The 41,549-nt window shown below is 57.3% G+C and carries 37 protein-coding genes and 4 pseudogenes (1 of these 41 only partly in view); 22 read left to right on the top strand and 19 right to left on the bottom strand.

Annotated elements, in window-relative coordinates; all coding sequences use genetic code 11:
* Positions 1-174: 174 nt before the first annotated feature.
* The 3 genes from DW082_RS05570 to DW082_RS05560 all read left to right on the top strand — a co-directional run bounded on the left by DW082_RS05570 (position 175) and on the right by DW082_RS05560 (position 2,489).
* The gene (locus DW082_RS05570; protein WP_055202241.1) at positions 175-1,143 is read left to right on the top strand and encodes an ROK family protein; all 969 of its coding nucleotides are present in this window, start codon (positions 175-177) and stop codon (positions 1,141-1,143) included.
* A 175-nt stretch (positions 1,144-1,318) separates the two neighbouring features.
* Positions 1,319-1,513 (top strand): hypothetical protein, encoded by a 195-nt coding sequence (locus tag DW082_RS05565; RefSeq protein WP_101571471.1) that lies wholly within the window; start codon positions 1,319-1,321, stop codon positions 1,511-1,513.
* Between the two features lie 232 nt (positions 1,514-1,745).
* On the top strand, positions 1,746-2,489 hold the full coding sequence (locus DW082_RS05560; protein WP_118457760.1) for a nitroreductase family protein: 744 nt from the start codon (positions 1,746-1,748) through the stop codon (positions 2,487-2,489).
* Between the two features lie 84 nt (positions 2,490-2,573).
* Here DW082_RS05560 and DW082_RS05555 read toward each other — a convergent pair whose 3' ends face one another.
* Genes DW082_RS05555 through DW082_RS05545 form a run of 3 tightly spaced genes read right to left on the bottom strand, consistent with a single transcriptional unit; the run spans position 2,574 to position 5,648 of the window.
* Positions 2,574-3,323: a bifunctional 2-polyprenyl-6-hydroxyphenol methylase/3-demethylubiquinol 3-O-methyltransferase UbiG gene (locus DW082_RS05555; RefSeq protein ID WP_118457748.1), complete on the bottom strand. Its 750-nt coding sequence runs from the start codon at positions 3,321-3,323 to the stop codon at positions 2,574-2,576.
* Between the two features lie 6 nt (positions 3,324-3,329).
* Positions 3,330-4,025 (bottom strand): HesA/MoeB/ThiF family protein, encoded by a 696-nt coding sequence (locus tag DW082_RS05550; protein ID WP_055202235.1) that lies wholly within the window; start codon positions 4,023-4,025, stop codon positions 3,330-3,332.
* Between the two features lie 6 nt (positions 4,026-4,031).
* Positions 4,032-5,648, bottom strand: a complete 1,617-nt coding sequence (locus DW082_RS05545) for an AMP-binding protein (RefSeq protein WP_118457759.1) — start codon at positions 5,646-5,648, stop codon at positions 4,032-4,034.
* A gap of 112 nt (positions 5,649-5,760) precedes the next feature.
* Here DW082_RS05545 and queG point away from each other — a divergent pair, with 112 nt between their 5' ends.
* The 9 genes and pseudogenes from queG to DW082_RS05510 all read left to right on the top strand — a co-directional run bounded on the left by queG (position 5,761) and on the right by DW082_RS05510 (position 12,671).
* On the top strand, positions 5,761-6,660 hold the full coding sequence (gene queG / locus DW082_RS05540) for a tRNA epoxyqueuosine(34) reductase QueG (protein WP_118457746.1): 900 nt from the start codon (positions 5,761-5,763) through the stop codon (positions 6,658-6,660).
* Between the two features lie 218 nt (positions 6,661-6,878).
* A pseudogene (locus tag DW082_RS05535) lies at positions 6,879-7,582 on the top strand (MotA/TolQ/ExbB proton channel family protein).
* A gap of 36 nt (positions 7,583-7,618) precedes the next feature.
* Positions 7,619-8,010, top strand: a pseudogene (locus DW082_RS05530) (ExbD/TolR family protein).
* 3 nt (positions 8,011-8,013) lie between these two features.
* The gene (locus DW082_RS14485; RefSeq protein ID WP_182424101.1) at positions 8,014-8,157 is read left to right on the top strand and encodes a hypothetical protein; all 144 of its coding nucleotides are present in this window, start codon (positions 8,014-8,016) and stop codon (positions 8,155-8,157) included.
* Positions 8,157-8,840 (top strand): TonB family protein, encoded by a 684-nt coding sequence (locus tag DW082_RS05525; RefSeq protein ID WP_118457745.1) that lies wholly within the window; start codon positions 8,157-8,159, stop codon positions 8,838-8,840. Before DW082_RS14485 ends, DW082_RS05525 begins: the two co-directional genes overlap by 1 nt.
* Positions 8,841-8,879: 39 nt before the next feature.
* Complete coding sequence (locus DW082_RS14995) at positions 8,880-9,005, top strand: hypothetical protein (RefSeq protein ID WP_259335528.1); 126 nt, start codon at positions 8,880-8,882, stop codon at positions 9,003-9,005.
* A complete protein-coding gene (locus DW082_RS05520; RefSeq protein WP_118457743.1) occupies positions 9,002-9,250 on the top strand; it encodes a DUF1573 domain-containing protein in 249 nt (82 codons plus the stop codon). The genes DW082_RS14995 and DW082_RS05520 overlap by 4 nt, the downstream gene beginning before the upstream one ends.
* A 117-nt stretch (positions 9,251-9,367) precedes the next feature.
* Positions 9,368-10,651, top strand: coding sequence for an amidohydrolase (locus DW082_RS05515; RefSeq protein WP_118457757.1), 1,284 nt, complete (start codon positions 9,368-9,370; stop codon positions 10,649-10,651).
* Between the two features lie 55 nt (positions 10,652-10,706).
* Complete coding sequence (locus tag DW082_RS05510; RefSeq protein WP_118457741.1) at positions 10,707-12,671, top strand: hypothetical protein; 1,965 nt, start codon at positions 10,707-10,709, stop codon at positions 12,669-12,671.
* Positions 12,672-12,756: 85 nt separating this feature from the next.
* Here the strand turns inward: DW082_RS05510 and DW082_RS05505 are convergent, their stop codons facing one another.
* The 6 genes from DW082_RS05505 to DW082_RS14980 form a co-directional block, all read right to left on the bottom strand.
* Entirely contained in the window at positions 12,757-13,557 is an 801-nt protein-coding gene (locus DW082_RS05505; protein WP_118457739.1) for a TIGR02757 family protein, read from the bottom strand.
* Entirely contained in the window at positions 13,557-14,210 is a 654-nt protein-coding gene (locus tag DW082_RS05500; RefSeq protein ID WP_055202215.1) for an ABC transporter ATP-binding protein, read from the bottom strand. Before DW082_RS05500 ends, DW082_RS05505 begins: the two co-directional genes overlap by 1 nt.
* On the bottom strand, positions 14,207-15,055 hold the full coding sequence (gene folP, locus DW082_RS05495) for a dihydropteroate synthase (RefSeq protein WP_118457737.1): 849 nt from the start codon (positions 15,053-15,055) through the stop codon (positions 14,207-14,209). Before folP ends, DW082_RS05500 begins: the two co-directional genes overlap by 4 nt.
* Positions 15,052-16,035, bottom strand: coding sequence for a dephospho-CoA kinase (coaE, locus tag DW082_RS14990; protein WP_259335527.1), 984 nt, complete (start codon positions 16,033-16,035; stop codon positions 15,052-15,054). The genes folP and coaE overlap by 4 nt, the downstream gene beginning before the upstream one ends.
* A gap of 160 nt (positions 16,036-16,195) precedes the next feature.
* Positions 16,196-16,528: an OmpH family outer membrane protein gene (locus tag DW082_RS14985; RefSeq protein WP_259335531.1), complete on the bottom strand. Its 333-nt coding sequence runs from the start codon at positions 16,526-16,528 to the stop codon at positions 16,196-16,198.
* A gap of 29 nt (positions 16,529-16,557) precedes the next feature.
* On the bottom strand, positions 16,558-16,836 hold the full coding sequence (locus DW082_RS14980; protein WP_259335526.1) for an OmpH family outer membrane protein: 279 nt from the start codon (positions 16,834-16,836) through the stop codon (positions 16,558-16,560).
* A 172-nt stretch (positions 16,837-17,008) separates the two neighbouring features.
* Here DW082_RS14980 and ruvA point away from each other — a divergent pair, with 172 nt between their 5' ends.
* From ruvA to DW082_RS05445, 8 genes are all read left to right on the top strand, one after another.
* Positions 17,009-17,596: a Holliday junction branch migration protein RuvA gene (gene ruvA / locus DW082_RS05475; protein WP_055202207.1), complete on the top strand. Its 588-nt coding sequence runs from the start codon at positions 17,009-17,011 to the stop codon at positions 17,594-17,596.
* A gap of 225 nt (positions 17,597-17,821) precedes the next feature.
* Positions 17,822-20,050 carry an inorganic phosphate transporter gene (locus DW082_RS05470; protein WP_118457733.1) on the top strand — a complete coding sequence of 743 codons (2,229 nt, stop codon included), beginning with the start codon at positions 17,822-17,824 and terminating at the stop codon, positions 20,048-20,050.
* A gap of 152 nt (positions 20,051-20,202) precedes the next feature.
* Positions 20,203-20,724 (top strand): FKBP-type peptidyl-prolyl cis-trans isomerase, encoded by a 522-nt coding sequence (locus DW082_RS05465; protein ID WP_118457731.1) that lies wholly within the window; start codon positions 20,203-20,205, stop codon positions 20,722-20,724.
* The gene (locus DW082_RS14480; protein WP_182424100.1) at positions 20,721-20,921 is read left to right on the top strand and encodes a hypothetical protein; all 201 of its coding nucleotides are present in this window, start codon (positions 20,721-20,723) and stop codon (positions 20,919-20,921) included. The genes DW082_RS05465 and DW082_RS14480 overlap by 4 nt, the downstream gene beginning before the upstream one ends.
* Entirely contained in the window at positions 20,906-22,108 is a 1,203-nt protein-coding gene (locus tag DW082_RS05460) for a DUF6359 domain-containing protein (RefSeq protein WP_182424099.1), read from the top strand. Before DW082_RS14480 ends, DW082_RS05460 begins: the two co-directional genes overlap by 16 nt.
* A gap of 62 nt (positions 22,109-22,170) precedes the next feature.
* On the top strand, positions 22,171-22,890 hold the full coding sequence (locus tag DW082_RS05455; RefSeq protein ID WP_118457727.1) for a tRNA1(Val) (adenine(37)-N6)-methyltransferase: 720 nt from the start codon (positions 22,171-22,173) through the stop codon (positions 22,888-22,890).
* A gap of 72 nt (positions 22,891-22,962) precedes the next feature.
* A complete protein-coding gene (locus DW082_RS05450; RefSeq protein WP_101571449.1) occupies positions 22,963-23,985 on the top strand; it encodes a DUF4831 family protein in 1,023 nt (340 codons plus the stop codon).
* Between the two features lie 9 nt (positions 23,986-23,994).
* Positions 23,995-24,672, top strand: coding sequence for a DNA alkylation repair protein (locus tag DW082_RS05445; RefSeq protein ID WP_118457725.1), 678 nt, complete (start codon positions 23,995-23,997; stop codon positions 24,670-24,672).
* Position 24,673: 1 nt separating this feature from the next.
* Here the strand turns inward: DW082_RS05445 and DW082_RS05440 are convergent, their stop codons facing one another.
* The 10 genes and pseudogenes from DW082_RS05440 to DW082_RS05395 form a co-directional block, all read right to left on the bottom strand.
* The gene (locus DW082_RS05440) at positions 24,674-25,330 is read right to left on the bottom strand and encodes an outer membrane lipoprotein carrier protein LolA (RefSeq protein ID WP_118457723.1); all 657 of its coding nucleotides are present in this window, start codon (positions 25,328-25,330) and stop codon (positions 24,674-24,676) included.
* Positions 25,331-25,415: 85 nt separating this feature from the next.
* Positions 25,416-27,235 (bottom strand): annotated as a pseudogene (locus DW082_RS05435) (DNA translocase FtsK); the annotation flags it as partial.
* Positions 27,236-27,435: 200 nt separating this feature from the next.
* Complete coding sequence (locus DW082_RS05430; protein ID WP_118457722.1) at positions 27,436-28,230, bottom strand: DNA translocase FtsK 4TM domain-containing protein; 795 nt, start codon at positions 28,228-28,230, stop codon at positions 27,436-27,438.
* A gap of 54 nt (positions 28,231-28,284) precedes the next feature.
* On the bottom strand, positions 28,285-29,070 hold the full coding sequence (murI, locus tag DW082_RS05425; protein ID WP_055202188.1) for a glutamate racemase: 786 nt from the start codon (positions 29,068-29,070) through the stop codon (positions 28,285-28,287).
* On the bottom strand, positions 29,063-32,767 hold the full coding sequence (gene purL / locus DW082_RS05420) for a phosphoribosylformylglycinamidine synthase (protein ID WP_118457720.1): 3,705 nt from the start codon (positions 32,765-32,767) through the stop codon (positions 29,063-29,065). Before purL ends, murI begins: the two co-directional genes overlap by 8 nt.
* 52 nt (positions 32,768-32,819) lie before the next feature.
* Positions 32,820-33,545: a DUF3298 and DUF4163 domain-containing protein gene (locus tag DW082_RS05415; protein ID WP_101571439.1), complete on the bottom strand. Its 726-nt coding sequence runs from the start codon at positions 33,543-33,545 to the stop codon at positions 32,820-32,822.
* A gap of 5 nt (positions 33,546-33,550) precedes the next feature.
* Positions 33,551-34,075, bottom strand: coding sequence for a shikimate kinase (locus DW082_RS05410; protein ID WP_055202182.1), 525 nt, complete (start codon positions 34,073-34,075; stop codon positions 33,551-33,553).
* 19 nt (positions 34,076-34,094) lie between these two features.
* Positions 34,095-36,899 carry a DNA gyrase/topoisomerase IV subunit A gene (locus tag DW082_RS05405; protein WP_118457718.1) on the bottom strand — a complete coding sequence of 935 codons (2,805 nt, stop codon included), beginning with the start codon at positions 36,897-36,899 and terminating at the stop codon, positions 34,095-34,097.
* A 43-nt stretch (positions 36,900-36,942) separates the two neighbouring features.
* Positions 36,943-38,795 (bottom strand): annotated as a pseudogene (locus tag DW082_RS05400) (DNA topoisomerase IV subunit B).
* A 37-nt stretch (positions 38,796-38,832) separates the two neighbouring features.
* Positions 38,833-39,561: a 1-acyl-sn-glycerol-3-phosphate acyltransferase gene (locus DW082_RS05395; RefSeq protein ID WP_101571643.1), complete on the bottom strand. Its 729-nt coding sequence runs from the start codon at positions 39,559-39,561 to the stop codon at positions 38,833-38,835.
* Between the two features lie 273 nt (positions 39,562-39,834).
* Between DW082_RS05395 and DW082_RS05390 the strand changes: the two genes are divergently transcribed.
* On the top strand, positions 39,835-40,824 hold the full coding sequence (locus tag DW082_RS05390) for a polyprenyl synthetase family protein (RefSeq protein WP_055202178.1): 990 nt from the start codon (positions 39,835-39,837) through the stop codon (positions 40,822-40,824).
* 126 nt (positions 40,825-40,950) lie between these two features.
* Positions 40,951-41,549 carry the 5' portion of a 16S rRNA (guanine(527)-N(7))-methyltransferase RsmG gene (rsmG, locus tag DW082_RS05385; RefSeq protein ID WP_118457717.1) on the top strand. 25 nt of this gene lie beyond the right edge of the window, so 599 of the gene's 624 nt are visible here — the first part of the coding sequence; its start codon is at positions 40,951-40,953; its stop codon lies off the right edge, out of view.

Below are 41,549 nucleotides of genomic sequence, written 5' to 3'. Positions count from 1 at the left end.
TAGCGATTTGGAAAGGTATAGAAGAATTTGGCTTAACTCTCCTCAATACCAAACACTTACTTTATTTATCCAAATTTTGCCGTTTTTTTGCGAGTTCTTTGTATATTTGAAAGACATTTTACGTGATTCGCAACCATTTGAAATAATTAAATAATTTAAAACCTGATTTAACAGATGAAAAAAGTAGCAGTTGGCGTGGATATCGGAGGTACCAATTCCGCCTATGGTTTAGTCGACGAGCAGGGGAATATTTTGAGCGAGGGCGTATTTCCGACCCGCAATTTCCCGGATTCGGATCTTTATATCGAAGAGTTGTATATCGGAATCCAGAATCTGCTGAAGACGGCCGGAGAAGAGTACGAACTGATCGGAGTGGGTATCGGCGCGCCCAACGGCAACTTTTATAAAGGAACGATCGAATTCGCGCCCAACTTACCGTGGAAGGGCACGGTGAATTTGGTCGAAAAAATGAAGCGTTTCTTCCCGACGCTGCCGGTGATCGTTACCAACGACGCCAATGCGGCGGCCGTCGGCGAAATGGTATACGGCGGCGCGCGCGGCATGAAGGACTTTTTGGTCGTGACGCTCGGCACGGGACTCGGCAGCGGGTTCGTAGCCAACGGCCAGTTGATTTACGGGCACGACGGTTTCGCCGGCGAGCTCGGGCACGTGACGGTCAGCCATACGGGGCGCGTCTGCGGATGCGGTCGCAAGGGATGTCTCGAAACTTATGTTTCGGCGACCGGGATCAAACGAACGATTTTCAAGCTGATGGCCGACAGCATCGAGGACAGCGAATTCCGGCATGTGACGTTTACCGACCTGACTGCCGAAATGATTACCAAAGCGGCGCTCAACGGCGACCCGTTGGCAATCGAAGCGTACGAATACACCGGCATGTTGCTCGGACGCGCGCTGGCTGATGCGGTGAGCATCACCAGTCCCGAGGCGATCTTCCTGTTCGGCGGATTGGCCAAGGCCGGCAAGTATATTTTCGAGCCGACGAAGAAATACATGGAGATGAACATGATGCCGATTTTCCGCAACAAGGTGAAATTGTTGCCGTCCGGTATCGACGGGAAAAACGCCGCCGTTCTCGGGGCGTCGGCTCTCGCATGGCAGCATGTGCAAAACAAGGGATAAATATTCCCATACTGTTATGTGTGCAAACTAGAGTGAGCCTGACAGATACGACTGTCCGGTAAGAGGCCGGGCCTTTCCGGAAATTGGTTTTTGAAAGCCCTCCCCATTCGGGGAGCGGCTTTTTTTACGATTCTACCGAGATTTCTGTTAGTTAAAATACTTTCGCCATAAAAAAATGCCGATCTACCTTTTGTTCGGAATCGCTGTCCTGGAATCTCGGGAATTGCAGAAGCCCAAAGTCCGAACGGTCGAAAAGCAGGAGTTTGCCCACCTGAACTCGCTAACGCTGGAAATCGAGCGGATCGATCTCGCGGCCGAAATCGTAGGGGCGGATCGGATCGCGGATTCTTTTTCGGGCTGTGGCGTTTGAAGGACGCGTATTTGCTCCCCGGTTTGAAATGTTCGGATTTCGATATGCGATCTCTATCGATTGAGGAGTCTATGAACGCGCGGATGCGGGACGGGAAATAGAGAATTTTCGCGCTTCGGCGATCTTCGTTTCCCGAAAATAACGTATCTTGCGAAGGTCATGTAGGCTGGAATCGGTATCCTGTTTGCTGGGTAACGATCCGGAACGCAAGAAAAATCAAATTTCGAAAGATATGAAAAGTGTTAAGGAAAGTCTGCTGGAGCGCCGGTCGATCCGGCGTTACGAACGCCAGCCGATCGAACCGGAAAAGCTGGATTTTATTTATGAAGCGATCCGCAACGCGCCGACCAGTTACAACGGTCAGCAGTTTTCGGTAATCGCCGTTACCGACCAGGCCCTGAAAGAGCAATTGTACGAGATTACCGGACAGAAACAGATCAAGACGTCGGCCGTTTTCATGGTCTTCTGCATGGATTTTCATAAACTGCGGCTCGCGGCCAAACAGAAGGGCGTCGATACGCCGGCGTTCGACGCTACGATCGACGGTTATACGGTCGGCGTGATCGACGCTTCGCTGGCGATGATGAGCGCCGTGACGGCCGCCGAATCGCTCGGACTGGGCTGCTGCTGCGTCGGGTATATCCGCACGGCCGATCCCGAAAAGGTTTCGCAGATGCTGGCGTTGCCGCGGGGCGTTTCGATCGTCTGCGGACTCGCCGTCGGCTATCCGCGCGAGAAGCCCGATCTGAAACCGAAGCTGCCGCTGCCGCTGGTCGTTCACGAGAACCGGTATTGCGCCGATGACCGGATGCTGCCGCTGCTCGATCGTTATGACAAGGAGGTCGCCGAATTCAACTGTTGCCGTGCGGGCGACCGTACCGACAACGACTGGGCCTGCCACATCGCCGATTATCACCGCCATTCGATGGAACATTCGATCCGGGAATACCTTGAGCGGCAAATCGGTCTGAAGTAAGTCCGTGCCGTCGAAGCGTACATAAACCGAACCGGGATACTCCGAAAGGAGTGTCCCGGTTTTACTTTTACCAAGCCGCCCGGTTCAGACCGTCTTTTCGAACAGAATATGAATCCATATCGGCCTGTTGCGGCCGTACAGTTTGTACTGAATCTGGTTCAATGCGCGTGCGACGAAACAGAGCGCCCATTGTATTCGGTCGATCTTCGGTCGGACGAGTTTTTCGCCGCAGCGGATGCATCCTTCCTCCTGTTCGTAGCTGCCGTAGGGATATCCGCACAGGCGGTAGATCGCCACCGACAGCGGGTTGGTGACGGCCTGTCCGCGTCCTGTGAGCCGGATCTCGCGGGGCGTCATGCCGGGGAACAGGGCGGTCAGCCGCTGCCGGTCGAAACGGTTCAGGTGGCCGGTCGTCGGATTGACCGCGCCGCACCGTAGGCAATGGGTGCGGTTGGCGCGCAGATCCTGCCGGTAGGGAACGCCGATTACCGCGTAGCGCGATGCGACGCGGACGATCTCGTTGCAGGCCTGCTGCAATTTCTCGGGCGGGACGTGTTCCAGCACTTCGGTGCAGAAAACGGTATCGAACGCATTGTCCGCGAAACGGAGTCCGGTAACGTCGCCCTGTACGGCCGTGATGCCGGGCGCGTCGATTTCGGGTTTCGTAAGGTCGAGCGCTACCACTTCCGGGTACAGGGCGGTGAGTTTCCGCGATAGGTAACAGTCCCGCGCGCCGATCTCGAGCACCCGTTTCCCTTTCGGGGTCAGCGACATCAGGTCAGCGATGCGGAGTTGTTCGCGGACCGTGCCGCGTTGCCTGGCTATATCGAACATAGAGCGTCAGATTTCGAATGTGAAGATGCGCATCGTGCGTCCGTCGATCGTCAGCAGCCGTCCGGCCAGTCCGTCGCCGATACCCGCGAGCAGCTTGATCGTTTCGAGCGCTTGCAGCGAGCCGATGACTCCGACGATCGGCGAAAGTACTCCGACGATCGGCTGTTGTACCGGCTGTTCCGGATAAAGAGAACGGTACGATCCGGCTCCCGCCGTGTTGAAGACCGAAACCTGTCCGCCGATCTGCTCGGCAGTACCGTATACCATCGGTATCCGCCGGGCCGAACAGAAATCGTCGATCGCATAACGGGTGGCGTAGTTGTCGGTGCAGTCCACGACGACGTCGCAATCCGACAGGATTTCGTCCGCATTGCCGCCGTCGAGCCGGTCGGTGCGGATTTCGATCCGGCAGGCCGGATTCAGCCGCGACAGCCGTGCCGCGGCGACTTCCGCTTTCGGGGCGTCCAGGTCGGCGGTCGTGTAGAGAATCTGGCGTTGCAGGTTGCTCAGCGATACGGTGTCGTTTTCGACGATCCGCAGGCGGCCGACTCCCGCCGCCGCCAGGTAGTTCAGCGTCGCCGAGCCGAGTCCTCCGGCTCCGACCACCGTTACGCGACTTTCCGAGAGCCGTTGCTGCCCGGTTGCCGAAAACCCTTCGACCAGCAGGTTGCGTTGATAGCGTTCCGTTTCTCGTTCGGTCATGCAGGTTTATTTTTGTTTTTTGTTATAGAGGAACCGTTTGATCTTGTGGGTCGGCGTTTTTTCGAATTCGTCTTTCTGTTCGATGACGGTCGATATTTTCGAGAAGCGGTTTACTTTCGAGTTGACGTAAGTGAGTAGCTCGTGCTTGATGTTTTCCATCCGGATGCCCAGTTCTTCCTTCATCGTCTTGTATTTGCGTTCGAGTTCTTCGCGGTTGAAGTAGACGATCGCCACCAGCTTGCCCATGTTGTCCTCCCTGACCAGCGAGTCGTTGACGAGCGCGTGACTGTTGAGGACGTTTTCGATCTCTTCGGGATAGATGTTTTCGCCGCTCGGGCCGAGAATCATGTTCGACAGCCGTCCCTTGATGTAGAGGTATCCGTCCTGATCGAATAGGCCGAGGTCTTTCGTGCGGAACCAGCCGTCCGAGGTGAACGAGTCGGCGGTCGCTTCGGGGTCTTTGTAGTAGCCGATCATCACGTTCGGCCCTTTGACGACGATTTCGCCTTCGCCCGACTGCGGATTCACGTTGTCCAGCCGCGCCTGGACGCCTTCGAGCATCGGACCGGTCGACTGGTGGCGTACCATCGACGGGTTGACGCCGGCCAGTACCGGAGCCGTTTCGGTCAGCCCGTAGCCGATCGCGTACGGAAATTTCCCTTCGAACAGGAAGCGCTCGACGGTTCCGTCGAGTTTTGCCCCGCCGATCCCGAAAAAGCGGATGCGGCCGCCGAATAGTTTCATCAGTTTTTTGCCCGCTATGCGGTGCAGCCATTTGCGGCCCCACTCTTTCCGATACAGCCACCGCATCAGGCGGTTGGCCGACAGTTGGCGCAGGATTTTGTTTTTGTATATTTTCTCGATAATCAGCGGTACGCTCAGCATGATAGTCGGCCGTACCTCTTTGAGGATCGGCAGCAGTACGGCGGCGGTGGGCGCTTTGTCGAGATAGATCACCGAGGCTCCCCACATGAACGGCAGCAACATGCCCAGCGAGCATTCGTAAGTGTGCGACAGCGGCAGGATCGACAGGAAGGCGTCGTTTTGGTAAACCGGTTGCAGGATGCTGACCATCGCCAGTTCGCTGCAAAGGTTTTTGTGCGACAGCATGACCCCTTTGGGCCGGGAAGTCGTTCCGGAGGTATAGATGATGGCGGCGAGGTCTTCCTCTTTCGGATCCCTGATCGTTCCGCGCGGAGCGTCCGAATGGGAGGATATGACCCCGAGGTTCATCGAGCGGATTACGACCTGTAGCTGTGCGATAACTTCCTTGGATACTTTCGTATAGAGTTTGTCGGAAGCGACCAAGGCTTTCGCCTCGGAGTGCAGGATGATGCGGTCGATCTCCGCTCCGGAAAAGTCCGGCAAGATCGGGACGATGACCATGCCCGAAATCGCGGCGGCGAAATAAGCCGCTCCCCAGTTGGGCATGTTGTTGCTCAGCAGGGCGATCTTGTCCCCGTGGCTGAGACCGGATGCGACGAACGTTTCGATCAGGGAGTCTACCCGGTCTGCAAAATCGCGGTACGTGAGCGCCTCCCCGCCGTACATCGAAAAACACTTATTGGAACTGTAAGCGTGGATGCTGTGCTGATATAATTCCAGAAGCGTGTTGAACATAATTGATACGTTTGTTAAAAGCGATAAACACTCCCTAATGTAAAATGCAAATGTAAAGATTTTTGTTTTATAAATCGTACTTTTGCGCAAATAACCCGAACCGTAAACGGCAAAAATGACAAACTCCGAAAAAATCCGCAGGAAGGCTTTGTCGCTCGGATTCGATCTGTGCGGGATTGCCTGCTGCCGTTCGCTGGAGCGGCAGTACGATCGGTTTAAGAATTGGCTCGCCGACGGATGCGACGGCGGCTTGGAGTATTTGCGCCGGAATACCGGCAAACGTTTCGATCCGGGGGCGCTCTGCGAAGGCGCCCGTTCGGTGATCGTTTGCGGGGTCGGCTACCACCGCCCGCCGTCGGCGCACGAAGTGGCTTCCCGCATCGCTTCTTATGCGCATTCGAGAGATTACCATCTGACGATCCGCGAACGGTTGAACGAATTGTCGGCCTACCTGCGGGAACTCGTGCCCGGGGCGTCCGGACGGGTTTTTACCGATACCGCTCCGCTGGCCGAAAAGTCGTGGGCGGTCGAGGCCGGCCTGGGCTGGATCGGACGCAATTCGTTGCTGGCGAATCCCCGGCTCGGCTCGTTCCTGTTGCTGGGCGAGGTGGTTACGACGGCCGAATTGGAGCCGGACGCGCCGTTCGTGCGCGACGGCTGCGGAACCTGCCGCGCCTGCGTGGACGCCTGTCCGGTCGCGGCGATCCGTCCCGACCGGACGATCGACGCGGGGCGCTGCATTTCCCGCCGGACGATCGAAACCGGCGACGGGGACGAAGGCGATCTGCACGGCTGGCTGTTCGGGTGCGACGTATGCCAAAGGGCCTGTCCTTACAACCGCAAAGCCCCGGTCTCCGTACACGACTCTTTCGCACCGCTTGCAGAACTGGAACGGTTGGACGTCAACGACTGGTTGGGATTGGACGAGGCCGGTTTCCGGCGGATTTTCGGCGAAACACCGCTTGCCCGGTGCGGTTTGCGCCGCCTACAAGAGCGGATACGCAGGCTGAAGTGAAGCCGGACGGATGCCGAGACGTGCGATTTTTCGCGTGCTTCGGAACAAATCCGGCTTGCCCCTGAGGTTAACGTTTTGCCTGATAACCGATTGTATCCGGGGTGAAAAAAAACGAAAACTCGGGGCCGGCGAATGTTTGTAGGATTCATAATAAAACGTATTTTTGTGAATTGAAAACGGAAGCGTATTTTCAAAATTTAAAATAACAATTTGTAGATATGATGATCTTGTTGCAAGCAACTGAACCGGTGGCTGCCGCCACGGCCGCTGCCGCTGCGGCGACCGAGCAGGCTGCCCAGACGATGAGTTTCGGAGAGCTTTTCCTGGCCGGCGGTTTCCTGATGTGGCCTTTGTTGATTTTAGGGGGCGTGGCCGTGTTTATTTTCTTCGAACGGTTCTGGGCGATCCGCAAGGCTTCCGCCGTGGACGTGAATTTCATGAACCGGATCCGCGAGCAGATTTTCGACGGGAAAATCTCCGCGGCGATCCAACTTTGCCGTTCCACCAACACTCCGATCGCCCGGATGGTCGAAAAGGGGATCGAGCGGATCGGCCGTCCGCTGAGCGACGTGAACAGTTCGATCGAGAACGTAGGCAACTTGGAAGTGTCGAAGCTCGAAAACGGTCTGCCGATTCTGGCGACGATCGCCGGCGCGCGCCGATGATCGGGTTTCTCGGTACGGTGGTCGGCATGGTGCAGGCTTTTATGAACATGTCGCAGGCGGGAGGAACGGTCGATATGACGGTGTTGGCCAGCGGTATGTACGTGGCGATGGTGACGACGGTCGGCGGTCTGACGGTCGGCGTGCCGGCCTATTTCGGGTATAACTACCTGGTAGCCCGTATCGAGAAGCTGGTATTCCAGATGGAGGCCAACTCGATTGCGTTCATGGATATCCTGAACCAGCCGATCGAACAGTAAGACAACACTTGTTACAAGAATTAAAATCGCACGATTATGGCCATTAAAAGAGGATCGAAGGTAGAGGTAGGGTTCAGCGCTTCGTCGATGACGGACCTGATCTTCCTGCTGCTGCTTTTCATGATGCTCTCGACCACGCTGATCAATCCGAACGCCGTGAAGCTGACGTTGCCGAAAAGTTCCAATCAGTTGAAGGAGAAACCGTATACGACGGTTTCGATCAACTCCGATCTGGCTATTTCATCGAGACGACGCCCGTTTCCTTCGATCGGCTCGAAGAGACGCTGGTCGCGAAACTGACTGGAACGGAAGATCCTACCGTGTCGCTGCACTGCGACAAAAGCGTTCCGATCGAAGAGGTGGTGAAAGTGATGAACATCGCCATGAAGAATAAGTTCAAACTGATTTTGGCAACGAGACCGGAATAACCGATGATTGACTTTCAGCCGGAAGACCGTACGCAGCAGCGCCTCGTAGGCGGAATAGCGACGCTGATTTACGCAGTGTCGGTGTTGCTGTTGTTGTTGCTGTTGAAATTTCAACTGCTTCCGCCTCCCGACAACGGCGAGGGCTGATGATTAATTTCGGGAATGTCGAGGAGGCTGCTCCGGGAGCCGACCTCGCTATGAACGACCAGGCTGCCGAGGCTCCGCAGCAACCGCAGCAACAGGCTCCGCCGCAGCAGGCTGCCGAGGACGAGCAGTTGACGCAGGACTTCGAGGAGACCGACGTCGTGGTTAAAGAGAAGAAGAAAGACGAGAAAAAAACGCCGAAGAAAGAGGATAAGAAAGTCGAAGCCAAACCCAAGCCCGAACAGAAGCCGGTGGAGAAGCCGCGCGAGGTGAACCGTAAAGCGCTGTTTCCGGGCCGCACCGAGGGCAGCAAAGCCACGAGCGAAGGAACCGGAACCGGGGCCGGCAATCAGGGGAATCTGGCCGGAACGCCGGAGGGAAGCCACGAAGGAACCGGAACGGGCACCGGCGGCAATTCGGCGAGCCTGTCCGGGCGATCGCTGGTCGGAATGCTTCCGAAACCCGATTACAGCGCTAAAGACCAGGGACGCGTCGTGATCGAAATCATGGTGGATCAGCAGGGGAAAGTCACTGCGGCGACCTATCGTTCGAAAGGTTCCACGACGCAGAACAGTTCGCTGGTCAATTCCGCGCTGCAGGCGGCCCGCCGCGCGCAGTTCAACGTGGACGAGAACGCTCCGGTTTCGCAGTCGGGAACCATTACCTACAATTTCCGGATGCAGTGACGTCGTTCTCCGCAGAACGGAGTATAGCCGTAACAGCGTATGAGGTATCTGTTGATTTTGATATGTGTCGTTTTCGGAGGCGGGGAGCTTTGCGCCCAGCCTGCCGTCGCCTTCGAGACCAAAACGTACGATCTGGGCGAGGTCGGTGAAAAGGGCGGAGCGTGAGCCGGGATTTCCGTTTCGAAAATACCGGGGACGCTCCGCTGGTGATTATAAAAGCCGAAACGGCCTGCAATTGCACGAAAGTCCGCTTTTCGCGGAAACCGGTGGCTCCGGGACGGAAAGGTACGGTGACGGTGGTTTACGATCCCGCCAAGCAAGACGGCTCTTTTCTGAAAGCCGTCAAAATCCTGACGAACACGCCCGAAAAGCAGTATATCGTTACGATCCGCGGAAACGTCGTTCCGTAGGAGGAAATTACCGGATATTTGATTATTTTTGTTTTGGCCCGCCCTTTGACGGACGGGTAGGTTATTTAGTGTCGGACGATTGTGGAACTATTGATAAAAAATTGCCTGGTGCTTCCGATGACGGAACAGCCCGGCAGACCGAAATATTACCGGGGCGCGGTTGCCGTCAGCGGCGACCGGATCGCGTTGGTGAGCGACTCCCCGCAGCGGATCGAACGTTACGAGCGGGAGCGAGGAGAAGGATTGCAGGTGGCGGACGGCGCCGGACGGCTCGTGATGCCGGGTCTGATTAACCTGCACAACCACGTGTCGATGACCCTGATGCGCGGCTATGCCGACGACCTGCCGCTGATGCCGTGGCTGACCGAAAAGATCTGGCCGTTCGAGGCGAAACTGGACGGCGACGATATTTACAGCGGGGCCGAGCTGGGAATCGCCGAAATGCTGCTCGGCGGTACGACCGCTTTCGTCGATATGTACTGGTATGCCGACCGGGTCGCCGAGGCGGCGATCCGCAGCGGAATCCGGGCGGTCGTCAGTCCGGCTTTCGTCGGGACGGCGTTCGACGGTTACGTCGAACGGACGCAGCGGATGATTGAACGGTATAACGGCGCCGCCGGCGATCGCATCCGGGTTTGGGTCGCTCCGCATGCCCCGTACACCTGTACGCCCGAACAAATCCGCGAATCGCTGAAACTGTGCGAACGCAACGGGGTAGGCGTCAATATCCATGTCGCCGAGACTTTGTCGGAAGTGGAAACGATTCGCGAACGATACGGTAAAACGCCGGTGGAGCATCTACGCGATCTCGGTGTTTTCGATTACCGCGCGTTGGCGGTGCATTGCGTCCACCTGACCGAAACGGATATGGAGATCTTGTCCCGGCAGGGCGTTTCCGTCGTGTATAATCCGCAGAGCAACATGAAGCTCGCGAGCGGGATCGCTCCGGTCGCCCGGTTGCTCGAACGGGGCGCCAACGTCGGCATCGGCACCGATGGGCCGAGTTCGAACAACGACCTGGATATGTGGGACGAGATGCGTACGGGGTCGTTTTTGCAGAAAGTAGCTACCGGAGATCCGTGCGTATTGCCGGCGTACGAAGTGTTGCGGATGGCGACGACGCGGGCGGCCGATGCGATCGGCATGAAGGGCGAGATCGGCGTGTTAGCCGAAGGGGCCCGCGCCGACCTGATCGTGCTGAACCTCGATAAACCGCACCTGACTCCGTGTCACGACCTGGTCGCGAACCTGGTTTACTGCGCGAAGCCGTCCGACGTGGAGACGGTGATGGTCGACGGACGCATCGTGGTGCGGCAGGGTGCACTGGCGAACGGAGATTTCGGAGCGATCCGCCGTGAGGTCGAACGCCGCCTGGGCGTTTTGCAACGGCGCGGGGAGTAGACCGGCGGATTGCGGCCGGTTTGTGTCGGAACCTAACCAAAACTTAAATAAAAAGATGAAGTTACTACGTTTTGCATGCCTGTTTTTAGGCGCGGTTGCCGTTTTTGACGGCGCTTCGGGCGCGGTCGTTCGGCAGGATAATTCGCAGGTGCCGGGCATCCATGCGATTGGAAACGGCGGTCTGTGCGTCTATGGACAGGGCGCCGATATCCTGCAACTGTTCGGTCCGCCTTACTCTTCTCCCGGATTTTTCACGATGAATCTGCAGGGAGATTACCGGGTCGATCTGCAACGCGAGCCTCGGACGGCCGTTTGGCACAGCCTGATTACCGACGGTGGGGCGGAAGTAGCCCGTCAGACCGATTTCGTAACCGTCGGCAGCGATGGTTTCGTCCGCCGTATTCATGCGCAGCGTCCGTTCAGTTACCGGATCACCGTCAGGATGGAAGATCGGTATGCTCCGTATGAGGAGCTGATAACGGTCAGGGAGGATATGTCGGCCGCGGAATTAAAGAATGCGAACCGGCGTTACCGGATCGGCATCGCTCCCGGCGTTCCTTTTTACAGCAGTTATAAAGCCCCTTCGGGTTATCTGTACGAGGTGTTTACGACCGGTTCGGCGACGCTCGTCCCGGGAGCGGGCGGCGATAAAAGTTGGGTGCTGAACGTGACTCCGGGCGACGGAGCCTTGTACGTAGTTGCCGGACCGAACGAACGCCGGCTTGCCGAAAACAGCGCGGCGATCGCTTCCGCATCGCCCGAATCGTTGCAGAAGGCGAGTGCGAAAAGCTGGAAGAAATATGCGGCGAAGCAGCACCGGTTCAAAGCGTCGAACCTGCCGGACGACCGCCGCGACGAATTTTTCCGGGCCGTGGACGACATCGGCGTGCTGATCAAGAGCCAGCAAGGACGCGAAGGCGGCGTACTGGCCGGGATCGTTTACCACATGGGCTACGTGCGCGATCAGTACGGGGTTTCGCGGGCGCTGTTGGCGCTGGGACACGGCGAAGAGGCCCGCGGCATTTTGGAGTTCTACCATAACATATGGAAGGCTTACGGATATATCCAGAATGCGCAGGCGATCGGTTATCCCGGAATTTTCCACCGTCACGAAAACGACGAGACCGAGATTACCGGTTATCTGGTCGTGCAGGCGTTCGATTATTTCCGGAAAACGAACGATGCGGCGTTCCTCGAACGAATTCTTCCGATGCTTGAGTGGGCGACCCAGGCGCAGCAACGCAACCTGATCGACGGTATGCTGCCGTTCAACGGCGACGAGACTTACATTGCCGGCGGCGTCGTGCCGCGCAAGGTGATGTACCACGGTTCGGCCGAGGCGACGCTGCTGTTTATCGAAGGGAGTTCGCGGTTGCTGGATTTCGTCCGTACGCGGTCGCTGTGGAACGAAGACCGGATCGCCGCGCTCGAACGCGACGTACGGCAATGCAGCGATCGTTACCGCGATAATTTTTACCGGGACGGCAAGCTGTTCATCAACAATCCGCAGCGCGAGGCGAAGGTCAGCTATCCGGCTACGCGTCCCGGCGTTTGCCTGCACCCCGATCATTTCGATTACTTTACCGAGACCTACCATTTCAAAGGGTGTCTTTATTTCTGCGAGGATTGTATGCGCAAAGACAACAGCCGGGTCGAACTGCCGCCTGTAGAGCGTTTCAGTATTCCGTCCGCCTACCTTTTCCCGATCTACATCAATGCGCAGCTCCTTTCCGATTCCGAGAAACGGGCTTTGCTTGACGAGGTGGTCGCGCTTTACCGGAAGACCGGGAAAATCTCGTCGCAGGACCGGATACTGGGCTACGATTTCGGCATGTTCCTATATGCGCTGGCCGACTGCGGGGATCCGCTCGCCGCAGAGGTTTACGACCGGATGATGGCCCTGCGCGACGATTCGGGCGCATGGGTCGAATATTATGTCGATGGACAGCCGAGCGGCTGTCGGTGCCGGCCGTGGGAGAGCGGCATCAATATCGAGGCGGCGATCAAATACGCCCGGTAGATGCCTCGGCATGTCCGGATCGAACGAAGGCTTCTTCGTAAGGAGAAGCCTTTGTTATTTTGCGAACCCGGGGCTCATCGGGGAATCAGCGGATTTTTGCGCCGGTCGGCGGCAGCTCGTCCGACGACCGGTTCACTCCGACTCCGAACAGGGCGAAATCGTACCGGACGGGGTCGTCCGGATCGAGCCGCCGCAGCGAGCCGGTGATCTCTTCGACCGCTTTCCAGTCGTTTTGCCGTCGGGTGAGTAGGCCCAGCGCACGGCCGGTATTGCCGGTGTGGACGTCGAGCGGCAAGTAGAGCGCCGAGGGCGGGATCGTCCGCCACAGTCCGAAATCAACGCCGCGACTGTCGCTGCGCACCATCCATTTGAGAAACATGTTCAACCGTTTGCAGGCCGCGCCCTTGTCGATGCTGGAGAGGTGCTTTTCGCAGCGCGTCGGATGATCGCTTTCCCAGAACGTCGTGCGGAACCGCGACAGTACCGTGCGCAGATCGCCCGTGGCGGCGTATGTCTGTTCGAAATAGCCGCCGAGACTTCCGTAGCGGCTGCATAGTCGGCGCAGGGCGCGAATAAAGGCGATGCAGTCCGCTCCGTTGAACGTGCGGTGAACGAAGTTCAGCAGCGCGTTCAGTTCCTGTTCCGACGCATGGACGGTGAAATCGTACGGAGCGTCGTCCATCAGGCGCATCAGCCGGCCGGCATTGCGAACGATCGATTTGCGGTTGCCCCATGCGATCGTGGCGGCCAGAAAACCGCTGATCTCGATGTCCTCCCTGCGTTCGAAGCGGTGAGGAACGGAGATCGGGTCGTCCGCAATGAAGTCGGGCGCGTTGTAGCGGTCGTGCAGGCCGTCGAGCAGCTCTTTGAGTTCGTCGTGTTCCATCAGGGGCGAATCAGTCCGTCGATCATCTGGATTTTGCGGTCGGACATTTCGGCCAATTGTTCGTCGTGCGTCACGATGACGACCGTTTGCCCGAACGTATCGCGCAGCGTGAAGAACAGTTTGTGGATCTCTTCCTTATTTTTGGTGTCGAGGTTGCCGGACGGCTCGTCGGCCAGCAGTACGGCGGGCGAGTTGATCAGTGCGCGAGCGATGGCTACGCGTTGCTGTTCGCCCCCTGACAGTTCGGCGGGTTTATGGGTCAGACGGTGTTCCATGGCCAGCATCCCGAGCAGTTCGGCGGCCCGTTTTTCGACTTCGTGCCGTTCGCGTCCGGCGATGTAGCCCGGAATGCACACGTTCTCGAACGCGGAAAACTCGGGCAGCAGGTGGTGGAATTGGAATACGAAGCCGATCTTCGTGTTGCGGAATTTCGAGATGTTCTTGTCCGACAGCGTATGCACGGCCACGCCGTCGATCTCGATCTCGCCGGAAGTGGGCCGGCTCAGCGTGCCGAGGATTTGCAGCAGCGTCGTTTTGCCGGCGCCGCTCGGCCCGACGATCGAAACGACTTCCCCTTTGTCGATCGACAGGTCGATTCCTTTGAGTACTTCGAGCGCACCGAAACTTTTGTGTATATCTTTGGTTTTTATCATGGTTTTGCGGTATTTGCAGCGGTAAAACGGTTCCACAGCGCGATGACTTGCGCGGCTTCGCGAACGTCGTGCACCCGCAGGATCGAGGCTCCCTGGCGCAGGCATTCCCAGTGCAGCGCGGAGGTGCCGGTCAGCGCGTCGTCCGGCGTCGTGTCGAGCGTCCGGTAGATCATCGATTTGCGCGAGATGCCGGCTAAAAACGGAAGCCCCGTGTCGCGGAATGTTTCGCCCATCCGGCCGAGCAGCATGAAATTCTGATCGACGGTTTTTGAAAAACCGAATCCCGGATCGAGCACGATCTGTTCGACTCCGGCGCTGCGCAGCGTTTCGGTTTTTGCTGCGAAGTAACCGCGTATTTCGCCGATCAGATCGTCGTAGTGCGTCCGGCTCTGCATGTTCTGCGGCGTGCCGCGCATGTGCATGGCAATGAACGGCACCCGGTAACGGGCGGCTACGCCGGCGATTTCCGGTTCGGCTTCCGCGCCCGTGATGTCGTTGACGATACACGGGCCGAAGTTTTCGAGCGTTTTTTCCATTACGCCGGCCCGGAAAGTGTCGATCGACACGGCGGTGTCGGGAAATTTTTTGCGGATGATCTCCAACGCCGAGGCGAGTCTGCGGAACTCCTCCCGAGGGGAGACGTCGTCCGCTCCCGGACGCGACGAATACCCGCCGACGTCCAGAATGGCGGCGCCTTCCGATACGGCCTGCCGCACCCGGCGTTCGATCGCATCCGCTTCCTGAGTCCGGCTGCCGCTGAAAAACGAATCCGGCGTCACGTTGACGATCGCCATGACGACGGGTTTTTGAAGACTGATTTCGATTTTTCCTACGGTCAGTTTCATAATTGGCCGAATAATTCGTGCAATTTCAGTACCTGGGGGATGACCAGCGTGCGGTCGTCCGAAACGATTACGTGGTCGGCCCGCGCGATGCGTTCTTCCTCGCTGAGCTGGGCCGCGATCCGCGCCCGCACGGACGCTTCGTCCGTTCCGTCGCGCCGGCAGGTACGCCGGATACGCAGCGCTTCCGGCGCAGCCACTTCGACCGTGGCGTCCATTAGCCGGTCGGCGCCGCTTTCGAACAGCACGGCGGCTTCCTGGATGACGTAATGACCCGTTTGCCGTCCGGCCCATCGCATGAAATCGACCGCGACGGCCGGATGGACGATCCGGTTCAGCCGCTCCCGCAGGAGGCAGTTGCCGAAAATTTGCGCGGCGACCGCCCGCCTGTCCAGGACTCCGTCCCGGTAAGCGGCGCTGCCGAGCAATTCCCGGATTTTTCCGATGACGGCCGGGTCGGTGTTCATCAGCCGCCTGGCTTCGGTGTCCGAGTCGTACACCGGAACCCCCAGCAACGAAAAGAGGCGGCAAACCGTGCTTTTTCCGCTTCCGATCCCTCCGGTTATACCGACCTTAATCATCGCTTCGTTTTGGAAATTCGATTTCGACCGGAGCGGCCACCGATTTGATTTCAAGTCGGTGATCTGGGACGAAATGGTGTTTTGCAACCAGAACGGCGAGATATCGTACAGGCCCGAGGCCGTCGTCGACGGCGTTACCGCGATGTTGTCCGACGAGATGAACACTCCGTTTTTACGCGGAGCGATCTTGTGCAGCAAGATCTGGTATCCTGATCCTTCCACCTGACACCGCACCGAATAATAGACGCTGTCGATGCGGACGGGGATGTTGATATCGGCCGTATAGGAGTGACTGAGCTTGGTCACGTACCACAAGATCAGCGATAATCCCAGCAGCATGAAGAATACCGGGTTGCTGAGCCTGCGTGCGGTGACTTTCAGGTATAAGGTGAATTTATGCATTTCCCACGTTCGGTTTCTTTGCAAAATAAAGGAAAATTCGGGGAATAAAAAAATATCCGTCCGTCCTTGTCCGAAAACCGAAAGAGAAGCGAGATTAGGGTATAGGAAAACAAAAAGGCTTCGCATCGCGAAGCCTTTTTTACCGCCCGGACGGAACGGATTATTTGTCGAGCGACAGTTTTTCGCTGTTTTTGTTGGTTTTGCCTTCCGCGGCGTATTTTTTGTTCAATCCTTCCAGAACGATTTGCGTGATGTCCAGCGACGGGTCGGCGTTCATGACCGGGCCGCCCGAAGTCGTGCTGAGAATGATTTTGAAACGGTAGTCGCTGTTGAATTCCTTCAGGTATTCGGTGATGTTGTAGTGGATTTTGTTCAGCATGACCTGTTCCTGTTCGGCCAATTCGTTCATCACTTTGTCGCGGTGCTGAACGAACGACTGCTGTTTTTTCTCCAGATTTTCCTGCATGGTCATCGCTTCCGAACGGGTGACCAGCCCTTTGTCGATCTTGTTCTGGTAATCTTTCAGGTCGGATTCGAGCTGCGCCCTTTCGAGGTGAGTTCCGCATCCGCTTTTTTGGCTTTGGCTTCGTATTCGGCGCGCAGGTCGAGGTACATGTCGTACTTGCTGATCAGCGAATCGACGTTGAAGTAAGCGATGGTCCCGCTCGATGCCGCTGCTGCAGCGTCGCTTTCCGTGGTTTCTGCGGCAGGTTTCGTTTCGCCGCCGGCCGGGGCTTGGTTTTTGTTGCAGCCTACAGTCGTCAGGGCGACCGCAGCGAGAATTAACAGGATCTTTTTCATGTCAGATTTTAAAAATGTGTTTTATAAAATTCGGTTTTGTTTCGTGCTTGCGGATTTTCCGTACCTGTTCGAATCCGTTTGACAGAGCGTGTTTTTCCGCCGATTATTGCGCAAATATATTAATTATTTCTTTTCATTTGCTTATTTTTGCAGGTAAATATGGTAGCGTATTATGTATGAATACATCACGGGTCGGATCGAGACGCTGACTCCGGCGTCGGTCGTCGTGGAAGCTGCGGGCGTCGGGTATTTTTTGAATATCTCGTTGCAGACTTTTTCGCAGATCGGTTCCCGGACGGAGGTGAAACTGTATACCCATTTTGCGGTGCGTGAGGACGCGCAGGTGCTTTACGGCTTTTTCAGCCGCGCCGAACGCGATATTTTCCGGTCGTTGATCGGCGTTTCGGGAGTCGGGGGCAATACGGCCCGGATGATCCTCTCTTCGTTTACGGCCGAGGAGGTCTGCACGATCGTCGCGACCGGACAGGCCGACGTGCTGAAGACCGTCAAGGGACTCGGTCTGAAAACCGCGCAGAAAATCATCGTGGAATTGCGGGATAAGATCGGCGCGGGCAGCGCTGCCGCGACTTCCGTTCCGGTGCAGGGTGCGGCGGGGGAGACTTTCTCCGAGGCGGTGGCCGCGCTGACGATGCTCGGATTTACGCGGCAGGCGACCGAGAAGGCGTTGCGGGCTATTCAGCAGGAATCTCCGGCGGCTTCGGTCGAGGAACTGGTGCGGCTTGCGTTGAAGCGTTTGTGACGCCGGCCGCGGGACGCGGAACGCGGCGACGGAAAGATCGTTCCGTTTTTGCGGCCGGATCGATTTTTTTTACGGAAAATTACGGCAATCCGGCAAATTATTCTATTTTTGTTGCCAAATTCGTGGCATATGTCTATGCTTCCTGGCAGTAATGGTTTGTTTTTTAGGGTTTTCGGCAGAAAGCCCCGGCGCTGTTACATGAAAATCGAATAAACATACTATCATATGGATTTATACCTGATCATCGTCATCATTATGCTTGCTCTGGCAGTCTCGGGACTGGTTGTGGGAGTCGCTAACGATGCGGTGAATTTTCTAAATTCGGCCCTGGGTTCCAAGGCCGCGCCCCGCTATGTGATCATGACGGTGGCTTCGGTCGGAATCATCGTCGGAGCCATCACTTCGAACGGGATGATGGAAGTCGCCCGCAGCGGCGTTTTCCATCCGGAGATGTTTACATTCGCCGAGGTCATGCTGCTGTTCCTGGCGGTGATGTTCACCAACGTGATCCTGCTGGATATTTTCAACACGCTGGGAATGCCTACTTCTACTACCGTGTCGCTGGTGTTCGGGCTGTTGGGAGCCGCCGTAGGGATCAGTATCTTCAAAATAGCGAACGATGCGCTGGTGACGCTGCCCGACGGTTCGCTGGCCACGATGGCCGACATGATCAATACGGGCAATGCGATGGCGATTATCGGCGGAATCCTGATTTCGGTGGTAATCGCTTTTGTTTGCGGTACGGTCGTGATGTACATCACGCGGCTGATCTTTTCGTTCCGTTACCAGTCGAAGCTGAAGTCGTACGGAGCCGTCTGGTGCGGGATCGCTCTGACGGCTATTTCGTATTTCGCCGTTTTCAAAGGGTTGAAAGGGACGCAGGTCATTCCCGCCGACTGGATGAGCTGGATGGAAGGGCATATACCGATGATGCTCGGCGGGCTGCTGGTCGGCTGGAGCTTGATTATGTCGATTCTCAGTATGCTGAAGGTGAATATCCTGCGGATCACCGTGCTGGCGGGCACGTTTTCGCTGGCGCTCGCTTTCGCCGGCAACGATCTGGTGAACTTCATCGGGGTGTTTGTCGCCGGAGTCGACGCTTACGACATCGTCCGGACGACCGGGGATACGAATATGCTGATGGGCGGACTGAACGATCCGGTCGTCGCCAACCTGCTGATCCTGTTCCTTTCGGGAGCGGTCATGGTCGTTACGCTGTGGTTCTCGAAAAAGGCCCAGAGCGTTTCCGACACCGAGATCAATCTGGCGCGCCAGGATGTAGGCGTAGAGCGTTTCGGTTCGACCTCTGCGTCGCGGGCGATCGTCCGCGCCACGATCAACTGCAATAAGAATTACGAGAAGTATACGCCCGAGCGGATTCAGCGTTTCATCGCGAGCCGTTTCGTCCCGGTTGCCAATGCGAAGGACAAAGCGCCTTTCGATCTGATCCGGGCGACGGTGAACCTGACGGTCGCCTCGCTGCTGATCTCGATGGCTACGTCGTTGCAACTGCCGCTTTCGACCACTTACGTGACCTTTATGGTGGCGATGGGTAGTTCGCTTTCCGACCGGGCCTGGGGGCGGGAGAGTGCCGTGTACCGGATTACCGGGGTGTTGACCGTGATTGCCGGATGGTTCTTTACGGCATTGGTGGCCTTCACGATCTCTTTTGCCGTTGCCGTTTTGCTGATGTGGGGCGGGGTGTTCGCCGTGGCTGGACTCAGTGTGCTGTGCTGTTATCTGATGATCCGGAGTACGAAGGCGCATAACCGGAAGTTGAAACGCGAAGCCGAAAAGCAGGCCGAACACAAGGCCGTTACCGACGAAAGTTCGATCGTGGATCGCAGCGTGCGGGAGATTACCGAAATGATGAACAAGGTGACGACGATCTACAACCAGACGCTGATCGGTTTGTTCAACGAAGACCGTAAGTTGCTCAAAAACATGGTTCGCGAATCGGAGGCGCTCTATCAGGTCGCGCACGAACGGAAACACGAAGTGCTGCCGACGCTGCTCGAGTTGCAGGAGAACTATGTCGAAACGGGGCATTATTACGTGCAGATCGCCGACTACCTCGACGAGGTAGCCAAGGCGCTGGTGCATATCACCCGGCCGAGTTTCGACCATATCAATAACAACCACGAGGGATTCCGCGTCGATCAGTTGGAAGATCTCAAACGGGTCAACGATCAGGTAAGCCGGATTTATCTGCATATCAACGAAATGCTGCGAACCAGCCATTTCGAGGAGTTGGACGAAATCCTGCGGATGCGCGACGAACTGTTCGATACGCTCGCTGCGGCGATCAAGAGCCAGATCAAGCGCGTGAAGGCGAAAGCCTCGACCACGCGCAGCAGCATCCTCTACCTGACCATTATCAACGAAACCAAGACGATGGTGCTCCAGAGCCGGAACTTGTTGAAAGCGCAGAAGTATTTCGTGATGAAAAAATAGGCGGCGTCCGGTTTTTTTGCAAAAGATTTCCGCCAACGGGCAATATTTCGGGCCGGACGCAGTTTGATATAATAGCGGGAGGGGCGTGTTGTTTTTGGAGGAAATTAGTCGTAGATTTGTAACCGGTTAGAGTTGCGGCAGTGAAACGAATTTTGTACATATTGGTTCTGGCGGCTGCTTTCGGCGGGTGTAAGGACGACGAGACCTACCTCGATAAGCAGCGTACTTCTTTCGAGAGTTATCTTTCGAGGATGGATTTTTCCTATACGACGCCCAACGGCGTTTACCGGTATGTGGCTAATGCGGATCGGGAGGGGTATGACCGGGAGGTGCCGGTCGAATACGGCGATTCGGTCAGTTTCGATTTCGCCGCCTACTTGTTTTCTTCGTCGATCGGCGCGCTCTACTACACCAACGTGAAAGAGTGGATTCCTGCGAAGGACCTGGAGGTGCTCAATCCGGAGTACTGGGACTTCTCGACGCGGCGGATCAAGCTGGGCAGCGCTTCGCTCGTCAAAGGTCTCGAATACGGCCTGGTGAATAGCCGTCAGAACGATTCGCTGTTGCTGTTCATGACTTCCGACCTGGTTTACGGAACCGAGAACATGGGAGTCGTGAATCCCGATCAGCCGGTCGTGTGGGCGGTAAAAATTAAAAAAGTAGTGAAACCATGATAAAAGTTATTCGGGCGATCCTGTCTGTTTTTATCGTTGCCGTGTCGGTCGCTTCCTGCGCGAAACAGCCTTCCGACGATTTGGGGGGCAGGCAACAGCTCGCCTTCGAGGAATGGATGAAATATTACGGCGACGGAGCGTCAAACAGTCGACGGGTATTTATACTAAAAAGCTGGATTCCTTGCCCGGTAACGTGATCAGGCATCCGCAGGAAGGCAACTGGATACGGGTAAACTATACGGGGCGGATCCTCAATACGGGAAATATATTCGTTACGCGCGACAGCGCTACGGCGCAGTTGCAGGGCACTTTTCAATATTATACGCATTACGTGCCCGAATATTTCCAGTTTAAGAGCGATAACGGTTCCGTGCCGAGCGGCATGTTGTACGCGCTCGGCGAGATGAATGCGGGGGACGTCGTCCGTGCCTATATTCCTTACGGATTGGCGTACGGGACTTCGGGGACGTCGTTCGGTTCGGGCTACGAAGGCCAGGTCGCTTCCGTTCCCGGGAGCACGCCGATCATTATGGATATGGAACTGCTCGAAATTGTCGCCGATCCGGTGATTGCCGAAAACGAGTTGGTGCAGGATTTCGCTTATAACGAGTGGGGCAAGACGATCGAAGATACGGTGAGGGCCAACATTTACCGCCGGACGTTGAGTTTGGGCAAGGATACGGCTACCGTAAAAGCGGATACGACGGTCAGCGTGTATTACGTGGGACGTTTTATGGACGGTTTCGTTTTCGATACGAATATAGAGGATACGGCCAGAAAGTATAATATTTACAGCTCTTCGAACCGTTACGATTCGATCACCGTGAATACCGGCGGAACGGATACGACCTATGTGAAGGGTTTCTACCATGCGATCGTCGGGATGAAATTCGGGGAAACGGCGCAGACCGTCTTTACGTCGGCCTACGGTTACGGTTCCACGTTGCAGAGTCCCGAGAACGAGACTTGGATCAATCCCTATACGCCGCTGATGTTTACGATTATGGTGATTCCGCCCAATGGGGACGGTACGGCCTACCATCCGTACAGCATCAAAGGGGTGAAAGCGCTGACCAAGGACGAGGATGACGTGTGGATCACGGGTTACGTGGTCGGTGCGGTTGACGGCGCCAGCGTCGAGACGGGAGCCGTCTATTCCGATACGGTCAAGGTCAAAACCAATATCCTGCTGTCCGATATCCGTACTCCGGACGACGCTTCGCGGGTCGTGGCCGTCGAATTGCCCGAAGGAACGATCCGGGATAAGCTGAACCTGGTGGACAATGAGGCCATATACCGAAAAAAAATCGTCGTTCGCGGAAATATCAGGCAGTATCTCGGACAGACCGGTCTGGTCGATGTGACGCAGTATGTCAAAAAATAGGACGATATAAGAACGGACGGAGGGGGAAGGAAAGCGGTTTTCTTCCCCTTTTCCGTAGGGTTATGGCAAACGATTACTTCTCTTTCAAACGGTTTACGGTGTGGCAGCGCCGCGCTGCGATGCGGGTCGGAACCGACGGAGTGTTGCTCGGCGCCTGGTTCGATCCGGGCGGAGACGGCGCGCGGATGCTGGATGTGGGCACCGGTACCGGCGTGATCGCGCTGATGGCGGCCCAGCGGAATCCGTCGGCGCGGATCGATGCCGTCGAAATCGATGCCGGCAGTTGTGCGGATGCCGCGGAAAATTTCGCCGGGTCGCCCTGGGCGGAACGCCTGGCTCTTTTCGGTGAGTCTTTCGTGTCCTTTTGCGGGCACGCTACGCGGAAATACGATCGGATAGTCTCCAATCCGCCTTATTTCGTCGGTTCGCTGAAGTGTCCCGATCCGGGACGTACCCGGGCGCGGCATACCGATTCGCTGCCCCATCCGGAATTGCTGGCCGGAGCGGCCGGGCTGTTGACCGAAAAGGGATGCCTGAGCGTCGTGCTGCCGGCGGACGGAGCGGATGCGTTTACCGGGCAGGCGGCCCGATACGGCCTGTTTCCGGCACGGACGCTTGCCGTTTGCCCGGTGCCGGGGACGGTGCCGAAACGGATGCTGATCGAATTCCGGACATTCCGGGGGGGCGTCGAAACGGAAGTGCTGGCGATTGCGCCGGAAGGCGGAACGGGTTATACGGACCGGTACCGGGCGCTGACCGGAGATTTTTATCTGAAAATGTGAGCGTTTTTCGAAATATAGTGTATTTTTGTTCGTACCGTTTCGGCGAGAATAGCGAATTAAAAACGATAGATTATGAAAAAAGTGTTGGTTTTAGGTGCGTTGTGCGCCCTGGTAACGGGGGCTTCGGCACAGGTTAAAGCTTATAAGGCGGATCAGATGACGAATCCCAACTCGGTGGCTTATGCGCTGCCGCGCACGGTGGTCAAAGTGCGTGTCGTTGCGGAAAAAGAGAGCGTGCGCGTCGGCCCGTATGCCCGGTTCGCTCAGAAATACCTCGGCGTGATCGCTCCGCTGGCCGATAAGGATATCTATACGATCAAGAGTGCGACGCTTTGCGGCGTTCAGGAGGCCGATCCGGCGGAAGTGTACGCGCTGGACAATCCGGACAAAAGTCCGGTGCGGATTTACGATCCGACTCCCGAAGGATTCGTTGCGGCCCCGCTGGACGGCGTGGAACCGGCCGGCATCGCCGGCCCGATACGTAAGGGAGTCCGGATGCGGGGCGCCGGCCCGGATGTGATTTCCTATGTCGAATGCGATACCGCTTTTCTGAAGGTGCCGATCGACAAGCAGAGCACGGTCGAGAAAAGCGCCGAATCGATGGCGGCGGATGCGGCTAACATGATCTTTTCGTTGCGCCGGCATCGGCTCGATCTGGTGACCGGTGAAGCCGGCGAGAATGTGTTCGGCGGCGGTTTGAAGGCGGCTCTGGACGAGATCAGCCGCCTGGAACAGGAATATTTGGCTTTGTTCCTCGGTAAACAGTACCGACAGACGGTCGCGAGGGAATACAATGCGCTTCCGTCGAAAGACGAAAATACTTTGGTCGTATGCCGCTTCTCCGATACGGCGGGTCTGTTGCCCGACAACGACCTTTCGGGCCGTCCGATCACGCTGGAAATGACCCCTGAGAAAAAGGCCGAGGCCTCTCCGCTGGCGAACCGGAACAAGGAGATCAAGGGCGGAGTCTTTTACCGCATAGCCGATATGGTGAACTGCCGGCTGACCGATGGGAACCGTCAGATCGCCCAGGCACGGATGCCGATCTATCAGTTCGGGGTGGTGGTACAGGTGCCGGTTACGGCCGTTAAATAGGGTTCCCGAATGAACGATACCGCATTGATGATCCGCTTGTTGGGACGCCTGAAAAAAGAGATGAACGGCGCTGTGGCGGAAGCGATGCAACGCAGGGGACTGAATTATCCGTTGAATTACGGGGTTTCGGTTCCGACGATCCGAAGCATTGCCGGGGAGTACGGTACGTCGCACTCCCTGGCGATGCTTTTATACCGTCAGCAGGTGCGCGAGTTGAAATTGGCTGCCGCTTTCGTCGACGATCCGCAGCAAGTTACGCCGGATCAGATGCGGTTGTGGGCGGACGGGTTCGCGAATACCGAATTGGTCGAGCAGGTGGTGTATAATCTGTTCCGCAAGGCGCCCGGCGCGGAGCGGGTTGCGCTTGAGTGGCTCGACTCCCCGAAGCCGTTGTTGCGTTACGCCGGTTTGCTGACGGCCGCTTCGACGGTGCGTCCGGAGATGGAACAGACGATGAGACAGGCGTTTTTCGACCGGATCGACCAGCTCGTTTTTCGGGAAATCGACAGCTCCGCCGTCTTGCGCGGGATTGTGACGGCCTTACGGCAGTTGGCCCGTACCGGCCTGTCGATGCGCCGAATGGTGGAAGACCGGATCGCCGTTTACGGAGCGGCTGCGGAAAGTTTGCCGCAACAGGTCGCCGAAGAACTCCGGTGGCAGTTGGAATACCTCGATCTGGCCGGGTAAATTATCTGAAGTCGATTATTTCGACATCCTTGTATTTCTTTTTGTCGAATGTGAATTGATCGGGCGCGACAGCGATGTCAGGCGTGATCTTGCTGATTCTGATTTCGACGGTACCCGCGCCGTCCGTGTCGTAATCGATACCGACGGGCAGTCCGCTCTGCGGATCGAGTAGCAATCGGATCGACCGGTAGCCTGCGCCCTTGACTTTCGGCGTCAGTTCCACCCGTTCCGCCGTCCGTCCGCCGACCGCGACGCTTCCTTTATAGGCGTTATCGAAATCCTGTTCATCCATCTTGAAAAAACGGGAAGGGTTCGACAGGAGCGAATGGTCGTTCGGGTCGGGCTTTTCGATCGTCACCTCGTCTTCGTTGCTGTTGTAGGTGTATAGCAGCTTGCCGTCGCAGAACAGTTCGTAATCGTTTACATGGACGTAATAGCGGTCGCCGCTGACGACGATCCGTCCGGCTACGTCGCTGAACTCGTTCTCCATGCTGGCCGTAAAGAGTATTTCGTACGCTTTACTGGAAGCGATCTTGTCGGACAGTGTGCGGATCAGTTTCGCGGATTTCTCGTCGGCATGAGCCGTGGTGAGCGTGAAAACGAGCAGCAGCGGCAGGATGATTCTGCGGAGCAGGCTGGATCGGTCGTGTGGTTTCATAACGGAAAAATCAGGTTTGAACTCTCTTCGAAAGCAACGGAATCGGTCGGTTCCGTTGCTCTTTTGTAAAAACGCGTTTCTGCGATTAAAAATTATCGAGCGACTTGAAAATATGTTCCAGCGACAGAATGTCCTGGATCAGTACTTCGCGCGGTTTGCTGCCTTCGGCTTTGCCGACGATGCCGGCCATTTCGAGTTGATCCATCAGCGGCCGGCGCGGTTGTATCCGATTGAGAAACGCCGCTGGATCGACGAGGTGGACCCCTGCTGGTTCTGTACCACGAAACGGGCGACGTCTTCGAACATCGCGTCCAGTTGCGACAGGTCGTTCGGTTTGCTGCCTGCGGCTCCTGTGTCTCCGCCTCCTTCCGGCGTGTATTCCGGCAGTTCGTAAGCGCCTACGTATCCGCGCTGTCCGGCGATGAATTCGGTGATCCGTTCGATCTCGGGCGTATCGACGAACGCGCATTGTACGCGTATCAGGTCGTTGCCGGTCGAAACCAGCATGTCTCCGCGCCCGATCAGTTGGTTGGCTCCCGGCTGGTCGATGATCGTCCGCGAATCGACCATCGACGTGACCCGGAAAGCGATCCGCGCCGGGAAGTTGGCTTTGATTACGCCGGTGATGATGTTGGTCGTCGGTCGCTGCGTGGCGATCACCAGGTGGATGCCGACGGCCCGCGCCAACTGCGCGATCCGGGCGATCGGCGTTTCGATTTCGCGCCCGGCGGTCATGATCAGGTCGGCGAACTCGTCGATGATTACGACGATGTAGGGCAGGAAGCGGTGTCCCTTGTTCGGGTTCAGCTTTCGGTGGATGAATTTGTCGTTGTATTCGGTGATCTTACGCACCTCGGCGGCCCGCAGCAGGTTGTAACGGGCGTCCATCTCGATGCAGAGCGAATTGAGCGTATAGATCACCTTGTGCGTATCGGTGATGATCGCGTCCTCTTCGCCGGGCATTTTCGCCAGGAAATGACGTTCCAGCTTCGAATAGAGCGTCAGTTCCACCTTCTTCGGATCGACCAGCACCAGCTTCAGTTCCGACGGATGTTTCTTGTACAGCAGCGACGTGATGATCGCGTTCAATCCGACCGATTTGCCCTGTCCGGTCGCGCCGGCTACCAGCAGGTGCGGCATTTTGGCCAGGTCGATGACGAACGTTTCGTCCTGAATCGTTTTGCCGAGCACCACCGGGATGTCGTAGTCCGATTCCTGGAACTTCACCGATTTGATGATCGAGTACATCGAGACGATCTTCTTGTCTTTGTTCGGCACTTCGATGCCGATCGTTCCCTTGCCCGGGATCGGCGCGATGATCCGGATGCCGAGCGCGGCGAGACTCTGCGCGATATCGTCCTCGAGGTTCTTGATTTTCGAAATACGAACGCCAGGAGCCTGTACGATCTCATACAGCGTGACCGTCGGCCCGACCGTCGCTTTGATCTTGTCGATCTTGATCCCGAAATTTTCGAGCGTTTCTTTGATCCGGTTTTTGTTTTCGACGATCTCTTCGCTCGTTACGCTGACTTCGACGCTGTGGTCTTCGAGCAGTTCGATCGGCGGGCGCTGGTACGACGATAGGTCGAGCGTCGGGTCGTACAGCGCGCTTTCGATCTCCTCGTCGCTGAGGCTTTCGTCTCCCGGCAGCCGTTCGACCGTCAGATCGCGTCGTTCCTCGATATCGAGCCCGTCCGGAACGGCCGCGACGAACGCGTCGTCTTTCGCCTCGGCGCCGGAAGTCTCGGGGGTCTCGGCGGTATATGCGGGAGCGGATTGGAACTGCTGCGTTTCCTGAGCCGGCGGGCAGGCGGTCTCCGTCGCCGAAACCGGCGGTTCGGGATACGTATAGGTATCCGTTCCGATGTCCGTTTTGCCGGTCGCGGGAGCGGGCGTTTCTTCGGCTTCATCCCCGCTGGCATACTGGATAACGAATCCGTCTTCGTCTTTTTCCGGCGGCGGTGGCGCCGTTTTGGCGTTCATGTCCGTGATGACGAACCCTGCGTCGTCCACTTCGACTTTCCCGGTGCGCGCCGGTCGGGGTTCTTCTTCCGGCAGAGCCGGCGCTCCGGAACGGTCGACGATCGTAAATCCGTTGTCGTCGATCAACTCGCCCGGATAGAGCGGGGGATCGTCGTCGGCCGAACGCACGATGAACGGATCGTCGTCGTCGATCTCTTTTTTCCCTTTTTTGCTTTTGGTTTCCGGTTTCGCGTCGTCGGTCTGTTTGGCTTCGTGGCTGAGGATGCGGCCGCGGTCGTCGATACGGCTTCGCCGACTTTACGCCCGTTGTCGACGATCCCTTTGCCGACGCGGTTGATCATCGAGATGGTGTTGCGGTTGATGTAGATGGCATACAGAACGATCGACAACAACAACAACAACCCGGTTCCGATCGTTCCGATCACCGATACCAGCCATTCGGCGATCGAAATGCCGTGCCGTCCGCCCAGTCCGGTGCCGAACACTTCCCAATTGCCCCGGAAAAGGAATCCGAGCGTCAGCGACCCGAGGATCATCAGGATCAGCGTCAGCCGCACCGATTTACGCAGCATCGCCGGTCGGAACCGCATGATCCGCAGCGAAAAGATGATCAGCACGGCCGGAATGCACAGCCCGAACAGCCCGAATCCGTCCGCTACGACGGTTTTGGCCAGGACGGCTCCGAGTTTCCCGCCCCAGTTTTGCACCCGAGCTTCGTTGACGGTTTCTTTGGAAGACATGAATACATGGGTCCAGTCCGTTACCGACTGGTCGTCCTTCCAGAAAAAGAAGAACGACAGCACCGATACCGCCAGGAACAGCGCGAAAAACAGCAAGGCGAATCCGTAGATCCACCGCTTCGTGTCGCTCATGCCCTTGACTTCCGGTTGTTTTGCCGCGTTTTTTTTAACTGCCATAGTTGCAACCCGTTTTCAGGTTTTTATTATCCGCGCCGGATGCTCCGGCGTTTTTTAATCGATGTCCATCGTCCGTACCTGCTCGCTTTTGGCGATCAACCGCTGCCGGTACGTTTCGTCGGCGCTGGTCATAAAATCGTACTGCGGGGTATGTTCCGGCTCCGCCTGCAGGTCGAATCGCCGCAGCAGGGCCTCGGCCTGCCGTTCGATCGCCGCCGCCGGATTCACCAGGTCGACCCGCCGTTCCCCGATTACCCGGCGCATGGCCGCCGACAGGAAAGGGTAGTGCGTGCAGCCGAGTACGATTTGGTCGGCTCCGGCATCGAGCATCGGGCGGAGCAGTTTGTCGACCCGTGCCAGCGCTTCGGGCGTTTGCTCGCGGTTGCTTTCGACCAGTTCGACGAAACCTTCCCCGACCTGCGTCAGGATTTTCACCCGGTCGGCATAGCGTTGCGACGTTTCGCGGAACAGACGGCCGTTCAGCGTCGCCGCCGTCGCCAGAATTCCGATCACTCCGCTGCGCGATGCCATCGCCGCCGGCTTTACGGCCGGTTCGAGCCCGACCAGCGGCAGCGCGTAGTTCCGCCTCAGGTGATCGATCGCCATCGCCGTCGCGGCGTTGCAGGCGACGACGATCAGTTTGACGCCTCGGTCGATCAGCCGCCTGACGGCCAGATCGACGTAAGCGGTCACCTCTTCGCGGTTTTTGTCTCCGTACGGACAGTTTTTCCCGTCGCCGTAGTAGATCAGCGATTCGTGCGGCAGTTTCCGGTAAAGCTCCCTCCACACGGTCAATCCGCCCAATCCCGAGTCGAAAACCCCGATCGGTGCGTTATTCATTGCGCGTCTCTCCTTTTTTACGTTCGATCCACCGGCGTGCGTTGACGAATGCCTCGATCCACGGCGTCACTTCGTCTTCGGTGCGCTCTTCCGGATAGTATGCCCAGTTCCACGGGCGTATCGCCCGTTCCAGGTGCGGCATGATCGCCAGGTGACGGCCGTCGACCGAACAGATGGCGGCCGCGTTGTAATCGCTGCCGTTCGGGTTGGCCGGATACTCGGGATAAAGGTAGCGCACCGGGATGTTGTAGCAGCTCTCTTCGTACGGCAGCCGGAATTTTCCTTCGCCGTGCGCCACCCAGATACCCAGCCGGCTATCCGACAGCGATTTCAGCATTACCGAGTCGTTCGGTTCGATCTGTACGCCGAGGAAGGACGACTCGAACTTGTGCGAGTCGTTGTGCAGCATTTGGGGTTTTTCCTCGTGCGCCGGCGTGATCAGCCCCAGTTCGACCATCAACTGGCAGCCGTTGCAGACGCCGAGCGACAGTGTGTCGGGACGCGCGAAGAACTTGTCCAGCGCTTTTTTCGCCTTTTCGTTGTACAGGAACGCTCCGGCCCAGCCTTTGGCCGATCCGAGTACGTCCGAGTTCGAGAATCCGCCGGTAAATACGATCAGGTTCACGTCTTCGAGCGTTTCGCGCCCTGCGATCAAGTCGGTCATATGCACGTCTTTTACGTCCATACCGGCCAGGTGCATGCACCATGCCATTTCGCGGTCGCCGTTGATCCCTTTTTCGCGGATGATGGCGGCCCGGATGCCCGACGGTTTGCGGCGGCTCGCTTCGAGTTCCCACTGCGACAGTTTCCCGGTGAAGTTTTCCGGGAATTTATAGACGAGTTCCTGGTTCTTGTAGTTTGCAAAACGCTGCGCCGCTTTCTGCGGGCCGCTCTGACGGCGGTCGAGCAGGTACGAAGTCTTGAACCATGTGTCGCGCAGATCATTCACCAACAGCGACATTTCCAGTCCGTCGTGCATGAACGCGAACCGGCGCTCCTGGTTGACGTCCCCGATTACATAGGCGTCGACGCCGGCGAATTTCAAGTCTTCGCAGACCTCCACGCCGTTTTCGACCTGCAGCACCAGCGCCGGTTTTTCGCTGAACAACAACCGTACGATGTCGCGTTCGCCGAGCGCCGCGAAACTCAGATCCATGCCGCTCGTGTTATCCGCAAAGGTCATTTCGAGCAGCGCCGTGATCAGACCGCCGGCCGATACGTCGTGTCCGGCCAGCACCTTGTCTTCGGCGATCAGACCTTGTACCGCCGCGAACGCTTTCGAGAAATAATCGGCGGACTGTACGGTCGGCACTTCCATGCCGACGCTGCCGAGCGTTTGCGCCAGGCTGCTGCCGCCCAGACCGAAAGCCGAGCGGCTCATATCGACATATACCAATTGGCTGCGTCGGTGCTTGAGTGCCGGCGACACTGCCTTTTTAACGTCCGACACTTCGGCTGCCGAGGTGATAATTACTGTACCGGGGGCGTATACCAGTTCGCCGTCGCGGTATTTCTGCGTCATCGACAGCGAATCCTTGCCGGTCGGAATGTTGATTCCGAGCGCCAGCGCGTAGTCGCTGGCCGCTTGTACGGCCGAATAGAGCCGCGCGTCCTCGCCCGGATTCTTGCACGGCCACATCCAGTTTGCGCTCAGCGATACCGACGACAGCCCGCCGTCGATCGGCGCGAACACGATGTTGGTCAGCGCTTCGGTGATCGCCAGCACCGATCCTTTCGGCGCATTGGCCAGCGCCGCCGCCGGAGCGTGCCCGAGCGCCGTGGCGATGCCGTGCGTTCCCTGGTAGTCGAGCGCTACTACCGCGCAGTCGTTCAGCGGAAGCTGGATGCTGCCGGCGGTCTGCTGCATCGCGATCCGGCCGGTCACCGACCGGTCGACCTTGTTGGTCAGCCAGTCCTTGCAGGCTACGGCTTCGAGCTGCAGCACGTTTTCGAGGTATTTCACCAGGTTGCCGGCCCGGTATGCCGGCTCTTCGAACGTTTCTTCGACCGTGCGGTCGTTCAGCACCGTGCGCGGCGCCTTGCCGAACATGTCTTCCAACTTCAGGTCGATCGGTTTTTCGCCGGTTTTATGGTTGACGAACGTGAACTGCATGTCGCCGGTCGCTTCGCCGATTACGTAGAACGGGGCGCGTTCGCGTTTCGCGATGCGGCGCAGTTTCCCGATGTGTTCTTCCTTCATCACGAGTCCCATGCGTTCCTGCGATTCGTTGCCGACGATCTCTTTGGCGCTGAGCGTGGGGTCGCCGATCGGCAGTTGATCCATGTCGATTCGGCCGCCGGTCGCTTCGACCAATTCGCTCAGGCAGTTCAGGTGGCCGCCCGCGCCGTGGTCGTGGATCGAGATGACCGGGTTCATCTCCTCTTCCGATACGGCCCGGATCGCATTGTAAACCCGTTTCTGCATCTCCGGGTTCGAACGCTGCACGGCGTTCAGCTCGATCGCTCCGGCGTATTCGCCGGTTGCCACCGACGAAACGGCTCCGCCGCCCATGCCGATGCGGTAGTTGTCGCCGCCGAGCAGCACGACCTTGTCGCCCGCGTGCGGTTCGTCCTTGATGCTGTCCTGTTTGCGGCCGTAGCCTACGCCGCCGGCCTGCATGATGACTTTGTCGAATCCGTATTTCTTGCCGTTCTCGAAGTGTTCGAATGTTTGCAGGCTGCCGCAGATCAGCGGCTGCCCGAATTTATTGCCGAAATCCGACGCGCCGTTCGACGCTTTGATCAGGATGTCTTCGGGGGTCTGGTACAGCCACTCGCGGGCTTCGGTCTGCTTTTCCCATTCGCGTCCGCCGTCCAGCCGCGGGTAAGCCGTCATGTAAACGGCCGTTCCGGCTACCGGGAACGCCCCCTTGCCGCCGGCGATCCGGTCGCGGATCTCGCCGCCGGTTCCGGTCGCCGCGCCGTTGAACGGCTCGACGGTCGTCGGGAAGTTGTGCGTTTCGGCCTTGATCGAAATGACGCTCTCGAACTCCTTGATCTCGAAATAGTCCGACGTGTCGTGGGTCGCAGGGGCGAACTGTTCGGCCTTCGGGCCTTGTAGGAAGGCGCAGTTGTCTTTGTAGGCCGAAACGACGCGGCCGGGGTGCTCGTTCGTGGTTTTGCGGATCAGCCCGAAAAGGGTCGTGTCCTTCTCCTCGCCGTCGATGACGAATTGTCCGTTGAAAATCTTGTGGCGACAGTGTTCCGAGTTGACCTGCGAGAAACCGAATACCTCGCTATCGGTCAGCTTACGCCCTACGCGCCGGCTGACGTCCTCCAGGTAGGCGATCTCTTCTTCGCTGAGCGCCAGCCCTTCCTGTTTGTTGTAAGCGGCGATGTCGTCGATGTAAACTACCGGATCGGGCTGCTTGCTGATCGTGAATACCTGCTGGTCGATCGTATGGTATTTCCGCTTCAGCATCGGGTCGAACGCGGCGTTTTCGTCCTGCGCTTCGTCGAATTCCTCGATCCGCAGGATGCCGTGCAGGCCCATGTTCTGCGTGATTTCGACGGCGTTGGTACTCCACGGCGTAATCATTTCGCGGCGCGGGCCGATGAAAATACCTTCGAGGCTTTCGGCCCCGAGGTGTTCGGCTCCGCCGAAAAGCCATTGCAGCCGGGATATCTCTTCCGCAGAAAATTCCGTCGTCGCCTGAACGGCATATACGGTATCGTCTTTCTTGAAAAACAGGATCATCGTTATAGGGTTTAATGTTTATTCGTTTTTATGTCGTCCGGCCGCGCGGTCGCTACCGGCGGGCGATCCGTTTCAGCAGCGGCTCGGCCTGTTCGTACGGAATCCGGTATTCGATCGTTCCGATCGCGTAAGGAGCCACCTCGTACGGATTGTACAGCATGGTCACGCCGCTGCTGTCGATGCCCACATTTTCCGGCAAAGGTAATTGATCCGTTCCAACAAACAAAGCGTCTTCGCTCAGAGCTGCGTCCGAAAGGTGCTTCGCGAAATATTGCCGGTTCAGCCGTTGCAGTCCGGCGGTATCGGAAAACAGATCGGCTTTATCCAGCGGCTTTCCGCTTTCCGTATCGAAATTGAAAAACAGGTTGGTCAGCAAACCGTGCGCCCCGCCGGTCAGGGTATAGACGGTGCACCGCAACGACGTTACCTTACCGCATTGACGGATCTCTCCGTGGAAACGCAAGTCGTAAGGAAGACGGGCGGTCTGCGGATCGCGGTTTTTGCGCGCCAATAGCGAGTCGGTCGCCTGCTGCGGCGTCATTCGGGCGTATTCTTCGTCCGTCAGGCCGAAACCGGTTTTAATTCGGTCGGCGATTTTCCGATTGATCGAATCGGCGCTTCGCCCTCCCGCCGCAACCGGATAGCTCACTTCGACATAATCGCTGTCTGCGGTGAAAGTGCTGTGTCCGAAAGTCTCTTGTCGCCACGAAAGCTGCGAACCCGACGGGGAGCATCCCGTCACGGCGGCCAGAATCAGGAGGTAAAACAGGTTTTTCATCGGATTTACTGCTCTTTTTTCGTTTCGATGTATTCGGCGATGTGATGTGCGATGTAGTCGTCCCGGACTCCGTCGCAGTCGATGATCAGCTTTGCCTGCATGTAGTACTTTTCGCGTTTTGCGACATTTTCGCGGATAAAACCGATCAATTCTTCTTCGCTTTTGTCGCGCAGCAGCGGCCGTTTCGCCTTGCCGTGTTCGAGGCGCCCGGCCAGTTTCTCGGGACTCATTTTGAAATAGACCGTCAGTCCCGCGCGGTTCATCGTTTCCATGTTGTCGAAGAAACACGGCGCGCCGCCGCCGGTCGCCACGATGGCCTCCCGTTCGGAGGTCAGCTCGGCCAGCACTTCGCGTTCGGACTGCCGGAATCCGGTTTCGCCTGTTTCTGTGAAGATTTCGGCAACGCTTTTGCCGCAGCGCTGTTCGAGCAGCGTATCCATATCCAGAAACCGGACGCCGAGTTGTTTTGCCAGTGTCCGGCCGATCGTGCTTTTGCCGCAGCCCATGTATCCCACTAAAAATATCAGCATCTTTCGGATCGGTTTTACATTATTCTTCCCCGAACAGGTTCATCTGTTTGGTGTTCTGCTGCTGTTCTTCTTCGGCGGCGATGTCGAACTCGACGGTATCCCCCGCGACGTAATTTTTCGGGGGAGCGGTTTTGCCGGCACCGCCGGCGTCGGGCGCGCTGCTGCGTTCCGGCGCGGTCTTCCCGGTCTCTCCGGAAGTCTCTTCCGCTCCGTTTTCGTCGTCCGGACGTCCGGGCGTCTCCTCCGGCCGCGGTTCCTTGTCGAGCGGTTCGGCGAATACGATTTTATCCACGTCGAGCGTCGTGACTCGTTTCCCTTTCGCCCGGTGGCTCTTCACTCCGATGAACTCGTCGACGTCGATCGTGTCGTCGGGCCGCCCGGCGTTGTGTCCGCCGTAAACGACCTGCAACTGCGGATAGGTGTCGCTGTTGATCGCCACCATGTACGATCCGGCGGTGTCTTCGACGAAATTCTGCATTTTGTTGTCGCTCGATTCGGCATTGAACCGCTTGACGTAGTAGTAGTTCTGTTCTCCGTCGAAATAGACGACCGAATAGATCCGGTCGCTGTCGTATTTTTCGACGCGGATCGTGTCCTCCGGGAAATGCAGGCCCAGGTCGTAGTTCGCCGTGTAATAAAGCCCTTTGCCGGTCATTACGATCAACTTGTCGTCGCCGACGAATTCGCCGAGCAATTCGCCGCGCCCGTCGGTGTTCAGCCGACGGATTTCGTCGTCGTACCATACGTCCACGCCGCCGAGGGTCGATGCGCCGCGCTCCTTCAATACGATCTTATGGATCGCGTAGCGCGAGAACAGGTTGCCCTGCGATTGCCGCCCTTTGATCGCCAGTTCGCTGAAGTTCAGGTCGACGATCAGCTTTTTGAGCCTCGGCCTCGGTTTGAAGTAAACCTTCAGGATTTCGGCTTCGCCGTTCGGGTTGACGCTCATGTACAAGATATCGCTTTTCGGCGTTCCTTTGGTGATGTCGTATTCGCGGTCGCGCGTGATTCCTTTGATCGCGCAACGTTTCATCATCACCGGCCCGTTGCGCCCGTCGCGGTACAGCACGTTGTAGATCGTCCGTTCGTCGTTGCGCTTGAAGATACCTATATAATAAATGTTCTTCGCGAAGAACGCCTTGTCCGACACTTTCGTGATGATGTATTTGCCTTCCTTCGTGATGACGATCACGTCGTCGATGTCCGAGCAGTCGCAGACGAACTCGTCCTTACGCATCGCCGCTCCGATCCCGAAAAATCCCTCTTCGCGGTTGACATACAGCTTGGCGTTCGCCACGACCACTTTCGTCGCTTCGATCGAGTCGAAACTGCGCAGTTCGGTTTTCCGCTCGCAGTTTTTACCGTATTTATCGCGTATCCGCGTAAAGTAGGCGACCGCGTAGTCGATCAGGTGTGCCAGGTCGTGCTTCACCTGCTTGATCTCGTCCTCTACGTTGCGGATGTGTTCGTCGGCTTTGAACGCATCGTAGCGCGAAATGCGGATCATTCGCAGTTCGGTCAGTTTGACGATGTCGTCGAGCGTGATTTCGCGCCGTAGCAGGCGGGCGAACGGTTCGAGTCCCTTGCCGACGGCGGCGTAGGCCGCTTCCCGCGAGGTGCACTCTTCCATCAACTGGTAAATCCGGTTCTCGATGAAGATCTTTTCGAGCGACGACATGTGCCAATCTTGTTCGAGTTCTTCCATCCGGATCTCCAGCTCGCGTTTGAGCAGTTCTTTGGTATGGTCGGCGCAGCGTCGCAGGATTTCGCGGACGCCCATGAAGTGAGGTTTCTCGTCCATGATGACGCAGGCGTTCGGCGAGATCGACACTTCGCAGTCGGTGAACGCGTACAGCGCGTCGATCGTCCGGTCGGACGACTCGTCGTTGCTGACGTGAATTACGATCTCGACCTTGTCGGACGTATTGTCGTCGACCTTCTTGATTTTGATCTTGCCTTTGTCGTTCGCGCGGATGATCGAATCCTTGATCGACTCGGTGGTCGTGCCGAACGGAATTTCGGTGATCGCCAGCGTCCGTTTGTCGATCTTGTTGATCCGGGCGCGCACTTTGACCGCTCCGCCGCGCAGTCCGTCGTTATAGCGCGATACGTCGGCCAGCCCCCCGGTCGGAAAATCCGGGTAAATTTCGAAGTCGCCGCCCCGGAGGTAGGCGATGCTCGCGTCGATCAGTTCGTTGAAGTTATGTGGCAGGATTTTCGATGCCAGTCCGACCGCGATGCCCTCGACTCCCTGGGCCAACAACAGCGGGAATTTGACAGGCAGCGTTACCGGTTCCTGATTCCGCCCGTCGTACGACAGCATCCATTCGGTGACTTTCGGGTTGAACACCACGTCCAGCGCGAATTTCGACAGCCGCGCCTCGATGTAACGCGGGGCGGCGGCTCCGTCGCCGGTCAGCACGTTGCCCCAGTTTCCCTGGCAGTCGATCAGCAGGTCTTTCTGCCCGAGTTGCACCAGCGCGTCACCGATCGAGGCGTCGCCGTGCGGGTGGTATTGCATCGTCGACCCGATGATGTTCGCCACTTTGTTGTACCGGCCGTCGTCCAGTTTCTTCATCGCGTGCAGGATGCGCCGCTGCACCGGCTTCAGCCCGTCTTCGACATGCGGCACGGCGCGTTCGAGGATCACGTACGATGCGTAATCCAGAAACCAGTCCTGGTACATGCCGGTCAGTTTGCGCCGGTCGGGTTTGTCGTCGGTCAGACGTCCGTATTTTCCGGCGCGGGCGTTATTTCCTCCGTCCGTTTCCGCGCCGGCCGGGAGGTCGTCCCGGCGGTTGTTGATATTTTGTTCTTCGTTCATGTCTGGTGTTGTGTTCCTTGCCTGAAAATAGTCCGGATCGCGTTTAAATCAGGTTGTCCACGTAATCGGCCTCGATCCGCAGGTTGCCGATGATGAAGCCCTGGCGTTCCATGCTGTTCTTGCCCATGTAGAATTCGAGCAGATCGGCGACCGGGTCTTCCTTGGTCAGCCGCACTTTGTCGAGCCGCATGTTTTCGCCGATGAACTCTTTGAACTCGTCGGCCGAGATTTCGCCCAATCCTTTGAATCGCGTGATTTCGGGGTTCGGGCCCAGTTGGTCGACCGCCCGTTGCCGCTCTTCCTCGCTGTAACAGTAGCGCGTTTCCCGTCGGTTGCGGACGCGGAACAGCGGCGTCTGCAAAATGTACAGGTGTCCCGAACGGATCACTTCCGGAAAGAACTGTAGGAAGAAAGTCATCAGCAGCAAACGGATGTGCATCCCGTCGACGTCGGCATCGGTCGCCACGACGATCTTGTTGTAGCGCAGGTTGTCCATGTCCTCCTCGATGTTCAGCGCCGCCTGCAGCAGGTTGAATTCCTCGTTCTCGTAAACGATTTTTTTTGTTAGCCCGAAGCAGTTCAGCGGCTTGCCCCGGAGGCTGAACACGGCCTGCGTATTCACGTCGCGCGATTTGGTGATCGAGCCGCTGGCCGAATTACCCTCGGTGATGAAGATCATCGACTCTTCGGCGCGGTCGTTTTTGTCGGTCAGGTGGATGCGGCAGTCGCGCAGTTTCTTGTTGTTCAGGCTCACTTTTTTGGCCATCTCTCGGGCCTTTTTCTGAATGCCCGAGATCGCCTTGCGCTCTTTTTCGTTTTCCTGTATTTTTTTTTGCAGGATATCGGCCGTTTCCGGGTGTTTGTGCAGGAAATTGTCGAGTTCCGTTTTCAGAAAATCGACGATGAAGTTCCGCACCGTAGGCCCGTTCGGGCCCATCTCTTTCGAACCGAGTTTCGTTTTGGTCTGCGATTCGAACATCGGCTCCTCGACTTTGACGCTGATCGCCGCGATCACCGACGTGCGGACGTCTGCCGCATCGTAGTCCTTTTTGTAAAATTCCTTGATCGTCTTGGCGATCCCTTCGCGGAAAGCGGTCTGATGCGTTCCGCCCTGCGTCGTATGCTGACCGTTGACGAACGAGTAGTAGGTTTCGCCGTAGCCGTGCCCGTGCGTGATGACCACTTCGATGTCCTCTCCGCAGAGGTGAACGGGCGGGTAGAGCGGCTCTTCGCCGAGGTTTTCCTGCAGCAGGTCGAGCAGCCCGTTTTTCGAGACGAACGCCTGCCCGTTGACCCTGATCGTCAGCCCGGCGTTCAGGTAAGTGTAGTTGCGTACCATCGACTCCACGTATTCCATGTGAAAGTCGTAGCTGCCGAAAACGCTTTCGTCGGCATGGAACGACACCATCGTCCCGTTCTTTTCGCCGACGCCGCTTTCGGACACGTCCGCGATTTCGTTCCCCTTCTCGAACCGCACGCTGCGGCTTCGCCGTCGCGCACGCTGCGGATCAGGAAAGCGTCCGACAGCGCGTTGACCGCCTTGATGCCGACGCCGTTCAGTCCGACCGATTTTTTAAACGCTTTCGAGTCGTATTTCGCGCCGGTGTTCATCTTCGACGCCACGTCCACCAGTTTGCCGAGCGGCACGCCGCGTCCGTAGTCGCGTACGGTGACGGTCTTGTCGTCCGCGATCGTGATGTCGATGCTCTTGCCGAAGCCCATCATGTATTCGTCTACGGAGTTGTCCAGCACCTCTTTGATCAGGATGTAGATCCCGTCGTCGGCGGACGTTCCGTCGCCGAGTTTCCCGATATACATACCCGGCCGCCGCCGGATGTGCTCTTTCCAATCCAGTGTCCGGATGTGTTCGTCCCCGTAATCTGCAACCATACCCATAGTCGATTCTCGTGCTCCTATCTCTTTTATTTTTCGTTTATTGTTGTTTTCCGGTCATTTGCAGGTGCGCCGTCCGCATCCGGTTTTCCATTTCGACGGCCAGTTCGCGGGCTTCCTTCGACGCTACGTATTCCGCAGGCAGCGCGTCGAGCACCTTTACCCGGAACGTATGCGGCATCCGCAGCCGCCAGCCGTCGTTCAGGCTCCACGTGCCGTCGATCACGACCGGTTGGATGCCCACGCCGGCATGCTTGGCCACCAAGAAAGCCCCGTCTTTGAACCGTCCGATCTCTCCCGTCTTGGTGCGCGTCCCTTCCGGGAAGACGATCACCGACGTTCCGCGCGACAACCGCTGCCGGCAGCGTTCGAGCATCTGTTTGGCGCTGCCCCGCGAGCCGCGTTCGACCGGAATGTCGCCGTGCATCCACAGCACCCAACCGAAAACGGGCATTTTCTGCACCTCTTTTTTCGATACCCATTTGAACGTCGTGGGCAGTACGTACATCAGCGGGATGTCGAGCATCGACTGATGGTTCGTGACGATCACCCACGGCCGACTGCGGTCGATTTTTTCGGCGCCTTCTATCCGTATGCGCCACCAGGGGCACAACCTGAAAATCCCGTACGACCACATCCGCGAGGCCCAGTGCAGCACCACCCGTTCCCGGTCGAAAAGCACCGTCAGCAAGAATAGGACTGCGAACGGGATGAAACAGAGTAACGTGAACACAACCAAAAGGATGTAGTACAATATAGATCTTACCATAAACGCAGATTTCCCCAAATTTTAGAACCATGCAAGTTTAGCATAAATTTTCGGTTTTTCCGCCGGATTTCCGGATCATTTATCAACAATTAATCACAACCGGTCCCTACGCAAAAGCCTGTCGGGACGCTTACGGGCTTCTCTTCTAATCTGTAAAACGGACTCGGGCGGTTCGTGTTGTCTGCGCCGCGCCGCATCCGGTTTGTGTCGCATACGGTAAAAACTCCGATTAAATTTTGACGATTCGGAAAAATCTCGGATATTTGTGGTTCGATGAAAGAGACTCGGAAAATTACGCTCGAAGAGATACAGCTTCCCATAGCCGGAAAAATCCGCAGCTATGAGGAGTATATAGCTTCCATCCTTCACAGCGACAACCGCTACGTCGCTTCCATCACCGATTACATCCTGAGTAACCGGGGCAAGCAACTGCGTCCGTTGCTGGTGTTGCTGTCGGCGGCGTTGCACGGCGAAGTGGCCGATCGCAGTTACATGGGAGCCTCGCTCGTCGAGATGATCCATACGGCTTCGCTGATCCACGACGATGTGGTGGACGAGGCTTACGTGCGTCGCAGCGCTCCGTCGGTCAATGCGCTGTGGCATTCGCGCACGGCTGTGCTGATCGGCGATTATATTTTCGCCCGCACGTATCACGTGAGCTTGCAAAACGGGGGCTGGGACATGCTGACCGAGGTGACCCGTTCGATCCACGAAGTTTGCGAGGGGGAGCTGATCCAGACCGAACAGACCGAGAAACTGGCGATGACCGAAGCGATCTATTACGATATCATCTATAAGAAGACCGCTTCGCTGCTGGGAGCTTGCGCTGCGGTCGGGGCGATTTCGGTAGGTGCGCCTGCCGACCGCGTGGCGGCTCTCAGGCAGTTCGGCGATCACCTGGGCATCGCGTTTCAGATCAAGGACGATATTCTGGACTATTCGCCGATGGAGGTGACCGGCAAACCGGCCGGAGGCGATATGCGCGAACGCAAGATCACGCTGCCGCTGCTCCGTTTGCTGGACCAGAGTGCGCCCGAACGCCGCCGGAAGCTGGTCGCCAAACTCAGCGACGTGCGTAATTCGCCTAAAAACGTCGATTATCTGTGCAAGGCGGTGCTCGACAGCGACGGCATCGCGTATGCGCGGCAGTGCATGACCGAATACCGGAATCGGGCGCTGGCCTTCCTGGAAGGCTATCCGGAGTCCGACGTACTTCGTTCGCTGCATTTGTTCGCCGATTTCGTTCTTTCGCGCGATAAGTGATTTTGAAATCTTTTACGGGATCGAACGCTCGCCTTTTTTCCGAAAGGCCGCCTGTCCGACGGAACGGTTTGCGCGGCCGACTTGCCGCCGGATCGGGCAACGGGCGGAATTCATGACAAACAGAACATGGAACTCATTCTGAAATATTTTCCGGAACTTACGGCCGTACAGCGGGAACGGTTCGCCGCTCTCGGGGCGTTGTACCGCGAATGGAACGACCGGATCAACGTCGTTTCGCGTAAGGACATCGACCAGCTTTACCTGCGGCATGTGCTGCACGGGCTGGCCATCGCGAAGGTGTGTGCGTTCCACCCCGGTGCGCGGGTGCTGGACGTGGGGTGCGGAGGCGGTTTCCCGGGGATTCCGCTGGCCATCCTTTTCCCGGAGGTTCGTTTCACGCTGGTCGATTCGATCGGCAAGAAGATCCGGGTCGTGCGGGAGATTTCCCGTGCGGCGGGAATTTCGAACGTAGAGGGCGTTCACAGCCGCGTCGAGCAGATGCCCGGAAAATTCGATTTCGTCGTCAGCCGGGCCGTCACCGAAATGAAACCGTTCGTCGGTTGGGTGTGGAACAAGCTGGAACCGGTCGCCGGGGCCGGATCGCTGGCAGGGGGCATACTGTACCTCAAGGGCGGCGACCTGGACGCCGAATTGGATGCGGTGGGCAAACCGTACACGGTGTTCGATATTCCGGATTTCTTCAGCGAGCCGTTTTTCGAAACCAA

It is taken from the genome of Alistipes sp. AF48-12, from assembly GCF_003477565.1.
GTDB lineage: Bacteria > Bacteroidota > Bacteroidia > Bacteroidales > Rikenellaceae > Alistipes_A > Alistipes_A hominis.
This window is presented reverse-complemented; position numbering and strand designations above follow the sequence as displayed.

Coding starts and splice junctions, on each gene's coding strand:
- DW082_RS05410 (WP_055202182.1), bottom strand. CDS start 34,075: ATGCTGATATTTTTAGTGGGATACATGGGCTGCGGCAAAAGCACGATC.
- DW082_RS05500 (WP_055202215.1), bottom strand. CDS start 14,210: ATGATAAAAACCAAAGATATACACAAAAGTTTCGGTGCGCTCGAAGTA.
- DW082_RS05570 (WP_055202241.1), top strand. CDS start 175: ATGAAAAAAGTAGCAGTTGGCGTGGATATCGGAGGTACCAATTCCGCC.
- DW082_RS05430 (WP_118457722.1), bottom strand. CDS start 28,230: ATGGCAGTTAAAAAAAACGCGGCAAAACAACCGGAAGTCAAGGGCATG.
- DW082_RS05445 (WP_118457725.1), top strand. CDS start 23,995: ATGAACGATACCGCATTGATGATCCGCTTGTTGGGACGCCTGAAAAAA.
- DW082_RS05440 (WP_118457723.1), bottom strand. CDS start 25,330: ATGAAACCACACGACCGATCCAGCCTGCTCCGCAGAATCATCCTGCCG.
- DW082_RS05555 (WP_118457748.1), bottom strand. CDS start 3,323: ATGTTCGATATAGCCAGGCAACGCGGCACGGTCCGCGAACAACTCCGC.
- ruvA (WP_055202207.1), top strand. CDS start 17,009: ATGTATGAATACATCACGGGTCGGATCGAGACGCTGACTCCGGCGTCG.
- DW082_RS05455 (WP_118457727.1), top strand. CDS start 22,171: ATGGCAAACGATTACTTCTCTTTCAAACGGTTTACGGTGTGGCAGCGC.
- DW082_RS14480 (WP_182424100.1), top strand. CDS start 20,721: ATGATAAAAGTTATTCGGGCGATCCTGTCTGTTTTTATCGTTGCCGTG.
- DW082_RS05515 (WP_118457757.1), top strand. CDS start 9,368: ATGACGGAACAGCCCGGCAGACCGAAATATTACCGGGGCGCGGTTGCC.
- murI (WP_055202188.1), bottom strand. CDS start 29,070: ATGAATAACGCACCGATCGGGGTTTTCGACTCGGGATTGGGCGGATTG.
- DW082_RS14995 (WP_259335528.1), top strand. CDS start 8,880: ATGAGGTATCTGTTGATTTTGATATGTGTCGTTTTCGGAGGCGGGGAG.
- DW082_RS05565 (WP_101571471.1), top strand. CDS start 1,319: ATGCCGATCTACCTTTTGTTCGGAATCGCTGTCCTGGAATCTCGGGAA.
- queG (WP_118457746.1), top strand. CDS start 5,761: ATGACAAACTCCGAAAAAATCCGCAGGAAGGCTTTGTCGCTCGGATTC.
- DW082_RS14980 (WP_259335526.1), bottom strand. CDS start 16,836: ATGAAAAAGATCCTGTTAATTCTCGCTGCGGTCGCCCTGACGACTGTA.
- DW082_RS05390 (WP_055202178.1), top strand. CDS start 39,835: ATGAAAGAGACTCGGAAAATTACGCTCGAAGAGATACAGCTTCCCATA.
- DW082_RS05510 (WP_118457741.1), top strand. CDS start 10,707: ATGAAGTTACTACGTTTTGCATGCCTGTTTTTAGGCGCGGTTGCCGTT.
- DW082_RS05450 (WP_101571449.1), top strand. CDS start 22,963: ATGAAAAAAGTGTTGGTTTTAGGTGCGTTGTGCGCCCTGGTAACGGGG.
- DW082_RS05525 (WP_118457745.1), top strand. CDS start 8,157: ATGATTAATTTCGGGAATGTCGAGGAGGCTGCTCCGGGAGCCGACCTC.
- DW082_RS05550 (WP_055202235.1), bottom strand. CDS start 4,025: ATGACCGAACGAGAAACGGAACGCTATCAACGCAACCTGCTGGTCGAA.
- folP (WP_118457737.1), bottom strand. CDS start 15,055: ATGAAACTGACCGTAGGAAAAATCGAAATCAGTCTTCAAAAACCCGTC.
- DW082_RS05560 (WP_118457760.1), top strand. CDS start 1,746: ATGAAAAGTGTTAAGGAAAGTCTGCTGGAGCGCCGGTCGATCCGGCGT.
- coaE (WP_259335527.1), bottom strand. CDS start 16,035: ATGCATAAATTCACCTTATACCTGAAAGTCACCGCACGCAGGCTCAGC.
- DW082_RS05470 (WP_118457733.1), top strand. CDS start 17,822: ATGGATTTATACCTGATCATCGTCATCATTATGCTTGCTCTGGCAGTC.
- DW082_RS05415 (WP_101571439.1), bottom strand. CDS start 33,545: ATGAAAAACCTGTTTTACCTCCTGATTCTGGCCGCCGTGACGGGATGC.
- purL (WP_118457720.1), bottom strand. CDS start 32,767: ATGATCCTGTTTTTCAAGAAAGACGATACCGTATATGCCGTTCAGGCG.
- DW082_RS14485 (WP_182424101.1), top strand. CDS start 8,014: ATGATTGACTTTCAGCCGGAAGACCGTACGCAGCAGCGCCTCGTAGGC.
- DW082_RS05405 (WP_118457718.1), bottom strand. CDS start 36,899: ATGAACGAAGAACAAAATATCAACAACCGCCGGGACGACCTCCCGGCC.
- DW082_RS05505 (WP_118457739.1), bottom strand. CDS start 13,557: ATGGAACACGACGAACTCAAAGAGCTGCTCGACGGCCTGCACGACCGC.
- DW082_RS05395 (WP_101571643.1), bottom strand. CDS start 39,561: ATGGTAAGATCTATATTGTACTACATCCTTTTGGTTGTGTTCACGTTA.